This window comes from Actinomadura coerulea, from assembly GCF_014208105.1.
GTDB classification, from domain to species: domain Bacteria; phylum Actinomycetota; class Actinomycetes; order Streptosporangiales; family Streptosporangiaceae; genus Spirillospora; species Spirillospora coerulea.
This window is the reverse complement of record NZ_JACHMQ010000001.1, coordinates 1,979,301-2,035,629: the sequence shown is the minus strand read 5'-3', so window position 1 is coordinate 2,035,629 and position 56,329 is coordinate 1,979,301. Positions and strand designations below refer to the sequence as shown.

Below are 56,329 nucleotides of genomic sequence, written 5' to 3'. Positions count from 1 at the left end.
GCCCTCGTCCTGGACGGCCACCTCACCCGCCCGCACGCCCCGCCCGCCGAGCCCTGGACCCCCGCGGGCCTCGCCGGATCGGCCGTCACCCTGCTGCTGGCGGTGGCCGTGGCCGCCGCCGGCGTCCGCCGCGCCGCCCGCACCCGCCCGGCGGCCCCCGCCGCACGCGCCCCGCTCGCACGCGCCGTCGGCGCCGCCACCCGCCGCCTGCACGAACTGCACTCGGGCCACGTCGGCGACTACGCCGCCTGGCTCACCGCGGGCGTCGCCGTCCTGGCCCTGCTCACCACCCGCTTCTGACCCCCGGCCCGCCTCCGCACAGGCGGGTCAGATGCTCCAGAGCCGGCGCTTGCGGTAGCGGGGCTCCCACATCACCCGGTTCAGCTCCCGCAGCGGCCTGGGCAGCGCCGTCAGGAAACGGCTGCGCTCCACCGGCCCGATCCCGTCCACCACCCACGGGACGAACAGCGGCGTCCCCGCCTCGCAGCGGTCTCGCGCCTGGGCGGCCAGCGCCCGCCACTCCGCACCGGTCAGCACCGACTCCGCGAGCGGCAGCGCGCTCATCTCCTCGTGCAGCAGATGCCGCTCCAGCGCCTCGCGCAGCTCGCGCACCGCCGCCGGCAGGTCACCGCCCTGCCCCGCCGCGTCCATCGCCGCGTCCATCGCCGCGTCGACGCGGGCGATCAGGGGGACCAGGCGGGCGTGCTCGGCGCGTATCTCCTCCAGCACCGCCCGCTCGGCCCGGCGGCCCGCCACCGCGCGCTCCACCCGCGGCCACAGCCACCCGTCCTCCAGCTCCTGGTGCAGCCGGAGCTGCTCCTTGAGGTTCTCCCAGCCCGCGCGCACGTGCGACGCCCGGCCCTTGCCCGCCGCCGCGGCCGCCCCGAGCCGGTCCAGGTCCCGGCGGAACGCCTGGTGGGCGGCGTACAGGAGGGTGTGGCAGGTCATGTCGCGCGGCTGGACCGCGAAGGTCTCCATACTCATAGGAGGCCTTCGGCGGCCCGGATGTGACGTCCGGCGCCGCCGAGAGACCCACCTCACACGCCGCGTCCCGCCGGTCAGCCGCCGCCGGCGGCGAGCAGGTCCACGGCCGCGCGGGTGAACGCGCGGACCCGGGCCGTCTCACCGCCGACCGGTCGGTCCACGCCCTGCTGAAGAACCTCTACGACGCCGAGCTCGTGCGCGCCGGGGACGGGCCCGCCTGGGTGATGCGCCGCGTCGTCATCGACAACGTCTGGCTCACCGGCGACCCCGCCGCGATCTTCGGCTGACTCCTCAGCCGCCCGGGGGCCCGCCGCCGGCCGCCTCGGCGCCCCCTCCGGCGCGCAGGGCGGCGGCGACGCCGTCCAGGACCAGCGCCAGGCCGCCCTCGAGCGCCTCCCGCGCCGCCTGCTCCAGATAGGGGACGTCCTCGGCCCCGCCGAGGACGTCCTCCGCGTTCAGCCAGGCCACCAGCGGGAAGCGCTCGCTGAACCCCGGCGCCAGCGCCTCCAGGGCGCCGGCCCGGCCGTACCACCACTGCTCCTCCGACAGGCCCGTCGCCCGCACCGCCTGCCGCGACTCGGCGAGGGTCTGCGCCGCGCCGCGCACCACGCTCGACAGCGCCGACACCGCGCGCCGCACCTCCCGCGCCGGCAGCCCCGTGGGGGCCAGCACTTCCAGCAGCGCCTCCAGTGCCCGGTACTCGTTCGGCCCGAGCACGGGGCGCGCCTGCGACACCTGCAGCATCCACGGATGCCGCAGGTAGAACTCCCAGGAGTCCCGCGCCCACCGGATCAGCGCCGCGCGCCAGCCGTCCGCGGTGTCGTAGCCGCCGGGCAGCTCGGCCAGCGCGCGGTCGTACATCAGGTCCACCAGCTCGGCCTTGCCCGGAACGTAGGTGTACAGGGCCATCGCCGTGCGGCCGAGCCGCTCCCCGACCGCGCGCATCGACAGCGCCGCCATCCCCTCGGCGTCGGCGACGGCGATCGCGGTGTCCACGATCACCTCCACGCTCAGCCCCGGCCGCGGCCCCGGCCCCGTGCGGGGCGCCCGCGCGCCGCGCCACAGCAGGTCCATCGAGCGGCGCGGATCGCCCTGCCCGGCGAAGACGACCACCGTGCATCTCCTTATGCCATAAACTGTCGAAATCGAGGATCTCTTTACGTCCTAAGATACCAAGCCAGTGAGGAAGCCCCCATGCCGCTCCAGCCGACGACCGCGCAGCCCGAGCCGCCCGCCGGCGCGCTCCGGGCCGCCGACGCCCACGACGTGATCGAGGTCCGCGGCGCGCGGGAGAACAACCTCGCCGACGTCAGCCTCGACGTCCCCAAGCGCCGCCTGACCGTGTTCACCGGGGTGTCGGGGTCGGGCAAGTCGTCCCTGGTGTTCGGCACCATCGCGGCCGAGTCGCGGCGCCTGATCAACGAGACCTACACCGCTTTCGTGCAGGGCTTCATGCCGAGCGTCGGCCGCCCCGACGTCGACGCGCTGCGCAACCTCAGCGCCGCGATCGTGATCGACCAGGAGCGGATGGGCGCCAACTCCCGCTCCACCGTCGGGACCGCCACCGACGCCCACACCATGCTGCGCATCGTCTTCAGCCGCCTCGGCGAGCCGCACGCCGGGACCTCCTCGGCGTTCAGCTTCAACAACGCCGAGGGCATGTGCCCCGACTGCGAGGGGCTCGGCCGCGCCTCCCGCATCGACCTGGACCAGCTGGTCGATCGTGACCTCTCCCTCAACGAGGGCGCCCTCACCGTCCCGGGCTTCGCCGTCGGATCCTGGTACTGGAAGGTGATCGCCGACTCGGGGCTGTTCGACCCGGACGCCAAGCTGCGCGACTACACCCCCGCCCAGTGGGACGACCTGCTCCACAAGCCCCCCACCAAGGTCAAGAGCAGTGGCGTCAACATCACCTACGAGGGCCTGCTTCTCAGGGTCAAGCGGCTCTACCTGGACAAGGACATCGAGTCGCTGCAAGCCCACATCCGCGCGTTCGTCGAGCGCGCCGTCGCCTTCAGCGCCTGCGAGGCCTGCGGCGGCACCCGCCTCAACCCCGCCGCCCTCGCCAGCCGCATCGGCGGCCTCAACATCGCCGACTGCGCCGCCATGCAGATCAGCGACCTGGCCGCCGTCGTCCGCGAGATCACCGAGCCGTCCGTCGCGCCGGTGCTGGCCGCCCTGCAGGGCACCCTGGACTCCCTGGTCGAGATCGGCCTGGGCTACCTCAGCCTGGACCGCGAGTCCCCCACCCTGTCGGGCGGCGAGGCCCAGCGCGTCAAGATGGTCCGCCACCTCGGCTCCAGCCTCAGCGACATCACCTACGTCTTCGACGAGCCCACCGCCGGGCTGCACCCCCACGACATCGCCCGCATGAACGACCTGCTGCTGCGCCTGCGCGACAAGGGCAACACCGTCCTGGTCGTCGAGCACAAGCCCGAGACCATCGCGATCGCCGACCACGTCGTCGACATCGGCCCCGGAGCCGGCGCCGAAGGCGGGCGGATCTGCTACACCGGCGACCTCGCCGGCCTCCGCGCCTCCGGCACCCTCACCGGACGGCACCTGGACCACCGCGCCCGGCTGCGCGAGAAGGTCCGCGAGCCGTCGGGGCACCTGGCCGTCAAGGGCGCGAACCTGCACAACCTCAAGGACGTCGACGCCGAGATCCCCCTCGGCGTCCTCACCGTGGTGACCGGCGTCGCCGGATCCGGCAAGAGCTCCCTGATCCACGGCTCCCTGCCCGGCCGCGACGGCGTCGTCGTGGTCGACCAGTCCCCCATCCGCGGCTCCCGCCGCAGCAACCCCGCCACCTACAGCGGGCTGCTGGACCACATCCGCACCGCCTTCGCCAAGGCCAACGGCGTCAAACCCGCCCTGTTCAGCGCCAACTCCCAAGGCGCCTGCCCGGCCTGCAAGGGCATCGGGCTGGTCTACACCGACCTGGCGATGATGGCCGGCGTCGCCTCGGTGTGCGAGCGGTGCCAGGGCCGCCGCTACACCGACGAGGTCCTCACCTACACCCTGCGCGGCAAGGACATCAGCCAGGTCCTGGCCATGCGCGTCGCCGAGGCCCGCGAGTTCTTCACCGCCGGGCAGGCCCGCGCCGTCCTGGACCGCCTCGCCGACGTCGGCCTGGGCTACATCGGGCTGGGCCAGCCCCTCACCACCCTGTCCGGCGGGGAGCGCCAGCGCCTCAAACTCGCCATCCACATGGCCGAGAAGGCCGCCACCTACGTCCTGGACGAACCCACCACCGGCCTGCACCTGGCCGACGTCGACCAGCTCCTGGCCCTGCTGGACCGGCTCGTCGACGCCGGCAACACCGTCATCGTCATCGAGCACCACCAGGCCGTCATGGCCCACGCCGACTGGATCATCGACCTCGGTCCCGGCGCCGGCAGCGACGGCGGCCGCGTCGTGTTCACCGGCACGCCCGCCGACCTGGTCGCCGGCGCCGACACCCTCACCGCCCGCCACCTGCGCGACTACGTCCAGCAGGACTGACCCGCCCCGGCCCGCCGGACATCCCCGGCGGGCCGGGCGGCGCAGCCCGCGAACGCGGCACCGTCGACGGGGCCGTCAGCGGGGGCGTCAGCGGGGCGCGGCCCTGGCCAGCACCTCCAGGTAGTGCGGGTTGGTCATCACGCCCAGCACGTTGCCGAACGGGTCGACCACCGACGCGGTCGCGAACCCCGTCCCCTCGCCCCGCTCGGTGATCTTCTCGTGCTGCCGCGCGCCCATCGCCAGCAGCCGCTCCACCGCCGCCTCCAGGTCGTCCACGTGCCAGAACATGACCGCCCCGCCCGGACCCGCCGGCGGCCCTCCCGGACGGAACCGCGCGTCGATCAGCCCAAGCTCGTGCTCGTAGTCGCCCACCCGGAACTCGTAGTAGGCGGCGCGGCCGTCCGGACCCGCGACGCGGTAGTACGGCTGCATCCCCAGCAGCTCGGCGTACCAGTCCTTGGCCGCCTCCACGTCGTCCGCCCAGAAGCTGATGGTGGCGAATCCCCGCAGCATGTCGTGCCTCCGATCTCCCGGAACCGGACGCTCCGACCCCGATGCACCAAACGCTAGACGGGCAATAGGTCACCCAACGTCCTACTGGCGCGGCAGGATGGGCGACATGCGTGATCCGTCCGGACGGCTGCTCCAACTGCTGTCCCTCCTGCAGACGCCCCGCGAATGGTCGGGCACCGAGCTGGCCGCGCGGCTCGGCGTCACCGCCCGCACCATCCGCCGCGACATCGACCACCTGCGCGACCTCGGCTACCCCGTCCACGCCACCCACGGCACCACCGGCGGGTACCGGCTCACCGCGGGCGCCGCGATGCCGCCCCTGCTACTGGACGACGAGGAGGCCACCGCCATCGCGATCGGCCTGCGCACCGCCGCGTCCGGCGCCGTCACCGGCATCGAGGACGCCTCGCTGCGCGCCCTGGCCAAGCTCGACCAGGTGCTGCCCCACCGGCTGCGGCACCGCGTCGCCGCCCTCACCGAGGCCGCCGTGCCCCTCCCGTCCCAGGACGGAGCGCCGCCCGCCGCCGACCCCGCCGTCCTGGCCCTGCTCGCCGCCGCCTGCCTGGCCCGCGAGAAGGTCCGCTTCACCTACACCGCCGCCGACGGCCGCGGCACCCGCCGGCTGGTCCAGCCCCACCGCCTCGTCACCGCCGGCCGCCGCTGGTACCTGGTCGCCCACGACGAGGACCGCGCCGCCTGGCGCACCTTCCGCGCCGACCGCGTCACCGACCCGCACCGCACCGGCATGCGCGGCCCCGAACTCCGCCTGCCCGGCGGTGCGGACGCCGCCTCCTGGGCGATGGACACCCTCGCCGGCGGATCGGGCACCATCCGGGCGCGGCTGCTGCTGCACGCCCCCGCCGAAGAGGCCGCCGAGCACGTCACCGCCTGGCAGGGCGTCCTGGAACCCGCCGACGACCGCACCTGCCTGCTGCACACCCGGTCGGACTCGATGCGCTTCCTGGCCTACCGCGTCACCCTGCTGCCCATCGACTACACGCTGCTTGACCCGCCCGAACTCGCCGACCACCTGGCCGCCATCGCCGACCGCGCCACCCGCGCCATCCGCCCCTTCACCGCGCCCGCCGCCACCTGACCACCCCGACAGCGCGGACGCCCGCCCTGCAAGCGGCCGGGGGCCTCAGCTCCCGCCGGACGGGGAGCCGAGGGTCGTGTCGCCGAGCGACTCCAGCAGCGTGCGCAGAGCGGCGGCCAGGTGCCCCCGCTCGGCCGGCGACAGCGCCGCCAGCAGCCGCTCCTCGTTCTCGGCGTGCAGGCCGACCATCTCGTCCACGATCTCCAGGCCGCGCGGCGACAGCCGGATCCGCACCGACCTGCGGTCCCCGGTGTCGCGCACCCGCTCCACCAGCCCCTTGGCCTCCATCCGGTCGATCCGGTTGGTGATCGCCCCGGAGGTGACCATCGCCGCCCGCAGCAGCGCCCCCGCGGTCAGCTCGTAGGGGGCGCCGTGCCGGCGCAGCGTCGCCAGGACGTCGAACTCCCAGCTCTCCAGCCCCCGCGCGGCGAAGAAATCCTTCAGCTCCCGCCCGAGCAGCGCCTGCGCCCGCGAGATCCGCCCGACCACGCCCATCGCCGACACGTCCAGGTCGGGACGCTCGCGGCCCCACTGCGCCAGGATCGCGTCCACCGCGTCCGCCATGTCCCGCCCTCCCGCGACAATCTCAACGTTGAGATTATCGATTGAGAGAGTCTTTCGCGCGAAACGCGCACGGCACACTGCTCCGCAGGCATCGGCGCTGAGAAGGCGGCGACCCGCAGCAGCGGGCGCGGGACGAACCGGGGGCGGTCCACACGCACGGGCGGTGCGAGGTCGGCAGATCGATGTGGCCCGTCCATTTTCAACTTATAGCCGACCGGGGGGCTTGCGGCAAGGCCCCCGTCGTCCCCCAGAATCATCGGCCGAGGCCAGTACCTGCGTGAACGGGGACGCGCCCGGTGCCGGCGTCGACGTGCGGGCACGGCGCCGACGGCCAGGCTCGCGGCGCATCCGCGTGCGAGCCGGCACACGCGGGCCCCGCTCTGGCGGGACGGCCCAGAACCACTCTCGTGAATGGGGTTTCATGATCGACGTGATCGTGGTCGGCGGCGGGCCGACCGGCTTGATGCTGGCCGCCGAGCTTCGGCTGCACGGGGTGCGCGTGCTCGTGCTCGACAAGGAGGCGGAGCCGACCCCGTTCGTGCGCTCGCTCGGCCTCCACGTGCGCAGCATCGAGGTGATGGACCAGCGCGGCCTGCTGGAGCGTTTCCTCGCGCACGGCAAGACGTACCCGATCAGCGGCTTCTTCGCCGCCATCCGCACGCCCGCGCCCGAAGGGCTGGACACCGCGCACCCCCACGTCCTCGGCATCCCCCAGCCCGTCACCGACCGCCTGCTGGCCGAGCGCGCCGCCGAGCTCGGCGCCGAGATCCAGCGCGGACGCGAGGTCGTCGGGGTCGGCCAGGACGAGCACGGGGTGACCGCCGAACTGGCCGACGGCACGCGGCTGCGGTCGCGTTACCTCGTCGGCTGCGACGGCGGGCGCAGCATCGTCCGCAGGCTGCTCGGCATCGGCTTCCCCGGCGAACCCACCCGCGTCGACACGCTTCTGGGCGAGATGCAGGTGACCGCGCCTCCCGAAGAACTCGCCGCCGTGATGGCCGAGGTCCGCGAAACCCAGAAGCGGTTCGGTGTCGGACCGATCGGGGACGGCGTCCACCGCATCGTCGTCCCCGCCGACGGCGTGGCCGAGGACCGCTCGGCGCCGCCGACGCTCGAGGAGTTCACACGCCGGCTCCGGGCGGTCGCCGGCACCGACTTCGGCGCCCACTCACCTCGCTGGCTGTCCCGCTTCGGCGACGCCACCCGGCTGGCCGACCGCTACCGCGTCGGGCGGGTGCTGCTGGCCGGCGACGCGGCGCACATCCACCCGCCCGTCGGCGGCCAGGGCCTCAACCTCGGCATCCAGGACGCCTTCAACCTCGGCTGGAAACTGGCCGCCGAGGTCGAAGGCCGGGCGCCGGAGGGACTGCTGGACACCTACCACGCCGAACGGCACCCGGTGGCCGCCGACGTGCTGGACAACACCCGCGCGCAGATGGAGCTGATGTCCACCGAGCCGGGCGCCCAGGCCGTGCGCCGGCTGCTGTCGGAGCTGATGGACATCGACGAGGTGAACCGGCACCTGACCGAGAAGATCATCGCGATCGGGATCCGCTACGACCTCGGCGGCGGGCACCCGCTCGTCGGCCGCAGGCTCCGGGACGTCACGCTGAAGCGGGGGCGCCTCTACGAGCTGATGCACGACGGCCGCGGACTGCTGCTCGACCAGACCGGCCGCCTGTCGGTCGCCGGCTGGGCGGACCGCGTCGACCGCGTCGCCGACACCAGCGAGGAACTGGACGTGCCCGCGGTCCTGCTGCGACCCGACGGCCACGTGGCATGGGTCGGCGACGACCAGACCGACCTGCTCGGCCCCATGGCCCGATGGTTCGGCGCCCCCACCGCCTGAGCACACGACCGGCACCGACCGGCCGTTCGTCCTGCCCCCGCCCATCAGCCGGTACGCGGCGAAGAGCCCTGGGGCGCGGCGCGCCGCTGCCGCCGCCGGCGCGGCTACCCGCCCGGCGCGACCGGGTTCGAGGAAGGACCATCCCCCGACGGTAGGGACGGGACCCGCCACCGCACCTCCGGCGGCGGACTGGCCTGCGCGCTCCGTCTTCAGACGGAGAGACGGGCCGGACCACCCCGAGGTCGTAGGCGACCACCACGGTCCGCGCCCGGGACCGCACACCGTGCGCGAGCGCCCGGGCCGTCAGGCGGGCTCCTCCAGCGGCAGCTGGGCGCGGACCCGGAACCCGCCCGCCGGATCCGGCGCGGCCTCCAGCGTCCCGCCCAGCAGCGCCGCGCGCTCGCGCATCCCGGCGACGCCCTGCCCCGCGCCCGTCCAGGGCGACCGGCCGCCGCCCGTCCCGTCGTCGCGGACCTCCACGGTCAGCCGGCCGTCCCGCGCGCCGACCGTGACGACGGCGGCGGACGCGCGGGCGTGCCGCAGCGCGTTGGTGAGCGACTCCTGCACGATCCGGTACGCCGACAGGGCCACGCCCGGCGGGATGTCGGCGTCCTCCAAACCCTCCCGCACCACGCGGACGGGGAGCCCGGCGGCCTCCACCGTCCCGGCGAGCCGCTCAAGATCGGCGAGGGTCGGCTGCGGCACCGGGGCGTCGCCACCGGGGACCGCCGCGCTCTCCTCGTCCAGCAGCCGCACGGTGCGCACGAAGCGGCGGAGCTCGACCAGCGCCTCCCGCCCCGACGCCTCCAGGCTCCGCACCGCCTGCCGCGCCTTCTCGGGGCTGATGTCGAACACATCGTCCGCGGCGGCGGCCTGCACCACCATCACCGACACCGTGTGCGCCAGGACGTCGTGCAGCTCACGCGCGATCCGAGCCCGCTCCTCCAGCACCGCCCTGCGCGCCTCGGCCTGCCGCCGCGCCGCCCACGCCCGTCCGAGCGCGCCCCAGCTCCACGCCAGGACCGCCGCGACCGGCCACAGGAACGCCGCGACGCCATGGCCGCCGGCACCGGCCGCCGCGCCGAGCACGGCCGCCGCTCCCACCGCCCCCCACAGCGACGTCCGCGCCGGCCGCAGCCAGGCGAACGTGCTCAGCACCACCAGCGCGATCCCCGGCCCGGCCGCCGGAACCAGACCCTGAAGGGCCGCCCCGGAGACCACCGCGACGGCGGTGACCACGGTGGGACGCGTGCCCAGCCACCACAGCGCCGCGGCCTGGACGACGACGAGCGCCGACACCAGCGGGCGCCCGGCCTCGGCCGGAACGCCGCGGGGCGCCAGGAGCAGCACCGGTGACAGCGCCGCGAGCGCGCCCGCCACCAGCGGCGCCTTCCACCGCGCCGGCAACGACGCCTCGAACCGGTCCCGCACGCCTGCAGACGCTATCAGCGCGGCTTCCTGCCACCGGCCGTGCGGGAAACGAGCGGAGGCCGGGCGGGCCGGGTGGCCCGCCCGGCCAGATCTCCGCTACTACCCCTCGGGCATCACGGTGAAGGTGAATCCGGCGCTCGTCGGACGGCGCAGCGGAACGCCGCACTTGATCCGGCGCAGCACCTCGTTCCTGCTGAGGCCGAGCCCCCGCGCGATGAGCCGGTCCGGCCGCACCGGCACCGGATCGTCGAAGACGACCCCCACCTGGACCGGCCACCCTTCGTCGAGCCACGGCGACGGGATGTCCAGCCGCCAGGCCCCCGTCCAGTCCAGGGTGAAGCGGTTGCGCCGGGCCAGCAGCGGATCCAGCAGCCTGGACGCCACCAGCCCCGGATCGTTGACGCGGTAGCCGTGGAGCTCGGCCGGATCGAGGGACCTGACCGCCGCCCGCTCGTGGACGGGCAGCTTGCTCGTCCGGTCGCAGGAGACGCAGCGGACCAGCAGCCACACGTCCAGCAACTTGCCGTTGGCGTTGACACGGAACCTGCCCTCGCCGGTGGTGGCCGACCGCGACCCGCAGTCCACGCACCGCAGCGACAGCAGAGGCAGCCTGGTCCGGCGAACGACCCAGGGCAGCACGATATGAGGTTGTGAAGACATGAGCTCTCTAGACCTGACACGAGGCCGATTAGGCGCGGCCTCGAACGCTGAACGACCGGGCGCGCGACGGCAGCCCGGCGGAGCCGACGGCAGCGTCGGCTACAGGTGAGCGGAAGAACGTGTCAGATCTGAAGAGCAGGCGGGGTCACGCGGTTCTGTCCTTTGTCTTCACTGCGACAGGGCCGCAGGCAACCTACGGGACCCCGAAGGAAGGCTCAAGCGGTTTTCTCGGCGGTGCCGAGTCTGCGTCAGCCCCGCCCGAGGACGCAGAACTCGTTGCCCTCCGGGTCCGCGAGGACCGTCCAGGGCACGTCCCCCTGGCCGAGGTCGAGATCCGTGGCACCGAGGCCCCGCAGCCGGGCGACCTCCGCGTCCTTGTCCTCGACGGGGTCGGGCAACATGTCGATATGCACGCGGTTCCACCACGTCCTCGTGCCGGACGCGCGGATGAACTCCAGATACGGGCCGACGCCCTCGGCGGAACGCAGCACCACACGATCATCGGTCACCTCGTGCAGCGTCCAGTCCAACGCCCCGCCCCAGAACTCCAGCATGCCCCGCGGATCCGCGCAGTCGACCACCACCGCGGCGATCGGCCCGGTGTCCCGGTAGATCTCCCGAGGCTCCAGGACGCAGAACACGTTGCCCTCCGGATCGGCCATGACCGTCCACGGGACATCGCCCTGGCCCACGTCCGCGGGCGTCGCGCCGAGATCCTTCAGGCGCGCGACCAGCTCCGCCTGATGGGCAGCGGACGTGGTGGCGAGATCGAGGTGCACCCGGTTCTTCACCGTCTCCGGGTCCGGAACGGTGACGAGGTCGACACAGACGGCGGTGGGGTCCGGCCAGTCGAAGCCCTCGGGCTCGAGGTTGGTCACCCCGGGCCCCTCACTGGAGGTGCCCCAGCCGAGCACCTCCGCCCAGAACCGGCCGAGCGCCGAGTCATCCCGAGCCTTGAAGTTCACCTGAACAAGTCGCAGCGCCATGCCGCCCAACCCTATGCCCATCAGGACGAACGCCCCGACCCGCCAGCGCCCAGCGTCGACTTGCGGCGTGTTGCCCTTATGAGGCCGGCGGTGTCAAGCGGTTGTTGCAACGAGGTATTCGTTGAGTGCTTGGGCTGGGGTTTTCCAGTTCAGGGTTTGGCGGGGTCGTCCGTTGAGCTGGCGGGCGACTTCGTCGAGGTCGTGCTGGGTGTAGTTGCGGAAGTCGGTGGAGGAGCGGGGGAAGTACTGGCGCAGCAGCCCGTTGGTGTTCTCGTTGGAGCCGCGCTGCCAGGGCGCGTGCGGGTCGCAGAAGTAGACCCGGCACCCGGTGGCCAGGGTGAAGTCGGCGTGCTGGGCCATCTCCGATCCCTGGTCCCAGGTCAAGGTCGCGGCCAGCTCGGCCGGCAACCGCCGCATCAAAGTGGTCAGCACGCCGGTGACCTGCTCGGACACGCGTGAGTGCGGCAACGCGCCGAGCATCACGAACCGGGTGGTGCGCTCGACCAGGGTGATGATGGCGCTGGATCCGCGGGCCCCGATCACCAGGTCGCCCTCCCAGTGCCCCGGCACCGCCCGGTCGGCCGCCTGGGCGGGCCGGGCCGAGATGTGCAGGCCCTGGATCCAGGGCCGGCGGCTGCGCGCCGCGCTCTCGGCGCGGGCCAGACGCGAGGGCGGACGGCGGGCGGCGCGGCCGCTGCGCAGCACCGACCCCTCCCCCGGCCGCAACTGCAGCTGCCGGGCCAGCTCGGCCCGCATCCGGCCCCGGGCCTGGTAGTAGATCGCCTGATAAATCGTCTCGTGCGACACTCGCATCTCCGGCTGGTCAGGATAGGCGGCGCGCAGGTGCGCCGCGATCTGCTGCGGCGACCACCGCCGCACCAGCAGATCACGCACCACCGGCCACAACCGGCCCTGGCACCAGGCCCGGCCCTTGTTCCCGCTGTTGCCGATCAACTTGCCCGGCCGGTGCCGACGCGCCCGCTCATCGGCCTTGCGCTGCGCGGCCACATGCGAGTACGTCCACCGGTACAGCCCGCCCAGCCCGCCCGGACACGCGGTGGTCGCCCGGCCCGGATACCGCGCCCCGCCCCCACCGGCGTCCGACCGCCGATAGGAGTGGTTACGGCGCACCTCCCGCCACACAGTTGACCGGTCCCGGCCGATCGCCTCCGCGATCTGCGGAAACGACCGGCCCGCACCGAACAACACCTCGATCTGCGCGCGCTCAGCAGCTGTCAGACGTCTTCCCGGCACAACAAGATCCTTCCAGGGATCTCGTTGCAACAGACACTAGAGACCGCCGCCGCGCATAAGGGCAACACGCCGCAAGTCAACTTTCCCCGGAGGGTCGATGGCCCCAGCCCGTCGGCGAGCGCGGGCCCCTCGGTCCGTACGAGGAGGCCCGCCTCAGTGAGGATGTGGCGCTGGCGCAGCAGGGACTGGGCCGCGGTGGACACGCGCGAGTAGACGATCCGCACTGACGGCTCCTCGGGGAAGGGCTGGAGGAGCCCTTCGATCTGTAAATCCTGGCGCCAATCCGGGCCCGGAATCGCTCTGCTGGAGGGGCGGTTCTCTCCCCAATATCCGGTTTCCGGGTGGCGCGGGGCGGGTCGGCGGGGCGTCGGGAAACCTTCTGAACTCGATACCACTCACCGGCGATAGGAGTCCCGGGATCGGACTACGAAGATCAGCCGAGCGTGAACGTCCTGGTGCGGATACGGCGCCGGCTGGGAAGGTGGGCCTCATGGAAGACTTGCGGGACGCCGAGCGCCGACTTCAGACCGCGCAGCTCGCTGGAGATGTCGAGGCGCTGGACCGACTGCTGGATGATCGGCTGATCTTTACCTTCGGTGCGAACGTTCAGACCAAGGCGGACGACCTGGAGGCGCACCGCACTCGGGCGCAGGTGTTGACCAGGGTGGCTGAGGAGGAGTTGACCGTGCTCGCCGATGGGCGCACCGGGGTGACGTGGTTTCTCGGCACCGTCGAAGGGACCGTCTCCGGGACGCCGTTCGCGGCCAGGATGCGCTACACACGTACTTGGCTCCACGACGAGACGCACGGCTGGCGAATCATCGCCGTGCACGCCAGCGCGGCCGATTGACATAACCGACACGTTGCAGGGCGAACCGCACGACGGCAGACGGCATTAGGAAGCTGCTTCGAACCCCCTGCGAGGCTGATCAGCCTCGCAGGGGGTGAACATGACTGCTCCTGATGCGTGAGTCGAGGGACGCCGGGCGCCCTCCCGGATGGCTTACGTCAATCACAATCACAGTGGCCTACTTCGTCCGCTTCCTCAACGACCCCGCCCTGGCCGCAGCGGCCCGCGAAAGCCCGCCCTGGAAACACTCGTCGCCACGCTGCTCGACCAGGGCCGCGAACTCGACCAACTGCGCCCCGGCATGCTCGTCAACCCAGATCCCGTCGGCGCCCAGCGTCGACTTGCGGCGTGTTGCCCTTATGAGGCCGCGCATAAGGGCAACACGCCGCAACTCGACGAAGCCCGGTCGTCCGTGGTTGCCTCGGTCAGCACCTTTCCGCGCCGGACGATTCCCTGCGTCGCGCGGCCCCGGAGGCCGGGAGCGAGGCCGCTCGGAGGGTCGAGGCCGCCCAGCCCGTTCAGCACCCCCAGCCTGTCGGCTGCGGCATCGTTCATCTTCAGCGAAAGAACGAGAACCGTGATCGCAGCGCGGCAGGATCCTCATCGGCTTGGTCGAGGGCGGGGACGAGGACTGGTCCCGCGCAGCTGACCGGTGAGGCGGTTCGTCTGGTCGTCTCCACGGAGCTGCGACCTACCGGTTCAGTCATGTGCTGCCGGGGTCAGGGAAGCGCTCCAGAAGTCGGCGTAGCGGCCGGCGCGGTGGAGGAGCTCGTCGTGGCGTCCTTCTTCCACGATCCGGCCGCCGTCGAGAAAGGCGATGCGGTCGGCGCGTCGGACGGTCCGCATCCGGTGCGCGACCATCACGACCGTCCGATCGGCCATCAGGCGTTCGATGCCGTCGTGCACGGCCGCCTCGTTCACCGGGTCCAGGGAGGAGGTGACCTCGTCCAGGAGCACGATGGGCGCGTTCTTCAGCAGGGCCCGCGCGATCGAGACGCGCTGGCGTTCACCTCCGGACAGCAGCGCCCCGCCCTCGCCGACGTTCGCCGCCCAGCCGCCGGGCAGCCGCTCGATCACCTCGTCCAGCCGCGCGGCGCTCGCCGCCGCCCGTACCTCGGCTTCGGAAGCGTCGGGCCGGCCGAGCCGCACGTTCTCCTCGACCGTGCCGTCGAAGAGGTAGACGTCCTGGAAGACGATGGAGATCTTCGCCATCAACGCTTCGGTGCCGATGGCGCGCACGTCCACGCCGCCCACGCGCACCGCGCCCGCGTCCACGTCGTAGAACCGCGCGAGCAACTGCAGCAGGGTGCTCTTGCCCGCGCCTGAGGGGCCGACCACGGCGAGCCGGTGCCCCTCGGGCACGGACAACGACAGACCGTCCAACACCCTGCGGTCGCCGTGCCGGAAGGCGACGGACTCCAGTTCCAACCCATGGCCCACCGGCTGGATCGGTTCCGGTGCTTCCGGCAGCGGCTCGGTGCGCAGGACCGCGTCGAGTCTGGCCAGCTCGGAGCGCGCGCTGCGGACTTTGCCGCCGATGTCGGCCAGCGACAGCAGGGGGTCGGCGCAGCGGCCGGCCAGCACCAGGATCGCCAGCACCTCTGCCGCGCCGATGGCCCCGCCGAGCGCGAGGTAGGTGCCCAGCACCAGCAGCGCGGTGAACATCGCCTGCACCACGACCGTCAAGCCGATCATGCCGGGCAGCACCGACAGCACGGTCCGGCGGGACGCGCGCTGGAGCTCCCGCAGCGAGTCGTCGAGCAACGCGAAGCGCTGGACGCTCCGGCCGCCGGCGCGCAGCACCGGCTGGGCCTGGAGGTATTCGACGACCCGCCCGGCGGCCTCGGTCTCGCGTTCGTGGCGGTCGGCGTCGCCCGCGGCGATCGAACGGCCGGTCCAGATCTGGATCGCCGCCACGAGCGGCACGGCGACCAGCGCGGCCAGCCCCAGCTGCCAGTTGAAGGCGAGCATCACGACGACGATCGTCGCGGGGGTGGCGAGGGCGGAGATGTAGGGGCCCAGCAGATGCGCGATCACGCCCATCGTCTGCAACACGCCCTGGCTGGCCAGAACGGACACCTCCCCGACTCGGCCGGTGCTGTACCAGCCGAGGGGCAGCCGGGCCAGGTGGTCGCCGAGACGGTGGTACATGCCGCGCAGCAGCGCGGTTCCGGTGCGGAAGCCGAGCAGATCGCTGACATAGCGCAGCACCGCGTAGACCGCGACCGCGCCTCCGAACGCGATCAGCCAGGGCAGCGCGTCTTCGGGGTCGCTGCCGAACAGGGCCCGCAGCACGGGAACCAGCAGGGCGTAGGACAATCCCTCGACGATCGCGGTGATCGTCATCAAGGCCACGGTGCGGCGCACTGGCCGGGCGTGGTCGTGGCCCAATACGCGCAGCAGCATGCGGATCATCGGTACTCCTTGGATTGCCAGAAGGCGGCGAACTTCCCGTTCTCCGCGAGGAGGTCGGCGGGCCTGCCCTGTTCGACGATCGATCCGTCGTCCAGCATCACGACGGTGTCGGCGTCGGCGACCGTCTCCAGGCGGTGGGCGATGAGCAGGATCGTGCGATCGCCCTCCAGCGCCGCCAACGTCCGCCGTACCGCCTGCTCGGTCTGCGGGTCGGCGAAGGCGGTCGCCTCGTCCAGCACCAGGACGGGCGTGTCGGCGAGCAGGGCGCGGGCGAGCGCGATCCGCTGCGTCTCGCCACCCGACAGCCCGGCCTCCTGCCCGAGCACCGTGTCGTAGCCGTGTGGCAGTTCGAGGATCCGGTCATGGATGTTCGCCATCCGGGCCGCTTGCATCACTTCGTCGAGGTCGGCGTGCGGTACGGCCAGCGCGATGTTGTCCGCGACCGATGCGCGCAGGAGGCGCACGTCCTGGAAGACGAAGGAGACCATCCGGTAGAGGTCATGGCTGCTGAGCTCGCGCAGATCGACGCCGCCCAGGGTGACCGCACCGTGAGTCGGGTCGAAGAAGCGCGGCAGCAACTGGACCAGCGTGGACTTGCCGCTGCCCGACGGCCCGACGATCGCGGTGACCGTGCCCGGTTCGAGGACCAGGTCGATCCCGCGCAGCACCTCGCGATCGTCTTGGTAGCCGAAGCGGACGTCGCGCAGTTCCACCCGGTGGCCCTGCGGCGCGATCGGGTGCGCGGGCTCCGGCAGCGGCGCCACCTCGAGCACGTCCCGGATCCTGCCGACCGCGCGCCTGGCGGCCTGCAGGTCGTCGAAGCTGTGGGCGATGAGGGCTTCCACCGGAGCGGTCAGACCGAGCCCCAGCAGCAGGAAGGGCAGCAGGTCGGCCGGGGGTAGGCCGCCGTTCGTGATCAGGGCGGTGCCGCCGATCAGGACGACCAGCAGCACGAACGGCGGAGACAGCACCGTCTGCATTCCGGCGGCGACCACCGAGAGGCCGCGCACGAAGCGGTAGAAGACGCCGACGAACTCGTCGGTCGCCGTGCGGAACGTGCGGTGGGCCCGTCCGGTGGCGCCGAACGCCTTGACCACCGAGATGCCCTGGACGAATTCGACGACGGAACTGGCGATCTGCCCCATGGCCGCGTCGAACCGCTTCTCCTCGCGCAGCCGGGCCGGGGTCATCATCAGCGGGACGTGCGCCACCGCCAGCACCACCGGGATCAGCGTGATCAGCGTGAGCCGCCAGTCGATGGTGAACAGGTAGACCAGCGAGACCAGCGGCACCACGAACGCGGCGACGAGCTCACCGGGGGCGTGGGCGATGAACGGGTGCACGGCGCTGACGTCCTCGCCCACCACCTTGGTCAGCTCGCCGGTCCGGCGCCGGGAGAACCAGCCGATCGGCACGCGTCCCAGCCGCGCGGCCAGTCGCCGGCGAAGGGCCAGTTGCACGCGGCCGTCGAGAAGGTGCCCGATTCCGGACGACGCGGCCGTGAACAGCAGCCGGACGAACAGACCGGCCGCACCGGCGAACGCGACGAACCAGACATGATCGTGGTCGAGGGGGCCCGGCGCCAGCAGGGTGCGCCCCAGTTCGGCGACCGCCAGCAGCGGCGCCAGGCCCGCGACGGCGCCGACCACCTGCAGGACGACGACGGCGGCGAAGCTCCATCGGTAGGGGCGCAGCAGTCCCGCCACGGACTGTCCCGCCACGTCGTCGGCGCCCTGTGGGGGCGGGGGCTGCTCCCTCGTCGGCGCCAAGTCGGTCGTGGTCATCGTTCTCCTGTCTTTGAGAAGGCACCCCGTCAGCCGACAGGCCGTCCGGAGGAACGAGGAAGATCTCCGTCTGCGCGGCCTTCGCCTGCGGAGTCAGGCGGGCATACCGAGGAAGGCGGGCGACGAACTCCGGCCTCCCGTCTCGGCACCGCGTCGGGTCGGCGAGAGGGACTCTCTCCGGCCCGGTCAGCCGGACATCGCCACGCGGTAGAGGGCCGCGAGCGCGTCGTCGATGGGGTGCGGCTGCGGCCTGCCCGAAGCGTCGAGTGTGTTCCACCTCTGCAGGTTCATCGCGACCGACATCCGCCGCCCGCCGTCCCCTCTGATCATGGACAGCGCTCCAGCTCCCCAGGTCGTGCCGCCGTGCCCCCAGAAGATGCCGCCGCCGGCCGCCTCCATCGGATACAGGCCGAGGCCGTACTCGATCACCTTGCCCTCCTGGGAGACGATCGGGACGGTGCGTTGCATCCGCGCCAGCGACGACGGGTGGACGATCTCACCGGCGAGCAGCAGGCCGAAGAAGCGGTTGAGATCGGCCACGGTCGAGATCAGCGAGGCCGACGGCCCCGCGTAGGACATGTCGAAGACGCTGTAGTCGCGCGGCGGGTCGATCATGCCGAAGAACGCCTCGTAGGCCCGCGAGTGCGGTCCGTTGATCTGCGGCCCGTCCGGGAACTCGGTGTCTTGGAGACCCGCACGCTCGATGACGTTCTGGGTGATGTACTTCTCGGCCGCGACACCGGTCACCCGCTCCAGAAGTTGACCGAGGAGCAGGTAGTTGGTGTTGGAGTACAGCCCCGGAGTGCCGCCGGGGGCCCCGGCGGCGGGTGCGGTGACCCCCATCTCGATCAGCTCGGTGGAGTCGAACCGCGTGAGCCGGTGGTCGTCCAGGCTCTGCGGCCTGCACTCCGCGAGATCGGGGAACGCCCTGAGGGAGGGGTAGGCGTAGGGGAGGTACTCCCCCAGCCCGCTGGTGTGGTTGATCAGCATCCGGACTGTGATCGCGTCACCGCGTTCTCCGGGAACCAGTTCCGGCAGGTAGCGCCCGACCGGCGCGTCGAGCCCGATCTCGCCGCCGTCGACCAGGTGCAGGACTGCGGCAGCGGTGAAGGTCTTGGTGATGCTACCGACCCGGTGCCGCATGTCGGCGGTGACGGGACGGCCGGTGGAGAGGTCGGCGACCCCTGCGGCACCGCGCCAGACCTCGTCGCCGTCTCGCACCTCGGCGAACAGGCCAGGCATCCCGGCGCGGTGGACGTTCTCGATGGCGTTGCTCAGCTTTGCGGGATCCAACAGGTTCCTCACGACATGCGTCCCTTCGTCTTCCTCGGGGTGAGCTCCGCCTCTGCCTGACCGCTCGCGGCACACGGCACGTCGGCCGACCGCCTGCCCGGCGATCCGAGGGTGCTCAGCAGTCATTATGCACGCGGTGCGTGCTACGGCAAGTGCAACGGCGAGTGCATAGGTTAGGCTGGCGGCTGGCGAGAGGAGCGAGATGGCAGGTCGAAGGCGCTGGTCGACCGAGGAGATCCTGGACGCGGCGGTAGAGCTGCTGCGCACGAGCGACGCCGAGTCGTTCAGCGTGCGCAAGCTCGCCGCGGCGCTCGGCACCGACTCCTCCAGCCTCTACCGGCATTTCCGCAGCAAGACCGAACTGCTGCGCGCGGTAGCCGACCGGATCATCCTGACCGCCATGGACGGCTACCGGCCCGAAGGCGACTGGAAGCAGCGCATCACGACCCTGGCCCTGCGCGTGAGAGAGGCCTTCGGCCGGCACCCCCAGCTCGCCGCGGTCTGGGGGCGCTACGCCTCAGGCGGCACCGGTTCCCGGATGGTCATGGAGGAGATGCTGCAGGCTCTGCACTCGTCGGGACTGCCCGACGAGGAGATCCCGGCGCGCTACCACCGGATCGCGGTCCTCGTCGCCGCCTTGATCACCTCCGAGGCCGGGGTCAGGACCCTCACCCCCGAAGAGTACGAGCAGGGCATGGAGCTGTTCCGCGTCACGGTGCTCGGCGCCGACCCCGAACGCTTCCCTGCCGTGGCCCAGTTCGCCCGCGACGTCCGTCCTCTCGGGGTCGACCGCCGCGCGGCGTTCGAAGAGATCCTCGCCGTCCAACTCGCCCACATCGAGGCCGCGATCCACTCGAGCTAACCGACCGGCTCGGAAAGGGCGCGCAGGTACCGCGACAGCGCCGGCCGGTCGGCGGAGATGGCCTAGCCCTAGGCGACCAGGTGCCGGACGACGTCCATGATGTCCAGGGCGTTCCGCCGTCCTCGGCCCCACCCCGCCGACCGCTGACCGCAGGCCGGAGCGGTCATCGAAGCTCGACCGTGATGCCGGCTTCGCTGAGGACGTCGAGGAGGTCCTGCAGGGTGACAGCCGGGCCCCAGAGGCGGATGTCGTAGGACGGGCGATCATAGCCCGGGACGAGATCGCGGCGCGCCACGTCGGACCGGTGCCAGCGCAGACGGAACGGAGGGGCGGCGCCCCACCGGCCGCGCAGGCAGTCGTGGAGTGCCTGGCTGTTCCAGCCGAAGTAGCCGCCAGGGCCGTTGACGGCCTCGCCGAGGGCGCAATAGAAGCCCTCCAGGTCGGTGATGTAGCGGCCGTCGAGGTCGTAGGTGCCTCCAGCCGGCCGGTCCGGCCGGTCATGGCGATGGTGGGTCATCGCCGCACGGCACCATTCATGTCGCAGCGCCCGGTCGTAGCCGGACCACAGGTTCGATCGGGTCGGACGGCCGGTGTGCCAGAGTTTCCAGATCTCCCGGGCGCCGTGCGGGAGAGGATCGCTGACGCCGCTGTCGAGGTCGATGTCGACCAGCCCGGTGCCGAGCCGACTGGGGCGCGTCGCGGTCACGGTCGCCGACACCATGGTGGTCGTGGATACCGCGCGCCCGCTTCGATCAACGACGTGGACCATCGCCCGCAGGTAGCGCCGCCGGGCCGATTTCCTCTCCAGGAGGTCCTGCAGCGGAACCGCCGGACGGCAGCCGACGAGAGTCACCGGCTGGTCGGCCGGACGGAGGCGTTCGCGGAAGATCCCAGTGGTGCTGTGGCAGTGGCCCAGGGGGTTTCCGTCGATGTCGGACAGCAGGAACGCCTGCGCGGGCGGCGGCTGCGCGGGAGGCCAGTGGTCTTCGGGCATGATGCGCAGATGGCCGCGCAGATCCAGGTCGAGGAGCCCCGGCCCGACCTGCGATGGGCGATGGCTGAGGACGGTGACGTCACACAGCTCTTCCATACACGAGCAACCCTGGGCATAGCGCTGGCAACCGTGCGGCGGTGGCCGCTCCGCATCATGCACCGGGTCCAGAAGGATGCTCGCAAGCCACGCCTGGTCGGATCCGGTGGTGGACAGGACGTCCCGCAACGCTCCCGCCAGCTCGCAACCGATCAACGTGGAGTACTCCGGCGCCGGGGCCGGCTGGGGGGCGACGAACAAGCCGTCGATGTCGACGCACAGCGCCAGGGGCACCTCTTCGCCGTCCACGCCGTCACTGCCGTCATCGACCAGCAGCCACATCGGCGCAACGTCCTGCTCCGTCCAGCCCGGGCCCGTCACTTCGACAACGCTATCTGCCGCCCTGAGCCGCGACACCGGCCCGTCCGCTCCAGCACGGTCAGCGCGGGGCCGTGGAGGTCGACCGCCTGGCCACCCCGCCGCCGGAGATCAGCACCTTGCGTGGCCGGGTCGTCGCGCACCTCGGGCCGGTCCATGGCGGGGTTGAGCACGCTGCCGCGCTCGCCGCCGGTGCAGGTGACCACCAGGACGTCCGCGCCCTCGGCGGCATACTTCGCGAGGGTCGCGGCGCCCTTGCTCGACTCGTCATCGGGGTGGGCGTGCACGCTCATCAGGCGCAACGGCTCTCTTCGAGTAACACGCAGGTTCATGCAGACCTTTCGTTGGTGAAGTCCGCCAGGCGGCGGAGAAAAGTGGTCGTGGTCGTGAGCGGCGTGCCGGTCAGCATCGCCAGATGGAAGACGTGCGGCATGCCTTCGTAGACGTCGAGGACGGCGTGAGTACCGGCGTCCTTGGCCGCCCCGGCGAAGCGGCGTGCGTCATCGGCCAGTACCTCTCGGGAGCCTGCTACCAGCAGCAGGTCCGGCAGCCCGGCCAGGTCGCCGTGCAGGGGCGACTGCGGCGCCTGATCGGGCCGTGCTCCCGCCAGGTACTGGGCGCAGACCCGCTCCAGCACGGCACGGTTGATCAGGTCCTGCCCGTCGTTGGCCTTGAGGGAGCGGCTGGACAGGGTCAGGTCGGTCACCGGTGACACCGCGACGGCCCTAGGCAGCGGTTTCCCCTCAGCCTTGAGCTCCAGCAGGGCCGACAGCACCAGGGTGCCGCCCGCCGACTCGCCGAACAGCACGACCTCTGCCGCTCCGCGGGCGAGCAGGTCGTCGTGCGCGGCCAGCACGTCGTGCAGCGCCGCCGGGTAAGGGTGGACGGGGGCCAATCGGTAGTCGACGGCGAAGACCGGGCGGCCGGTGGCCTTGGACAGGTGGTAGCCCAGGAGCCGTTCGGCTCGTGGCTCGGTGTGCGCGAAGCCGCCGCCGTGGACGTACAGCACTACTCCCGCGTCGGTGCCGGACTGCTCGGAAGCGTTCACCCACTGGCCGGGCAGGCCGCCCGCGCCGGGGAGCGCGGGCGCCTGGTCGGAGTCGGCGGGCGGATCGGGAACGCCGGCCGTCAGCAGGTCGAATCGAGCCTTGACGGCGGCGAGCTCTTCGGCGGTGGCGCGGATGTGCACGGGTGTTCTCCTCAGCGGCCCCTCTTGCCGCGCATCGGCAGCGGCTTGCGGAGCATGGGCCGGGGGCTCGAGCGGATGTGCTTGCCGTACGGAAACGGCCTCTTCTTGGACGGCGCCGGTGGCGTGACACGCAGGTTCATGCGCGCTGCCCTCGTGGGAACACAACAGAACTTAGAGTGAGCATAAGTTTATGTCAACAAGATTTTTAGGTTTGACCCATGAACCCAGGGGCCGCATGACCGCTGGACTTCGTGAGCTGAAGAAGCAGCAGACCCGACAGGCGATCTCCGGCACTGCGACCCGGCTGTTCCTGGAACGCGGGTTCGAGAAGGTGTCCCCGATCCGGCAGCTCAGCTGCCCTGCCGCCCGCGCCATTCCGGCCCTGCCGGAGTTGGTCCGGACGGACGAGCGCCAACTCGCGAGGAACGGAAGCTTGGGGTTTCTTGGGTGATTACGGCTCTGCCGGCTCCTGGCGGCACTCCCCCTCGGCTGCCGATGTGGTGGCGCGGTCGGTCAACTCGTCGGCCAAAAGGTCCATGAGGAGACCGTCGTGCCACGTGCCGTCGATGTCGCGTTCGTACTGGCGCATGACGCCGACCGGGCGGAAGCCGACCTTCTCATAGCAGCGGATGGCGGCGCCGTTGGAGGCGGCCGGGTCGATGGTGATCCGGTGGTGGCCGCGGTCGTCGAACAGGTGCCAGGCGAGGGTGCGGATCGCGTCGGGTCCCAGGCCGCGCCCGTGCACTGACGGGTCGAGGTAGATGTCGATGCCGGCGTGCCGGTAGTCGGGGTCCTTTTCGGCATGCCACTGGATCAGGCCGACGGTCCGGCCCTCGTGTTCGATGACCAGTTTTCCGTCGTCGGGTTCGGCGAGCTCGCGGGCCACTTCGGCGGCCAGGTCGGGGCCGCCCCGCCACCACCGGCGGACCTCCGGCTTCGCGCGGATCGCCGCCAGCGCGGGCACATCGGCCATGGTCGCGGGCCGCAGGGTCACCTGCTCGCCGTGAAGGATCTTGGGCATCATCCGACGATATCCGCGGCACCGTCCGTCGGGGCGGCCTGTTCGGCTCGGACGGCGCGTTCGCGCTGCTCGGCCTCCGCGGCCCGGGCGGCGTCCCGCTCGCGTTCCAGTGCCTGCAACTCGGCGCGGTGCGCGGCCTGTGCGGCGGCCAGGTCGGTGCGGGCCTGGTCGCGTTCACCGCGTGTCCGCTCGGCGGCGTCGAGGGCGCTCTGCCGCTGCGCGTCGGCGCGCCGGACCTCCTTCTCCGCGGTGTCGCGGGCGGCTCGCACGTCCTCGGCCGCGCGGTCGCGGACCGCCTCGGTCTCCTGCTGTGCGCGCTCCAGCCGTCCGGTGAGCTCGCTGATCGCCGCTTCCTTCTCGACGAGGGTGTGGCGGGCAGCGGCCAGCTCGCGGACGGTGTCGTCCAGCCGTCCGGCCAGGGCGTCGGCCTGGACGCGGACCGAGGCCAGTTCCTGCTCCACCTCGCTGAGCCGGGCGCGGGCGGCGTCGCGTTCGGTGCGCGCCTCCTTGCCCGTCCGGATGGCCGCCTCGGTCTCCTGCTCGGCCTTGGTCCGGGCGATCCGGTGCGCGTCCGCGGCGGTTTCCGCCTGGCGGGCCAGTTCGGCGGCGTCGTCGGCGCGCTCGGTGGCCCGCTCGGCGGCGGCGCGTGCCTCGGCGGCGGCGGCCAGGGCGGTCTGCTCGCGTGCCTCGGCGGTCTGGCGGGCGGTGATGGCCTCGGTCGCGGCGGACTGGGCCTGCGCGGTCTGGGCTTCCAGTTCGGTGTTGCGCTCCAGCACGGCGGTACGCAGGTCGGCCAGGTCGGCGGCGAGCCGGTCGTCGCGGGCGGCGGCCGCGCGCAGGAGGCCGGCGTGTGAGCGGCGGTGTTCCTCCTCCTGGTCGGCCCAGGTGATGAGGGCCTGCAGTGGCTGCTCGGCGGCTGCGCCGACGGCGGACTCGCGAGCTCGCCGGGCCGCTTCCCGGCAGTCCTGGCCGTCCGGGCCTTCTCCGCTGTGGTGGTACTCGCGGCGGCGGCCGGTGGCGGCGCGCGGGGGCAGCGGCCCTCGGCAGTGCTTGCACCGGCCGTGCGGCGCGGCGGGGGCCTCCTCCCCCGGGCTCCCGGACGCAGAGGACGGAGCAGGCGCGCCTGCGGTGCCCGGGGCGGGCTGCACTTCGCGGTCGGCGCCGGGCGCCGGAGGTTCAAGATCGGCCATCTCATCATCATGACAGGGTTCGCGGGGCGATTTCCGCGAAACCGCGATTCAGTTTCATGGTTTCTCGAAACCTGAAGATGTGACTCTATCTGGTTAGGGTTAAGGGATACTTAACCCTAACAAGGCGTGCCCGAGCCGCCTATGATCACCTCGTGACCACTGAGCAGCAGGCCGCCCACGCCGTCACCTCTCCCTTCCGGTCTCCAGCGACGGGTGAGTCTGACCGCGAAGACGACAGCACTGCGACGCTGGTTCTCCCCGGCGTCGCCCCGCCCGCGCTCGGGCCGGACGCGCTCACCGGGCTTCCGGTCCCCTCAGGTGACGCTGCGGCTGCGTCGGACCGGACCCTGTCCCCCGAGGCCGCGGCGATGGTGACCGCGGGGCTGGCCGACAACACCACCCGCGCCTACGCCCGGCACTGGGCCACCTTCACACGCTGGTGCGAGCTGAACGGCAGGACTCCGCTGCCGGCCACGCGGGAGACGCTCGCCGAGTACGTCCACCACCTGACCGGCACCATCACCCAGTACGGCAAGCCCCCCGCGCCTGGCAGCATCGACGCGATGCTCAGCTGCGTGCAGTCCGCGCACAAACTCGCCGGACTCGACTGCGACCCCCGCCTGGCCCGGATGGCGCTGCGCGCCTACCGCAGGCAACGCGCCACCCACCCCGACCCGGCGCTGCGTCACCGGGTGCGGCGCGCCCCTGAGATCGACGTGGCCGCCCTCCGCGCCATGATCACCGCGATCGGGGACGCCGCGGAAGCCGGACGGATCCATCCGCTGCGCGCCGAACGCGACCAGCTCGTCCTGGTGCTCGGCTTCGCCATGATGGGCCGCCGCTCCGAAGTCGCCGCGCTCGACATCGAGGACCTGACCTTCACCCCGCGCGGCCTGGTCATCAAAGTACGCAGGTCCAAGACCGACCAGGACGCGGTGGGCAGCGAGGTCATCATCAAGCACGGCAGGCGCCCGCAAACCGACCCCGTCACGCTGCTGCGCGACTGGGTGGCGCGACTGGCCGAAGCCGAGCCGTCCATCACCAGCGGACCTCTGCTGCGGGGAATCGACAAGCACGGCCGCCTGGGCGGCACACCCGGCTACGCCGCCCCCGGCCCCAACACCGGTCGCATCGACGACGAGACCCTCAACGACATCGTGCGCGACGCCGCCATCCGCGCCGACCTCCACCACGCCGCAGCGCACACCTTCCACGGGCTGCGCGCCGGAGCCGCCACCTCCGCCGCCGAGGCCGGCGCCGCGCCCTCCACCATCCAGGAACACGGACGCTGGACGAGCCTGGCCATGGTGTTCCGATACTGGCGCCGCGGATCGGCCTGGGCCAACAACGCCCTGGACGATGTAGAGCTCTGAACCCTGCGGCTGATCCCCCACTGGCCGGGTGCCGCTGGGCGCGGTTCGTTCGGGACGACGACTCACCTCGGCGAACCTGGCAGAGCCGGCCTGGGCGTGCGCGACGATCGGCTGGCAGTTCGCGGCCGTCCTCTACCTACGGGGTTGAGGAACCTGCGGCCAGCCGTTGGCGCTGAGATGGATCTTGAAGGGTTCGCCCTGCTCAACGGGCGGGGCTCCACCTTGGGGCGTGGACCTTCTGCCGGGGAGTGAGCCTGGATTCCGTTCTCCTCCGTGGCCGGAGTTTTGGCGGCAGGTTCCTCAATCCTGGATATGGACTGGCGTTCGAGGTGATCGAGCAGTGGTGACCGGAGAGCTGGAGGATCTGTCCCATCTGCATGAGGCGGCCCGGGCGCGGCGCGGCTGCCCGCAGAACTCGCCTGCGTTACGGTCGCGCCGCACCGACGGTGAGGTGCGGACGGAGCCGCACCCGTCGCGCCGAGCTTTGGCAGAAGACGATGGGTGCCGCTCAACGAAGCGGATCATCGCCGCTCCACACCGCTGGCAACGCACTCCAAGTAGCCGATGAGCGGATGCGCAACCGCATGGGGGCAGGAGCCGCAGCGGGCGGCTTCGTCCGTCTAGCCTAGGTCTCCTGCGGCCCTGGCTTGGTGGCGCGGTGGTAGCGGCCGGCGAGTGCACGCACGAGTTCGACGAGTTCCGCGGGTTTGGTCACGGTGAAGTCGGCGCCGAGCAGGCCGAGGTGAACGGCGAGCGCCTCGATGCTGTCCGCGCCGGTGTCCAGGAGACAGCGGGTGTCGTCGACCGACGTGATGGTACCGATGGCGGGGTTGATCCGCTCGGCGAGCTGTTCGGCCGGTGCGTGTACGACGACCTGGGCCCGGTACCGCCAGCCGGCCGATGACACGCCTCGGCGTACCTGGTCGACGGCGTCCTCGGGGAGATCGCGGGGGGTGAATCTGGGACCTGTTGGGGTGCGTGGGTGGAGCCGGTCCACCCGGAACGTCCGCCAGTCGCTCCGCTCGACATCGAACCCGACGAGGTACCACCGGCGTCCCCAGTTGACCAGCCGGTACGGTTCGACCTCGCGCCGGCTCTCGGAGCCGTCGTGGCTTCGGTAGCCGAATCGCAGGCGCTCGTGGTCCCGGCAGGCGGCCGCGAGGGCGCTCAGCGTGTCGGCGTCTACCCGCGGGCCCAGGTCGTCCCGCGGCACTGCTACGGCGTACTGCTTGAGGGCGTCGACGCGACGCCGGAGGCGGGCTGGCAGCACCTGCTCCAGCTTGACCAGTGCGCGCAGCGAGGTTTCCTCGACCCCAGTGATGGTGCCCCCGGCGGCGGTGCGGAGCCCGATCGCCACCGCGACCGCCTCCTCGTCGTCGAGCAGCAGGGGCGGCAGTGCGGCGCCGGCGCCGAGTCGGTAGCCACCTACCGCGCCTCGGGTGCCGTGCACCGGGTAGCCGAGGTTTCGCAGGCGTTCCACGTCGTTGCGGACGGTGCGGGTGCTGACCGCCAGCCGCTCGGCCAGTTCGGCGCCGGTCCACTCGCGGGGCGTCTGGAGTAGCGAGAGCAGGCGCAGCAGCCGCGCCGAGGTTTCCAACATTCTTCCGAGCCTCCGGATTATTAGGAACGAACCTTGCCTAAATGGATCCTACGCTGATGACCATGCCCCCGATCTGCTCGCCGGCGACATCCGGCAGTTCTTCGGCAAGGTGCGCTGATCCGCCGCCGGTTGTCGGCGGACCCCTCAGACCCCCATGTATTCACACGAAAGGAAATCCCATGTATCTCGTCATCGGTGCCACGGCTCACTTCGGACGTCAGGCGGTAGAGGAGTTGGTCGCCGCGGGTGCCCCGGTGCGGGCGCTGACCCGTACTCCGGAGCGGGCCGGGCTCCCGCAGGAAGTCGACGTCGTCCGGGCCGATCTGACCAAGCCCGAGACGCTGCCGGCGGCGTTGGCCGGCGTCGAGGCCGCCTTCCTGGTTGTGCAGTACGGGATGGATGTCGCTCCGCTGCTGGCGGCTGCGGGCCGGGCCGGGGTGCGTCGGCTGGTGTTCCTGTCCTCGGGGGCGGTCGTCCCGGGCGCCGAGCGGCAGCCTGATGTGATCGCCCAGTACCACCGCGACGTCGAGCGGGCCGTCGAGGCGTCCGGAATCGAGTGGACGTTCCTGCGGCTGCTGTTCCCCGCCATCAACTCGTTGACGTTCGCGATGCAGCTCCAGGGCGGTGACGTCATTCGCGCGCCTTACACCGAAGCGGCCTTCAGTGCCGTGCACGAGCGGGACGTCGCCGAGGTGGCCGCGCGGATCCTGATCGGCGGCGGGCACGCGGGGCGGGCCTACGACTTGACCGGCCCCAAGTCGCTGACCCAGACACAGCAGGTCCGCATCCTCGGGGAGACGCTGGGGCGCCCGCTCACCGTCGAGGACCTCGACCCGGAGCCCGTCCTGGAGCAGATGAGCCAGTTCATGGACCCCGAGTTCCTGGCCGCGCTGTTCGCTCTCATGGCGCAGGCGGTCGGCAAGCCCGCGCCGGTCAACGACGTCATCGAGCAGATCACCGGGCAACCCGCGCGGACCTACGCCCGGTGGGCCGCGGATCACCGGGCCGACTTCGGCGGCTGAGCAACGAGGCGGGGGCGACATCCGCCGCCCCCGCCATGTGGACGGAAAGGGAGGCACGGTGGCACAGGTGCTGGGGCGACGGGAGTTGGGGAGAGCCCTGCTGGCCCGTCAGCGGCTGCTGGAACGGGCCGACGCGACCGCCGAGGAGGCGGTCACCCGGCTGGTCGGCATGCAGGCGCAGGCGCCGTACGCGCCCTACTTCGGGCTCTGGAGCAGATTGCGGAAGTTCGGCACCGCCGACCTGGCGGACGCGCTGACCGAGCGCCGCCTGGTGCGGGTCGCGCTGATGCGCAGCACCGTCCACCTGGTCACCACAGCGGACTACCGCTCGTTGCGGCCATGGGCGCAGCCCGCGCTCGACCGTGAGCTGGACACCGCATTCAAAACGCCCCTCACCGGTCTGGACCGTGTGGCCGTGGCGGAGTCCGGCCGGGCGCTGCTCGACGCACGGCACCTCACCCCCAAGGAGCTCAGGGCGGCGCTGCACGAGCGGTGGCCCGATCACGAGCCCCGCGCGCTCGCCACCGTAGTGCGCAACCTGGTGCCGCTGGTCCAGGTACCGCCACGCGCCGTCTGGGGCGTCGGCGGCACCACCCGGTACGCGACGGCGGCCGGCTGGACCGGAGCCGAGCCCGCCCCCGCCGCCGACTTCGAACACATAGTGCTGCGCTACCTCGCCGCGTTCGGCCCGGCCTCGGTCACCGACGTGCAGACATGGGCCGGCCGAACCCGGCTGCGTCCCGTCCTGGAGAGACTGAGGCCGCAACTGGCGGTCTTCCGCGACGAGCACGGGGTGGAGCTGTTCGACCTGCCGAATGCGCCACGCCCCGGCGCCGACGCCCGCGCGCCGGTTCGCTTCTTGCCCGAATACGACAACCTGCTGGCCTCCCACACCGACCGCACCCGCGTGATCTCGGAGGAGGCCCGCAAACGAGTCATGACAGGCAACGGGATGCGCGCCACCTTCCTGGTGGACGGGCAGGTGACGGGCGTCTGGAAACTCCACCTGGGCAAAGCATCAGCGACTCTGGAGATCGACCCGTTCCGGCCGCTGACCGCCACCGAGCGCGCCGAGGTCGAGACCGAAGGCACCCGGCTGCTGGAGTTCGCCGCGCCCGGCGCCAGCCACGACCTCCGCAGGGGCACGGCCACGCTCGTCGACCGCGACGACGCGGTGACCGGAGAGGAAAGCGATCGGCAGTGAGCAGGCCCTGCTCATGCGTGCCATCCACAGACGCCCGCCCATGCCGCTGCCCGCGCCCTTCGGAAGGTGACCAAATCCGCCCACCGGCAAGAATTCGTGCAGAGGACCTCGATCATCCGTGCAGTCCACTTCGGAAATCGACACCTCCGATGGTGTCCGTTAGGGGATCCTCTACCGGAACACCGGCCGACCCAGACGGAGCCCCAGGTCGGGGTGTTCCGTAAGGGTGTTCCGCGAACTGTCCCGGTGACGGGGGGCTATCCGGAACACTTGAGCGTGTGAACGCCGCGAACGCCGCAGCTTCCGGCACGGCCCCGGTGCCGTCGGGGTCGGGTACGCCCGCTGCTCCACCGACGAGCAGGACGTCGTCGTCCAGACCGAGCAGCTGCTCGCGCTCGGTGTCCCGGCCGATCGGATCTACATCGACCGGGGCTTCTCCGGGACCACCCGCCGCAACCGCGGCGGCCTGGACCAGGCCCTGGCGGCGGTGTGGCCGGCCAGCGTGTTCACCGTGACCAAGTTCGACCGGTTCGCCCGCAACATGGCCGAGGCCAACCAGATCCTCACCGACCTATCCGACCGGGGCGTGCTGTTCGGGCTGGGCGGATCGGTCTACGACTGGAACGACCCGTTCGGCCGGCTGTTCCTGCAGACCCTGGCGATGGTCGCCGAGTTCGAGGCGAACCCGGGGCATCTGCGCACCCGCGAGGGCATGGCGCTGGCCCGCAGGAACGGCAAGCTCAAAGGCAAGCAGCCCAAACTGCCCGAGCCCGCACGGCGCTCCATCCGCCGCCGCTACGCCGAAGGCGAGGTATCCCTCGCCGACCTGGCCACCGAGTACAGCGTCGGCCGCACCACCATCCACCGCATCATTCACGGCCCGCCGACCGAGCCACGCTGACGATCAACCAGCTACGACGCTGGCCGTGATCCCTTTCTGGCGTATTCCGGCCGTCCCCCTTCAGGGGGAGCGGGGATCGCGGCCGGGCTCAGGCCCTGTTCCGTTCCGTCGGGTCGCCGGCGGTCAGTTCCTCGACCAGGAGCGTCAGCAGGCCGGGCAGGTGCTCGTCGATGTCGGCCCGAGGCAGCGAGACGGCGCTGCCGTTGCCGTGGTCGCGTTGGACGATCAGTCCGGCCTCGCGCAGCACGCGGAAGTGATGTGTCCGCGTGGCCTTCTTCACCGGCAGGGTGAAAGAGCCGCAGGCGCGTTCACCGCCGCCGGGGTCGGCCGCGAGCTCGGCCACGACCCGCCGTCGCGAGTCGTCGGCCAGCGCGGCGAACACCTTCCCGAGATCCATGCCACTCCCCCTAGGTACGGTTTGCATCGTACCTTGCCGTCCCGCTAACGTCCAAGGTATGGAAATCGTCATACCTCAGACCGGCGGCCCCGTCGGCATCTACGGCTTCGCCCGGCCCAAGCCCGAACGGGCCGAGGAACTGGAACGGCTGCTGCTGTCGTTCGTCGAACCCACCCGGGACGAGCCGGGTTCCCTGCAGTACCAGGTCCACCGCGACGCGGCCGACCCGAGCACGCTGGTGTTCTACGAGCTGTGGCGATCGGCCGACGACCTGCGGGCCCACCTCGCACGCCCCGAACTCGCCGACTTCCAGCAGCGCCGCCTGGAGTACCTGCGCGAAGACCTGGAAATCCACTGGCTGACCCCGCTCAGCGCCACCGCCTGAGAAAGCTCCTGAGCGGGTGCCACGGCTTCGCCAGACCCGATGCTCACCTGGTCGGCGACCCCGCATGTCGATGGTGGGTCCGCCGCTCACGAGTGGCGGACCCGCTTCGCTCGATCACGGCACCAACCGGCAGCTGTCCGGAATCACCGCCGACACCCATCGGCGCGGAAAGTGATCCTTGCTGGCGCGGAATTCGAGAGTGACGGGACCTTGTCCTACTACTGGTCACGGCGTTTCGTCACTACCCCACATTCACAGGAGCCCGGCTAAGACGGAGGAGCGTTCGCGTCCGGGATCCATCGCACCCGGATCTACTGAGCGGCGTCCAGGGCAGCCCGTCCTACCACCTGGCCAGACTCGTCCTCGGTGGTGTCGAGCGCGACGTAGATCGCGGCTTCGACGGTCTCCCACTCCTCCTGGAGTCGCCGCCGGGTGATCCCGTCGTATCGCTCCAGCTCCCGGTAGATCCGGCGGGGCTGGCGCAGCAGGTCCTCGTAGGTCGCTGGTGATGAGTCCGGAGTCTCCTCCATGGCTCCCACGTTGCCACCCGCTGTTCCGCCGTGAGGGTCAGATCTCCTCGTCATCCTCGGCGGTGTCAGGGTCGCGCAGGTCGCGGACGGCGTCGGGGGCGAGGTCGGGCAGGGCGAAGTTGTAGGCGCCGTGGACCCCGAGGTGCCGGTTGACGAACGGTGACAGGTGGGTCATGTCCTCGTCGCGTACCGGGTAGCCCTGGGCTTTGAGCTGGCGGACGGCGGCGTCCAAGTACACCGTGGTCCACAGCACGACGCAGTTGAGGACCAAGCCCAGGACGCCGAGCTGGTTTTCAAGGCCTCGCTCGTAGCGGTGGTAGAGCTCGCCCTTTCCTGCCGTGGCAGATCTTGCGGGCGAGGGCGTGGCGGCCTTCTTGGAGGTTGCGGATGTGCTTGATGTCGCGGCGGTAGGTCTCGTCCACGTCGACGAACTGCAGGATGTGCAACGACTTGAAGATGCGGCCGTAGGCGGCGAAGGCCTCGCCGAGCGCGGTGGGATGCCCGTCGCGCTGGAGCATGGTCACCACGTCGTAGGCGCGGACGGTGCCGGTGTAGATGGAGGCGACCACCCGCAGCATGTCCTCCCAGTTCCGACGTACCCGACGCAGGTTGATCTTCCCCCGGGCGAAGGTGTTCAGCGGCCCGTAGTCGGCACCGGGATTGATCCGCCAGCCCTTCTGGTCGGGCAGGTCAGCCAGCGCGGGCCGGTAGGAGATGCCCAGCAATTCCAGCAAGCCGAAGGTGACGTCGCCATAAGATCCGGTGTCGGTGTCGGTGTCGGTGACCACGGCCTCGGGCAGGTCCCCGCCGTCCAGGCCGCGGCGCCTGGACGGCGTTCGCCGCTCACGGAGACCCGGGCTGGCCCGTGTACGACGCCGGGACCGCCTCGCGCAGCTCTTCGACGCGCCTTCGACGATCACCGCCTACCCCGAGGAGGCCTCGCGGCTGCTGTGGCGGGACCACGCCTTCCGAGCGCTCCGGCTGCTCGCACGTCAGCGGGCTTGACCTTGACATTGACGTCAACGGATACCGTCCGACACAGAGATCAGGGACCTCGCCCTGGCCGAAGTGGAACACGGGACGACGTGAAATTCGCGATCAGCTACAGCACGCCCTTCTTCGGCGTGGACCCCGACAGGATCACCGCCTACGCCCGGCACGCCGAGGAGTGCGGCTTCGAGGCGCTCTATGTGCCCGAGCACATCGCCCTCTACCCCGGCGCGCAGGTCGGCGCGATGGCCATGCCCCCGTCGCTGCCCTTCGGCGACCCGCTGGACTGCCTGAACTTCGTGGCCGCCGCCACCGAGCGGATCCTCCTCGGAACGGGCGTCCTGCTGCTGCCGTATCACCACCCGGTGACGCTGACCAAGCGACTGGCGACCATCGACCAGCTGTCGAAGGGGCGGATGCGGCTGCTGACCGTGGGGCTCGGCACGCTGCCCGGCGAAGCCCAAGCGGTCGGGGTCGACTTCCGCACCCGAGGCCGCCGCGCCGACGAGGCCATCCAGGTGCTGCGGCTCCTGTGGGCCGGTGACGACCGGGGTGTCAGCTTCGACGGAGAGTTCTTCTCGTTCGAGAACCTGTGCAGCTTCCCCAAGCCCTTCGGCGGCACCAGCCTGCCGATCCATGTCGGCGGTTCGAGCCCGGCGGCCGCCCGCCGCGCCGGACGCCACGGGGACGGCTACTTCCCCGGCGGCTCGCTGACTCCGGACGAACGAGCCGCCCAGCTGGAACTGGCCCGCTCGGCCGCGAGTGAAGCAGGCCGCGATCCGGCGGCGCTGGAGTACACCCGCTGGGGTTCGATGGACATGTCCGAGGAACGGGTCGAGGGGTTCGCCCGGCAAGGCGTGACCCGCATCGTCGTCAGCGCCACCGCGCCCGACCTGGAGCAGCAGCGCGAGCAGATGTCCGCCTTCGCCCGCCGCTTCGGCATCTCCACCTGAGTCACGCTGGGGTTGCCGGGCCCCTGACGGCCTGCCGGATGCGCTGGGTGAGGCGTGCGGCGTCCGGGTGGGAGAGCACGATCTCGTCGAAGCGGTCTCCGGTGACACCGCGGTTCAGCGTCAGGTGCAGAGCGGGACGGCGCCGCACTGACACCAGCTGGCGCGGGCCCCGCAGCACCCCCCAGACTCCGATCTTGGTGTAGCCCGAGACGAGCAGCCCGCGGTGGCCTCCGCGTGCGACGCGCAAGGGCGCGTCGACGCAGGCGGCCCGGTCGATCGCGGCGAGGGGGACGCTCACCTCCGCCCGCCTTGTCCAGATCCGCTCCCACGTGCTGAACGCGATGGCGACACGGTCTCCGGTCATCGCGACTTCCGCCATGTCAGTTCCTCTCCCTAGGGGATGGCATGTCTTCCTTCTCCGCGGCCGGCGGCTCCACGGGCATGAGCACGGTCGCCAGCAGTCGCGGTGTCCGCCCTTCCCGCGGTCCGTTGCCCAGCAGCGGCTGGACGAGCTCGGCGAAACGCTGGGCGAAGCCGGCGAACTCCTCGTCGTCGAGGTGCAGCATCAGCTGCTGGTAGCCGACGCCGTCGGCGGCCAGGTCGATCCGCTCGCGCGCCAGGTAGCGGGAGAACTCGGCGAGCAGGCTGGAGACGAAGGCGGTGAAGTAACGCCCATGGTCCTCGGCCGTCGCCGTGGCAAGCGCCTCACCGCTCAGCATCGCCCCGCCGGGCGGCAGCGCGTAGACGCGTTCGGTCGCCCCGCCGACCTTGCGTTCTTCCACCACCTCGAGCAGGCGTCCTTTGGCGAGCGCGGCGAGGTGCCGGTAAAGCGTCGCCTGCGGCACGTCCGGCAGCAGACGGGCGATCTCACGCGGGCTGCGGCGCCCACCGCCGACCGCCCGCAGAACCCGGATCCGCACCGGATGCAGAGCCAGCTCCGCCCAGTCCTCCTTGGAATCTCTCACGGACTCGACGTTATCATTACCGATAATGAGAATGTTCGCGTCGGAAGTTGATCCCGAAGACGTCGGCGGGTCGCGGACGGGGTTGAGCTCGGTCAGGCGGGTGGGGTCACCGGGCCGGCGAGGCCGTGGAGGAGCAGGTCGGTCAGGGTGTCGATGATCTCGTCGTCGGTGACGTCCGGGGCGTTGTCGCCGGCGGCGAGGACGGAGTAGCCGAACATCGAGAGCATCGCGCCGATGGCGGCGGCCACCAGCGCGGGATCTCCGGGGAGCGGGTGGCCCCGGTCGCGGAGCCATTCGAGGTGGTCGCGGAAGGTTCCGGTCTCGGTGGTCAGGGCCGTCCAGGCGCGTCCGGACGCGGGGCCGTCGGCCATGATCGACTGGAGCCGGGCGGCGATCACCGGGAGGTGCTCCCGGTAGGCGCGCCAGGCGACCGCCAGGTGCCACCGCAGCTGGTCCCGGTCGGACAGGTCGTGGTCGCGGGGGTGGTCCGAGGCCGCGACCTCCGCGTCCGCCTGCTCCTCGAGGTCGGCCATGAGGGCCTGGAGGAGCTCCTCCTTGCCGGCGAAGTGGTCGTAGAACGAGCCGGTGGCGCGGCCGGCCGCGGCCGTGATGTCCGTGATCTTGGTGTTCAGGTAGCCGCGCTCCATGAACACCCGACGCGCGGCGTCCTTGAGGGCCGCCCGGGTCTCGGCCGCCTTCGCCTTCCGCACGCCGCTCACGAGACTCCTCCCGGTTCGCCGTTGACAGCAGACGCAGTATCCCAGAATACTGAGCCGCGATTCGCCGAATATATATTCGGTGAACCTGAATTCAGGAGGGGTCGTGCGAGTCATCGTGATCGGTGGCGGGGTCGCCGGAGCGGCCGGCGCCGTCGCGCTGCGGCGCATCGGGGCAGAGGTGACGGTGTACGAGGCGTACGCCGACCCGGCGGGTGAGGTCGGCTCGTTCCTGAGCCTGGCGGTCAACGGGCTGCGCGGCCTGGACGCGCTCGGCTGCCTGGAGACCGTCCGGCGGGCGGGGTTCGCCGTGCCCCGCCAGCGGCTGTTGTCCGAAACCGGGAAGCAGCTGGGCGACACACCGCGCGGACGGCTGCCCGGCGACTCCCTGATGAGCGTCACGCTGATGCGCGGCCGGCTGGTGGAGGCGCTGCGGGCGGAGGCCGTCCGGGCCGGGGCCAGGATCGTGACCGGGGAGCGCCTGGTGGGCGCGGCCACCGAGGGCACGGCGGTCCGGGCGGAGTTCGACAGCGGCCTCACCGCCGAGGCGGACCTGCTGGTGGGAGCGGACGGGATCTGGTCGGCGACCCGGCGGATCCTCGATCCCGAGGCCCCGGAGCCCCGGTACGCCGGGCTCTTCTCGGCGTCCGGCGTCGCACGCGGCGTCGATGTGGAGCCCGGTGTGTTCACCATGGTCTTCGGCCGCAACGGAGCGTTCATCTACCTCGCCGCGCCGGACGGCGCGGTCTGGTGGGCCGCGCAGGTCGCCTCCCCCCGGCAGCCCGACCCGGCCTCGGTCGACCTTGACCTGCTCGAACGGCTCTACCGGCGCGAACACATGCCCGCCGCCGTGCTGGCGGCGACGACGGAACGGCACCGGCCGACCCTGATGCACGTGCTGCCCGAGGTTCCGGTCTGGCGCGCCGACCGGACCGTGCTCGTCGGGGACGCCGCCCACCCGGTCGGCGCCGGGCAGGGGGCGTCCATGGCGATCGAGGACGCCATCGTCCTGGCCCGGACACTCCAGGAGGCCGACGTGCCCGCCGCCTTGGCCCAATACGAGCGGAGACGGCGGGCACGTGTCGCCCAGATGGTGAGATCAGCCAGCGCCAACCGGGACGCCAAGACAGCGGGATTCCTCACCCGCAAGGCCCGCAACCTCGTCATGCCCGCGGCGATGAGGCTCTTCTACGAACGCGGCGTCTCCTGGTTGTACTCGCACGACGTGGCCGAAGGCTGGCGGCCCACCGGCCACGACGTCCCGTCCCGGACGTGAACGCGCGGCACTGCCGCTCCCGCCTCAGACATCGTCGGCGGCAGGGGCGCCGAACCAGTCGGACAAGGCTCGGCGCAGTGCGGGCACGGCGGTGTCGGCGGGTTCGCCGACAGTCGCGGCCCAGGCGATGTGGGCGTCCGGGCGGATCAGCAGGGCGTCGGCCGGAGGCTCATCGATCTTGGCGGTGCGGACGTCGACACGGTGGCCCCGGGCCGCCTCGCGCAGGTCCGGCCGGTCGGCGAGGTCGAGCAGGACGGGCCGCGCGGAGCGCATGAGTTCGGCGACGCTGGTGACGCCCTGGTCGGTGTGCAGGGTGAGGTCGGGCGCGAAGGCGCCGGCCATCGGGTGGTGGGCGGCGCCGGGCATCGGGTAGCGGATGTCGGCGCCGGAGAGCAGCCTTCCCATGCGGCGCAGCGGCTGCTCGTCGGCGAGCAGTTCCTGGAAGACCTCCCGGAGCGCTTCGGCGGCGGGATCGTGCCCGCGCCGCAGCGCCACCTGGGCGCGGGTGTGCAGAAGAGTGCGGGCACCCGCGAGGTGGCGTTCGCCGTGGTAGGTGTCCAGCAGGCCGGACGGCGCCCAGCCGTGGACGGCGGCGGCGAGTTTCCAGGCCAGGTTGACCGCGTCCAGCATGCCGGCGTTGATCGCCACGCCGGTGGCGGGGAACAGGTGGGCCGCGTCTCCCGCCAGCATGATCCGGCCGTGGCGGTAGTGCTCGGCCTGCCGCGCCTTGAAGGTGAACCGCGACAGCCGGTGCGCCTCCCCCACGGGCAGGTCCGCGCCGAGCACGCGGCGGATGCTGCCCTGTAGTTCGGCCACGGTCATCGGCGCGTCGTCGTCGTACTCGGTGGCCTCGTCCTCGCTGGTGTAGAGGGAGACGACCCTGGAGTCCGCGGACGAGCCGAGTCCGAACATGCCGCGGTCGGTCTGGGTGAACCCCGCACGGATCACGCCGAACCCGGGGACGTCGAGGTCGCCGCCGTCCAGCACCGTCACCGTGTCGGGCAGGGTGACCTGGGCCAGCCGGTTCACCTCCGGATAGCTCGTGCCGGGGAAGCCGATCCCGGCCCGGTCGCGGACGCGGCTGCGCCCACCGTCGCACCCCACCAGGTAGCGGGCGCTCACCTGGTAGGGCCCGTCCGGGCCGTGCACCTCGGCGGTCACCGCGGCGTCGTCCTGGCTCACCCCGGTCACCTGGTGACCGCGCCGGATCTCGGTGTCGAGCTCGGCGGCGCGCTCGTCGAGCTGCCGCTCCAGCAGATGCTGCGGCAGCGGCAGGGCGTGCATCGGGGGATCCGGCAGGCGGGTGAAGTCCACATGCACCCCGCCGAACGGGAACCGGGGAGCCGGAATGGGATCGGTGCAAGCCGCTGTGAAGCTCTCCAGCAGTCCCCGGTAGCGCAGCAGTTCCAGGATCTGCCCCCCCAGTCCCCCGGCCTTCGGGGTGTCGCGACGGTGCGGCTGGCGTTCCAGGACCAGCGGCCGCACACCGGCCAGGCGCAGCTCGCAGGCCAGCATCAGGCCGGTCGGACCGGCACCCACAATGATCACATCGGCGTCCATGCACTCTCCCTCGATTGAACGGCATGTGCCGTGCCGACGGCACGATGACGGGGCGGATTGAGGCCGCGGCCCATGCCCGGACCGCGACGGGCCTCCGGGGCGGCCCCCGGGAGGCGTTAAGGGACAGAAGGCGTTACGTCTGGGAGATCGCGGCCTGCCGTTCGATGCCCGCGGCGCCCCCGCCGTGTGAGCGGCGGAAGGTGCGGCGGTAGGTGTCGGGCGGGACGCCGACCGTGCGGTTGAAGTGGCGGCGCAGCGTCGTGCCGGTGCCCATGCCGGTGGCCGCCGCGATCGCCTCGACGCTGTCGTCGGTGGTCTCCAGCAGTTCCTGGGCGCGGCGGATCCGCTGGGTCAGCAGCCACTGCAGCGGGGTGCTGCCGGTCACCGACCGGAACTGGCGGCCGAGGTTGCGCGAGCTCATGGCGGCCCGGCGGGCCAGGTCCTCCACGGTCAGCGGGTGGTCCAGCCGCTCGATCGCCCACGGGAACAGCTCGGCGAGCGGGTGGTTCTCCTGGGCGGGCACCGGGGACGGGACGAACTGGGCCTGGCCGCCGGCCCGGTGCGGCGGCACGACCAGGCGGCGCGCGACCGCGTTCGCGACCACCGAGCCGCGGTCGAGACGGACCAGATGCAGGCACAGGTCCATCGCGGCGGCCTTGCCGGCCGAGGTGAGCACGCTGCCGTTGTCCACGTAGAGGACGTCCGGATCGACCTCCACCCGGGGATAGCGCGCGGCAAGCACGTCGGTGTGCGCCCAGTGCGTCGTCGCGCGTCGGCCGTCCAGCAGCCCCGCGGCGGCCAGCACGAACGCGCCCGTGCAGAGGGAGGCCACGCGCGCACCCGCCCGGTGGGCCGCGCGCACCGCGTCGACGAGGTCGCCGGGCGGTTCCACGTCCACGTCGGCCCAGCCCGGGACGATCACGGTGTCGGCGCTCGCCAGCCGGTCGAGCCCGTGGTCGGGCTCCAGCCGGAAGCCGCCGGCCCGTACGGTGTCCGGTCCGCAGCCGAGGAGCCGGTACCAGGGCCCGGCCACGTCGGCCGGCGCGCTGCCGAACACCTCGTAGGCCACCGACAGCTCGAAGTGCAGCATCCCGTCGGTGACGGCGACCGCGACCGTCTTCATGTCCGGAATTGTACGAGGCATGGCGTTCCAGACGCTCGTGCGGGACGGCCGCCGCCGCCATGATCGATCCATCGGCGGAACCGAGGACAACGGGAGAGACGATGGGATCGGGTCAGATGGTCGCGGTGTTCGGCGCCTACGGGCACACCGGGCGGTTCGTGGTGGCGGAGTTGCTGGACCGCGGGTTCGTGCCGGTGGCGTCCGGCCGCGACGCCGGGAAGCTGCGAGCACTGGCGGAGTCCTTTCCGGGGCTGGACGTCCGGCCCGCGTCGGCCGACGATCCGGCGTCGCTGGACCGCGCGCTGGCCGGCGCCGCCGCGGTGGTCAACGGCGCGGGACCCTTCGCCGCGACCGCCGCCCCGGTGATCGAGGCGGCGCTGCGCGCCGGCATCCCCTACGTGGACGTGGCGGCCGAGATCGAGGCCAACGCCGACACGCTCGCGCACTTCGCCGAGCGCGCCCGCGACGCGGGGGTCGCGGTCGTCCCCGCGATGGCCTTCTTCGGCGGCCTCGGCGACCTGCTGGCCACCGCCGCGATGGGCGACTGGACCGCCGCCGACGAGGTGCACGTCGCCTACGGGCTGAGCAGCTGGCGCCCCACCACGGGGACGCGCGCCTCGGGCGCGGTCTCCCACGAGCGGCGCGACGGGAGGCGGGTCCGCTTCACCGGCGGGCAACTGGAGTACCACCAGGACGCGCTCCCCTCGTTGAAGTGGACGTTCCCCGAGCCGATGGGCGTCCGACCCGTGATCGGGGAGTTCAGCATGGCCGACGTCGTCACGATCCCCAGCCACCTGGCGGTCCCCGAGGTGCGCTCGTACATGACCGTCGAGGCGGTCGAGGACCTGTCGGCCCCCGACACGCCGGCGCCGGCCGCGGCCGACGAGCGGGGGCGCTCCGACCAGACGTTCCTGGTCGACGTCGTGGTGCGCTCCGGCGGCGAGGAACGGCGCGCCACGGCGAGCGGCCGCGACATCTACGCCGTCAGCGCGCCGCTGGCGGTGGAGGCGGCCGACCGCATCCTCAACGGCCGGACCAGGGCGACCGGTGTCGCCTCCGCCGGGGCGGCCTTCGACGCCGTCGACTTCCTGGGTGCGCTGTCCGCCCACCTGTCGTTCGACCTGCACCGGTGACCGCCCTCGGGGACCGCGACCCCCGGCCCGGGCGCCCGCCCCGCGTCGCGGGAGGCGGTCGCCCCGGCCGGGCCGCCCCTCAGATCTCGTCGACGTTCATCGCGCCCTCGTTCGGACGGCGGGAGAGGTCGATGCCGAGCTCCTCCGCGGCGCGGAAGACGTCCTCGTCGGTGTCGCGCATCTCGATGGACATGCCGTCGCTGGAGAGCACCTCGACGTTGAGGCACAGCGACTGCATCTCCTTGATGAGCACCTTGAAGGACTCGGGAATGCCGGGCTCGGGGATGTTCTCGCCCTTGACGATGGCCTCGTAGACCTTCACGCGGCCGAGGACGTCGTCGGACTTGATGGTCAGCAGCTCCTGGAGGGCGTAGGCGGCGCCGTAGGCCTCCAGTGCCCAGACCTCCATCTCACCGAAGCGCTGGCCGCCGAACTGGGCCTTACCGCCGAGCGGCTGCTGGGTGATCATGGAGTACGGGCCGGTCGAGCGCGCGTGGATCTTGTCGTCGACCAGGTGGTGGAGCTTGAGGATGTAGATGTAGCCGACCGAGATGGGGTCTCTGTAGGGCTCGCCGGTGCGGCCGTCGAACAACCGCGCCTTGCCGGTCGGCATCACCATGCGGTCGCCGTCGCGGTTGACCAGCGTGGTCCCCAGCAGGCCGATGATCTCCTGCTCGTCGGCGCCGTCGAAGACGGGGGTGGCGACGTTGGTGCGCGGCTCGACGCGGTCCAGGCCCTTGTCCCTCAGCCGCCCGGCCCACTCCTCCTCCACCCCGCTGATGTCCCATCCCCGGGAGGCGATCCAGCCGAGGTGGGTCTCCAGGACCTGTCCGACGTTCATGCGGCCGGGCACGCCCAGGGGGTTCAGGACGATGTCGACGGGGGTGCCGTCCTCCAGGAACGGCATGTCCTCCACCGGCAGGACCTTGGAGATGACGCCCTTGTTGCCGTGCCGGCCGGCGAGCTTGTCCCCGTCGGTGATCTTGCGCTTCTGCGCCACGTACACCCGGACCAGCTCGTTCACGCCGGGCGGGAGCTCGTCGCCGTCGTCGCGGGAGAACACCCGCACGCCGATGACCTTGCCCTGCTCGCCGTGCGGCACCTTCAGCGAGGTGTCGCGCACCTCGCGCGCCTTCTCACCGAAGATCGCCCGCAGCAGCCGCTCCTCGGGCGTCAGCTCGGTCTCCCCCTTCGGGGTGACCTTCCCGACCAGGATGTCGCCGGGGACGACATCGGCACCGATCCGGATGATGCCCCGCTCGTCCAGGTCGGCCAGGACCTCCTCGGACACGTTGGGGATGTCGCGCGTGATCTCCTCGGGGCCCAGCTTGGTGTCACGGGCGTCGACCTCGTGCTCCTCGATGTGGATCGAGGACAGGACGTCGTCCTGCACCAGCCGCTGCGACAGGATGATCGCGTCTTCGTAGTTGTGGCCCTCCCACGGCATGAACGCCACCAGCAGGTTCTTGCCCAGCGCCATCTCACCGTCATCGGTGCACGGCCCATCGGCGATCACCTGACCGACCTCGACGCGCTGACCCTCGTCCACGATCGGCTTCTGGTTGAAGCACGTGCCCTGGTTGGACCGCTTGAACTTCGACACCCGGTACGTCGTCCGCGTGCCGTCGTCGTTCATCACCGTCACGTAGTCGGCCGAGACCTCCTCGACCGAACCCGCCTTCTCCGCCGTGATCACATCACCGGCGTCGGTCGCGGCACGGTACTCCATGCCCGTCCCCACCAGCGGCGCCTCACTGCGCAGCAGCGGCACCGACTGGCGCTGCATGTTCGAGCCCATCAGCGCCCGGTTGGCGTCGTCGTGCTCCAGGAACGGGATCATCGCCGTCGCCACGGACACCATCTGGCGCGGTGAGACGTCCATGTAGTCGACCTCGTCGGGCCGGATCGCCTCGATCTCACCGCCCTTGCGGCGGACGAGAACCCGCTGCTCGGCGAAGGTGCCGTCGGGCCCGATCGGCGTGTTGGCCTGCGCGATGACGTAGCGGTCCTCGACGTCGGCGGTCAGGTAGTCGATCTCGTCGGTGACGCGGCCTTCGACGACCTTGCGGTAGGGCGTCTCGATGAAGCCGAACGGGTTGACGCGCGCGTAGGACGACAGGGACCCCATCAGGCCGATGTTGGGGCCTTCGGGCGTCTCGATCGGGCACATCCGCCCGTAGTGCGACGGGTGGACGTCACGGACCTCCATGCTCGCCCGCTCACGCGACAGACCACCGGGGCCGAGCGCGTTCAGGCGGCGCTTGTGGGTCAGGCCGGCCAGGGGGTTGGTCTGGTCCATGAACTGCGACAACTGGCTGGTGCCGAAGAACTCCTTGATGGAGGCCACCACCGGCCGGATGTTGATCAACGTCTGCGGCGTGATCGCCTCGACGTCCTGCGTCGTCATCCGCTCACGAACCACCCGCTCCATGCGGGCCAGCCCCAGACGCACCTGGTTCTGGATCAGCTCCCCCACCGTGCGCAGCCGCCGGTTGCCGAAGTGGTCGATGTCATCGACCTCGATCGGCACCGCCACACTGCCCAGGGTCGCCTCCTCCTCACCCGCGTGCAGCCGCACCAGATACTCGATCGTGGCCACGACATCGTCCTCGGTCAGCGTCCCCTGGTTCATGTCCAGGTCCAGACCGAGCTTCTTGTTGATCTTGTAACGGCCGACCTTCGCCACGTCGTACCGCTTGGGATTGAAGTACAGGTTCTCCAGCAGCGTCTGCGCCGACTCCCGCGTCGGCGGCTCACCCGGACGCAGCTTGCGGTAGATGTCCAGCAGCGCGTCATCCTGCCCGGAAGTGTGATCCTTCTCCAGCGTCACATTGATCGACTCATACGAGCCGAACCGCTCCCGGATCCGCGCCTCATCCCACCCCAGCGCCTTCAGCAGCACCGTCACCGGCTGCTTGCGCTTGCGGTCGATGCGCACACCCACGTTGTCGCGCTTATCGATCTCGAACTCAAGCCAGGCACCCCGACTCGGGATCACCCGGCACCCGTAGATGTCCTTGTCCGACGCCTTGTCCAGCGCCCGGTCGAAGTACACTCCCGGCGAACGCGTCAGCTGGGACGTGACCACCCGCTCGGTGCCGTTGGCGATGAACGTCCCCTTCGGGCTCATGAGCGGGAAGTCGCCCATGAACACCGTCTGGCTCTTGATCTCACCGGTGGTGTTGTTGATGAACTCCGCCGTGACGAACATCGGGGCGGAGTACGTCATGTCCTTGTCCTTGCACTCCTCCACGGAGTACTTCGGAGGCTCGAACCGGTGATCCCGGAACGACAGGGACATGGTCCCGGAGAAGTCCTCGATCGGACTGATCTCTTCGAAGATCTCCTCCAGCCCCGACTGCGCCGGGACGTCCCGGCGCCCGGCCCGGCGAGCCTCCTCGACCCGCGCCTTCCAGCGCTCGTTTCCGACCAGCCAGTCGAAGGAGTTGGTCTGCAGGGCGAGCAGGTCGGGAACCTCGAGGGGCTCGTGGAGGCGGGAGAAAGAGACGCGGCGGGGACCGGCGGGTACGGCGGAAGCGGTGCGCGAGGCTGCCAACAGGTGGGTCCTTCCGAGGGCTCGCGGCGGAATGGCGACGCGCACGCCGGACGACATCACGGCCGATACGGAGGGAGGGGACGTCGAGGCGAGCGCGGAAGGGCAGCATAGAGCAGAATGCAGACAACTGTCCACACATACTTAAATTGTCAACCTCGATCCCGGAACCAGGATGACACGCGCGCTTCGCTCCCGTCAACCCGGGCGGCCCAAAGCCCCGGAAGGCATCTGTCCGATGCCTGGATTCCCCGTCCTCATCCCAGGGAGGAGACGAGGGCGAGGAGCACCGCCGCCAAGGCGGCGACGCCGAACCGGGCCACCGACCGGCGGTCGGGGCGGGGGCCCTCCGCGAGGGCGGCCAGTCCGAGGGGCACGAACACGAAGCACAGGCCCGCCGCACCGGCGATCGACAACGGCGTCGTCCCCTTCAGCACCCCCAGCGGCAGGAGCGCCATGAGTGCCAGCCCGAGCGAGCGCACCGGGCCGAGCACGCCGGAGCGCCAGGCCCCGATCGCCAGCACGGGCCAGCCGAGCATGATCGCGAACGAGGTGTACTGGAAGATGTGGAACGCCTGGTACGAGTCGGCCACGGCCGCGGTGGTCGACGGCCGCCCCTGAGCGTCAACGAGCCCGAAGGCCAGGTGGTCCACGCCGGCATGGAACGTGCGGGCGAACAGCCCCACCAGGATCAGGCCGCCGCCGATCGCCGCCGGCGCCGGCCGGACGGCGCCGATGCGCAGGGCCAGGGCGCTGACGGCCGGCCACAGGGCCACGGTCCCGGCCGCGAAGCAGCCGTAGGACGCCGTCATCAGCATCGGGTGCCGGTCATAGGCGGCCAGCTGGTCGGGGAAGAAGAAGTGGAATCTCGCTCTGAGGAGCACCCCGGACAGCAGCAGGACGGGCCCGAGGAGCATCGAGGTTCCGGCGAGCCACCGCCCCGGGAACGCGAAGACGACGTGTGCCGGAGGCTGGGTCGAAGACATGCCCACAGGCTGCCCTCACCGCATATCTCAGAGGATCGACCTATAGCCGACATTCCGGGTTCAGACCTCTGCGGACACCGCTCGAGGAATTGGCGGCGCCTTCATCCCCAGGGATGATCCATTCTGGTCGGATGCGGCGAGTGACCTGCGCCGATAACGTGCGCTCCGTGGACGAAGCCGACTTCGAGGCCCGCCAGGCGCATCTGCTGCGCAGGGGCCGCATGCTCGCCCTCGACATCCCCCTGGCCGTGGCGCTGGTCGCCGTGGACGTGGTGGTCGCCGGGAACATGCTCAAGGACCGGCCGGACTTCACCCCCGTCTTCCCGGCGTCCTGCCTGATGGCGATCGCACTGGGCTCGGTCGTGGCCGTCCGGCGGCTGTGGCCGGGGCGTGCGTTGGCGACGGCGGTGGCCCTGTCGTCGGTCGCGGCCGTGGCCGGCGTGCTATGGGATCCGTTCGCGGCGACCGCGCTCGTGCTCGGCACCGTCGCGGCCATCGCGCCGCCGCGACGGTCGGCCCGCGCGCTGGGCGGGTGCGTCGCCGCGGCGACCGCGGCCGCGGCGGTCGCCCAGACCGTCCACCCCCGGTACGGCCTGGGGGCGGCCGCCGGCTGGACGGCGGCCGCCTCGCTGCTGCCCGCCGGCGGCTGGCTGGCCGGATACCTGCTGCGGCGCCGCAGGTGGCACGCCGCGTGCGTGCGGGAGCAGCGGGCGCGCCAGATCCTGGCCGACGAGCGGCTGCGGATCGCCCGGGAACTGCACGACGTGGTCACGCACGGCATGGGCCTGATCGCCGTCAAGGCGGGGGTCGCCAACCACATCGCCGAGGCGCGTCCCGAGGAGGCCGTCCAGGCACTGCGGGTGATCGAGACGACCAGCCGCGAGGCCCTGGCCGAGATGCGGCGCCTGCTCCAGATGCTGCGCCGCGACGGCGTGCCGGGCACCGATCTCAGCCGGGCGGGCATCGACGGCCTGGCGGATCTGGTGGAGCGCGTCCGGGCCGCCGGGGTGGAGGTCGAACTGGCGGTGTCCGGTGAACACGAGCTTCCCGAAGCGCTGCGGCTCACCGTCTACCGGATCGTGCAGGAGGCCCTCACCAACGTGGCCAAGCACGCGGCTCCCACCCATTGCCGGGTCACGGTAGACGTCTCGTCCCATCAGGTGGGGATCCAGGTGGTGGACGACGGGACGGCCCGCACGGCTCCCGAACCGGGCCCCGGCGGGCACGGACTGGTCGGAATGCGGGAACGCACCGCGATGTACGGCGGCGCGTTCAGCGCCCGGCCCCGTCCCGAGGGCGGCTTCGAGGTCACGGCCACACTCCCGTACTCCCGGGGAGCCGGCCGGTGACCGAACCGATCCGCGTCCTGGTCGCCGATGACCAGGCCCTTCTGCGCGGCAGCTTCCGCGCCCTCATCGAGACCACCTCCGACCTCACCGCGGTCGGCGAGGCCGCCACCGGCGCCGAGGCCGTCGAACTGGCGCGCGCCCTGCGGCCCGACGTCGTCCTGATGGACGTGCGCATGCCCCGCCTGGACGGCATCGAGGCCACCCGCCGGATCCACCAGGCCACCGACACCGCGGACGTCCGAGTGCTCATGCTGACCATGTTCGACGTGGACGCCCACGTCTTCGCGGCCCTGCGCGCCGGCGCCGCCGGCTTCCTGCTCAAGGACACCCCGCCGGCCGACCTGCTCGACGCCATCCGCGTCGTGGCCGCCGGCGAGGCACTTCTGGCGCCCACGGTGACCCGCCGCCTCATCGCCGAGTTCGCCCGCCAGCCCCGAACCGCGAACCCGCTCCCGCGCGTCCTCGACGGCGTCACCGACCGGGAGCGCCAGGTCCTCACCCTTGTCGCCCGCGGCCTGTCCAACACCGAGATCGCCGACCACCTGCACCTGAGCCTGGCCACCGTGAAGACCTACATAGGCCGCCTGCTCACCAAGCTCCTCGCGCGTGACCGGGCCCAGCTGGTGATCATCGCCTACGAATCCGGCCTGGTCGGTCCTGCCGCTCAGTGAAGGCGTCCCCTCCGTCCGGCCCTCCTTGTGCGGGACCTTCAGGCGGCGATCGACGACTCGCCGAGGCGACGGACGGGCCGAACGGCCGAGGCCGGGGAACCTCCGGACATGCGCTCTTCCCTTCGCCGTGACTCGTTCATGTCCGGCAGCGTGGCCGCACGGGCGCGGCCGGCTCATCGGGCGCGGGGCGAGAGCGGGTCCGCCCGCGGTACGGGCGGGCACCGACTTTGGTCGGTGTCGGCGCGCGGCCCCTGCGGCTAGCCTCGGCCCGTGAGCGAGACGTTCCAGCAGGCGGGGCACGACCCGCGGCGCCTGCTCCGGCACGCGGCCTTGGTCTCCGCGGCGGCGGGCGCCCTGGGCGCGCTGACGCTGTGGGGCCGTTTCAGCGCGGACGTGACCGGCGCCGTCCTGGCCCTCGACATCACGGTAGCCCTGGCGAGCTGGCTGCTGTCACCGCTGCTGCTCTGGCGGCCGGTGGGCGTCGCCACGGCGCTGACCGTGCTGGCGGCGCTGTCCCCCACCGCCACCCCGGCGGCCAGCATGGGCGTGTTGCAGGTCGCGCAGCGGCGCCCGTTCCGGGTGGCGACGCTGGTCGGCGCGGCGGGAGTCGCGGCGCACCTCGTGCAGGGGCTGTGGCAGCCGAACCGGGGCATCTCCTTCGGCTGGTGGCTGCTGCTCATCGCCTTCGGTTACGGCGCGATGGTCGGCTGGGGCGCGCTGGCGCGGGCGCGCCGGGAGCTGCTGATGTCGCTGACCGAGCGGGCTCGGCGCGCCGAGGCCGAGCAGGGCCGGCGGGTCGCCGAGGCCCGCATGGCCGAGCGGACCCGGATCGCCCGGGAGATGCACGACGTGCTCGCCCATCGGCTGTCGCTGCTGGCGACCTACGCGGGCGCGCTGGAGTACCGGCCGGACGCCCCGCCGGAGAAGCTGTCGCACGCCGCCGGGGTGATCCGTACCGGGGTGCACCAGGCGCTCGACGAGCTGCGCGAGGTGATCCTGCTGCTGCGCGCCGAGGACGCCGACGAGGATGACCGGCCCCAGCCCGTCCTGGAGGACGTGCCCCGGCTGGTGGAGGAGTCCCGCGACGCGGGCGGGCAGGTGGAGCTGCGCGACGCGACGGTCGGCGCGTCCGCGCTTCCGGCGGCGGCCGGGCGCACCGCGTACCGGGTCGTGCAGGAGGGCCTGACCAACGCCCGCAAGCACGCCGCGGGGCGTCCCGTCCGGGTGGTGCTGGAGGGGCGGCCGGGAGGCCGGCTCGTGGTCGACATCCGCAACCCGCTGCCCGAGGACGGCGCGGGGCCGCTGGCGCCCGGCAGCGGGACGGGGCTGGTGGGGCTGACCGAGCGGGTGCGGCTGGCGGGCGGGCGGCTGGACCACCAGGCCGCCGAGGGCGAGTTCCGGCTGCGCGCCTGGCTACCATGGCCCGCGTGAGCCACCCCCTGCGCGTCCTGATCGTCGACGACGACGCCCTCGTCCGTGCCGGGCTGTCGATGATGCTGGACGGGACGGGCGGCATCACCGTGGCGGGCGAGGCCGCCGACGGCGACGAGGTGCCCGCGGCCGTCGACGCGCACGCCCCCGACGTCGTGCTGATGGACCTGCGGATGCCGCGCGTGGACGGGATCACCGCGACCCGCAGGCTGCGGGCCCGGGTGAACCCGCCGGAGGTCATCGTGCTGACGACCTTCGACTCCGACGAGAACATCCTGCACGCGCTGCGCGCGGGCGCCAGCGGGTTCCTGCTGAAGGACACCCCGCCGGACCAGATCGTCCACGCCGTGCGGCAGGTCGCCGCCGGCGACCCGATCCTGTCGCCGCGCATCACCCGCCGCCTCATGGACCGCGCGGCGGTGGAGGCCGGCGCCTACCAGCGCGCACGCGCGGCGCTCGCCCGGCTGAGCCCTCGCGAGAACGAGGTGGTCCTAGCGATCGCCCGCGGGGGGTCCAACGCCGACATCGCCGCCGAGCTGTTCATGAGCGTGCCCACGGTCAAGGCGCACGTCTCCAGCGTCCTGACCAAGCTCGACCTGGACAACCGCACCCAGATCGCTCTGCTGGCCCACGACGCCGGCCTCGCCTGACCCTTTCTCGTCCCGCCGTCCTCTTGCGCGCCGCCGCGCCCGCGTGCCAATCTTGGAACGACCATTCCAAGTTAGGGGGTGCGGGGCCGTGCCCGACGTCAAGCACTTCGATCCCGACGCCGTCCTGGACCGGGCGGTGCGGCTGTTCTGGCGGCGCGGCGCCGCCGCGACGGGCATCGCCGAGGTGGTGGCCGAGACCGGGATCAACCGGTCCAGCCTGTACGCGACGTTCGGCGGCAAGCGGGACCTGTACGTGGCGGCGCTGCGCCGCTACGTCGACCGGCAGTCGCGTCCGGTGTTCGACCGGCTCGCCGCCGACGGGCGGGGCCTGCCGGGCATCGCCGCGTTCTTCGACGGGCTCGTCGCCGCGCGGTGCTCCGGCGAGTACGCCCGCTGGGGCTGCATGGTGTCCAACGCCCACGCCGCGCAGGACGGCGACGACGCCGGTGAGCGGGAGGTGCTCGACGCCCACCACGAGGCGCTGTGCACCGCGATGCGCACCGCCCTCGCCGCCGCCCGCGAGCACGGGCAGCTGCGCGGCGACGTGGACGTGCGCTCCGCCGCGCAGATGCTGGCGCTGCTGGCCTACGGGGTGAACATGCGCTCTCGCGCCGGCGCGGGCCCCGGCGAACTGGCGGACTCGGTGGACGCCGCCCTGCGCTCCCTCTCTCCACTCCCCTGACGACCCGTTAAGGAGACGACGATGGCCGAGTTCACCGTCTACGACGAGACCGACGCCCCCGGCGAGGCCCGCCCGCAACTGGAGGCCGCCAAGAAGCGGATGGGGTTCGTCACCACGCTCAACGGCGTGATGGCCGAGTCGCCGGAGCTGCTCGCCGGCTACAACGCCCTGTCGGAGCAGTTCAACAAGTCGTCGCTGCCAAAGCACGCCAAGCACGCCGTTCTGATCACCGCGAGCGTGCTGAACGGCTGCGAGTACTGCGTGGCCGCCCACTCCACGGTGGCCCTGCGGGCCGGCGTCCCCGCCGGGATCGTGGAGGCGCTGCGCGCGGGACGGGCCCTGGACGACCCCGCGCTGGAGGCCGTCCGCCGCCTCACCGGCGCCATGGTCACGCGGCGCGGCTGGGTGGACGACGCGGACGTCGAGGCGTTCCTGGCCGCCGGCCACACCCGCCGCCACGTCCTCGACGTCGTCCTCGGCGTCGGCATGAAGACCCTGTCCAACTACACCAACCACATCGCCCACACGCCGCTCGACCCGGCGTGGAAGGAGCAGGAGTGGACGGCCCCCTCCTGACACCGCCCCCCACACCGCCCCCTCACACCGCTGCTGACCGGGCCCCGGCTCCCTCGGACGCCGTCTCCGCGGCCGGCGCGGGCTCCGCGGCCGCGCCGCGGCGGGCCGACGCCGCCACGAGGACGGCGAGCACGACGAAGATCGCGGCGGCGATGGCGCCGGTGAGGTGCAGGCCCGCGGTGAACGCGGCGCGGGCGCCGTCCAGCAGCTCCTCGGCCCGCGCGGGCGGCAGGTGGCCGCTGTCGGCGACGGCGCCGGCCAGGGTGCGGCCCGCGGCACCGCCGACGTGGTCCATCCGGGCCTGGTAGACGGCGGCGCCGATCACGCCGATGACCGCGAGGCCCAGCGATCCGCCGAGGTAGTTGCCGGTCTCCGACATCGACGCCGCCGAGCCCGCGCGCTCGGGCGGGACGGACCCGACCACCAGGCCGGTCCCCAGCGCGAACAGCGGGCCGGTGCCGAGGGCCAGGACGGTGATACCGGCGATGACGGGCACGAGCCCGTCCGACACCGTCAGCGGGAGGCAGCCCGCCGCCGAGACCGCCAGGCCGGAGGCGATCGCGGTGGCCGGGCGGATCCGCTTGGCCAGCGCGGGCGCCGCCATCGTCCCGGCCGCGACGCCCAGCCCCATCGGCGCGAACAGCACGGCCGAGGCCAGCGGCGAGTGCCCCAGAACGTCCTGCAGGTACTGGGTCACCATCAGGCCCGTCCCCGCCATGGCGACGCCCGCGAGCACCAGCGAGACGAGGACGGCGCTGAGGGGGCGGCGGCGCAGCAGCCGCAGGTCCAGCAGCGGGTGTTCGAGCATGAGCTGGCGCCGGACGAACAGGGCGCCGACCACCGCTCCCCCGGCGAGCGCGGCGGCCGGTCCGGCGCCGCCGCGTCCGTCGGCGAGCGTCAGCTGCTTCATCCCGTACACGATCGGCAGCACGGCGGCCAGGGAGAGCCCGACGCTGAGCGCGTCGATCCGCCGTCCGGCCGACCGGTCACGGAACTCCGGCAGCAGGAACGGCCCCGCCGCCAGCAGCAGCGCCATGACCGGGACGGCGACCAGGAACACCGATCCCCACCAGAAGCGCTGGAGCAGCAGCCCGGCCAGCACCGGGCCGAAGGCCCCGCCCGCGAACTGGCAGGTGGCCCAGATCGCGATGGCCTTCCCGCGCTCGCGCTCGTCGCGGAAGATGTTGGTGATCAGCGCCAGCGTCGAGGGCATCAGCGTCGCCCCGGCCACCCCCAGCAGCGCCCGGGCGGCGATCAGCGTGCCCGGGCCCGGGGCGTAGGCGGCGAGGGCCGACAGGACGGCGAACGCCGCGGCACCGGTGAACAGCAGGCGGCGGCGTCCGACGCGGTCGCCCAGGGTCCCCATCGTGATGACGAATCCGGCGACCATGAACCCGTAGGCGTCGCTGATCCACAGCTGTTCGGTGCCGCTCGCCCCGAGGTCGGCGCTCAGCTGCGGCAGCGCCAGCAGCAGCGCGGTCATGTCCATGGCCATCAGCAGCGACGGCAGCGCCAGGACGGCCAGCGCGAGCCACCCGCGCGTCCCGGCGCGGGCGGCCGCGGGCCCCTGCCCGTTGTGCTCCATATCGGTCTTCCTCTTCGGGTGAGATCGCGTGTCACCGGGTGATCGGAGCGGACGCGCGGTTCTCGACATCGATCCGCGGAAAAACTGGGAAGGGGCTGTCGAAGGCGGCCGGGCGGCCCCGGCGTCTCCCGTGCGAGGCGCCACCCGGGGCGCCGGACCGGAGGGGGGACCACCGTGAAGTACATGCTCATGCTGTACGCGTCGCAGCGCGACTATGACGAGATGGCGGGCAAGGCGCCCGAGGGCGAGGCCGTCTGGTCCGCCGAGGAGCTGGCCGAGATGCACGCGTTCATGGAGAAGTTCAACCAGGACCTGGTCGAGTCCGGGGAGTTCGTGGACGCCCAGGGCCTGGCCGCGCCCGTCCACACCCGCCGCTTCCACATGAGGGACGGGGCGCCCGCCGTGACCGACGACCCCTACCCCGAGAGCGCCGAGGTTCTCGCCGGATACACCGTCATCGAGTGCGACGGCTTCGACCGCGCCTCCCAGATCGCCGCCCGGCTCGCGCGGTGCCCCGGCCCGGAGGCGGTACGGGAACGGGCGTACACGGACCTGCGGCCGATCGTCGGCGGGCGCGCCGACCTGGAGCCGTGACCGCGCCGCCAGCCGGACGTCCTGCTAGCCGCGCAGGCGGGTGACCGCCTGCGGGGTCAGGTGCCGCGCGAGTTCTTCGAGGAGGCCGACGATCGCGGCGATCCGCCGCGGGTCGCCGGTGTCCAGGGCCGCCGCGAGGGCGGCGTCGACGGTGCTCGCCCTGACCTCCTCGACCCTGGCGGAGGGCTCGGACGCGGGGCGGATGCGGACCCGCCGGCGGTCGTCCGGATCGGGTTCGGTCACGACGGCGCCGGTGTCGCGGAGCCGGGCGACGGCAGCCGACACCGCGCTCTGCGGAAGGCCGGTACGGGTGGCGATCTCCCCGACGGCGCTGCCGGGGTGGGCGCGCACGTCGCTCACGACGATCAGGACCGTCCGGACGCTGGTGGAGTGCCGGCCGATGCCCTCGGTGGGCAGGGCCTCCTCCCCGATCTTCATCAGGGTCCGTCCCAGCAGGAAAAGCTCGACTCCGTCCATGTCCCCAAGTTACATCATACTTGATACATCAGACTTGATGTATCAATCCTGATGCTTTACGGTCGATCTCGGACGGGCACAACGCCTCCCGACCGAGAGGACCTGCGATGGACACCGCCACGACCCCGACGACCGCGGGCATGCTCCGGACGGACGGCGCCGACCTCTACTACGAAGTGCGCGGCACCGGCCCGATGCTGCTGATCTCCCAGAGCGGCGAGGGGGACGCCGGGCGCAGCACGGACCTGGTCGACCGGCTCGTCGCCGACTACACCGTGGTGACCTACGACCGCCGCGGCCTGTCCCGCAGCGTGCCGGACGACCCCGCCGGAGGAGTGAGCGTCGCCGCCCACGCCGACGACGTCCATCGCCTGCTGGCCGAACTGTCGGACGAACCGGTGCTCATGCTGGGGTGCAGCCTGGGCGCCTCCATCGGGCTCCACCTGGCCGTCGACCACCCCGGCCAGGTCAGCGTGCTCGTCGCCCACGAGCCCGTCACCCCGCGGCTGCTGCCCGCCGACGAGCGCCTTCGCCACGAGCGGGAACTCGCCCACATCCAGCGCGTCTACCGGCGGGACGGGCTCGCCGCCACGTTCGCGACGATCGCCGACGTGCTGGGCATAGACCCAGCCAGCCCCGACGTCGAGCCCGGCCTCACCCGCCACCCCATGACGCCCCAGCGGGCACGGAACTTCGACTTCTTCATCACGCACGACTTCACCGCGGTCATCGGCGACACCCTCGACGTCGCCGCGCTCACCGGGACGCCGACACGGATCGTTCCGGCCTTCGGGCGCACCACCCCGCGCACGGTCTTCGACAGCAAGTGCGCCTTCGCGCTGGCCGACCTGCTCGGCGCCGAGCCCCTGGAGTTCCCGGGCGGCCACAACGGCAACACCACCCACCCCCGCGCCTACGCCGCCGCTCTGCGCACCGCCCTCGGCGCCCCCTGAGCCCCCGAGCCCGGCCCCCGGCTCAGGTAGGCGGCGGGCACGAGGCCGGCGCGGCCGTGAGCGCGCCGGCGCGGGCGGCGGCGCCGGCGGACGCGGCGGCCCGGTCGGCGGCCTGCTCGTCGATCGGCTCCCCCGTGATGAACAGCCGGTAGTACAGGGGGGCGACGGCGAGCCGGACGACCTCGACCGCGTCCGTGCCCGCGGGGACCTCTCCGCGCTCGACGGCACGCCGGACGATGACGGCGGACTGCTCGTGCCGCCGGGCGAAGAAGGCGTGCAGGGAGCGGGCGGCGTCGTCGCTCTGTGCTGCGGCCAGCACGAAGGCGCGGGAGATCGGGCCCTCGACGGGGTCGGCGAAGCCGGCCGTGACGAGGCGGGCGAGGGCGCGCAGGTCGCCGGCGAGGGTGCCGGTGTCGGGGATCGGCCACGGTTCGGCGGCCGCGATGCCGAGGGCGTCGGCGATGAGGCCGTCGGCGTTCTTCCAGCGCCGGTAGACGGTGGTCTTGTGCACCCGGGAGCGGGCCGCCACCGCTTCGACGGTGAGCCCCTGGTACCCGTGCTCGCACAGCACGGCGAGGGTCGCCTCCCGGACTGCGTCGCGCACCCGCGCGGTACGGCCGCCGGGGCGGACGGTACCCGGCCCGACGGCGGTCAACGCGCGGTCCGCGGATCCCGGCTGGTGTCCATGCCAGGATCGTAACGCAACTCGGGTTGCGTTAACTTCGTCCTCGGACGGAAACAGCAGTGGAGGGACGAGGGGGGACGACATCCATGTCAGAGGGTTCGCACGTCACCATCAAGGAGTTCAGGGTCTCCGGCCCGGACGCGGGACCGTACAGCGTCGCCGCCGGTGCGGACGGGGCGCTGTGGTGCACGCTCGTCCACGAGGGCCGGATCGCGCGGATGGCGCCGGACGGGGGCCTCACCGTGCACGGGCCCGTCCCCGCCGGACCGATGATCATCACGGCGGGTCCGGACGGCGCGCTGTGGTTCACCGCGTTCCACGGCGACGCGATCGGCAGGATCACCCCCGCGGGTGAGATCACGCCGTTCGCCCTGCCCTCCGGGTGGGGCCCGTGCGGGATCGCGGCCGGCCCGGACGGCGCGCTGTGGTTCACCCGCATGCACGCCGGCGGCGTCGGCAGGATCACCGTGGACGGCCAGGTCAGCGCCTTTCCGGTGCCGGGAGAGGGCACGATGCCCTCGATGATCGCCGCGGGTCCGGACGAGGCCCTGTGGTTCACCCTCAACCAGGGCAACGCCATCGGGCGGATCGCGCCGGACGGGGAGGTCGCGGTCCACCCGCTGCCCACCGAGGGCTCCGCGCCGGTCGGCATCGCCGCCGGTCCGGACGGCGCGCTGTGGTTCACCGGAATCGGCGCCGGGCACATCGGGCGGATCACCAGCGACGGGAAGGTGACCGAGTTCCCGCTGCCCGACCGGGGCGCCCGGCCGCACGCCATCGTCGCCGGACCCGGCGGGGACCTGTGGTTCACCGAGTGGGCCACCGCCCACGTCGGCCGCATCAGCCCCGACGGCCGCATCGACGAGCACCCGCTGCCGACGCCCGGATGCGAGCCGCACGGCCTCGCGGTCGGCCCGGACGGCGCCCTGTGGGTGGCGCTGGAGATCGGCACGCTCGCCCGCGTCGCCGTCGCCTGACCCGCGCCCGCCCCCGCGGAACGGACGCTTCGAGCCGCACGGATGATCCCGGGCGGGCTGCTGCGGGCCCCGGCGTTCCTCGGCGCCGGCGGTATCGCGCTCATCATGAACCTGATCACCAACCGGGGCGCTGTTCGTGGCGACGCTGCGGCTCCAGCAGGCTGGCACCGCTCCGCGCT

53 protein-coding genes and 2 pseudogenes (1 of these 55 running past the window's edge) are annotated in these 56,329 nt (G+C 72.1%); 24 read left to right on the top strand and 31 right to left on the bottom strand.

The window, feature by feature from the left end:
• Positions 1-300 carry the 3' portion of a complex I subunit 5 family protein gene (locus tag BKA00_RS09385; protein ID WP_221493080.1) on the top strand. The gene continues 1,524 nt to the left of window position 1, outside the view, so only the last 300 of its 1,824 coding nucleotides appear in the window; its start codon lies beyond the left edge, outside the window; the stop codon is at positions 298-300.
• A gap of 27 nt (positions 301-327) precedes the next feature.
• Here BKA00_RS09385 and BKA00_RS09380 read toward each other — a convergent pair whose 3' ends face one another.
• Positions 328-978: a hemerythrin domain-containing protein gene (locus BKA00_RS09380; RefSeq protein WP_221493079.1), complete on the bottom strand. Its 651-nt coding sequence runs from the start codon at positions 976-978 to the stop codon at positions 328-330.
• 29 nt (positions 979-1,007) lie between these two features.
• Here BKA00_RS09380 and BKA00_RS09375 point away from each other — a divergent pair, with 29 nt between their 5' ends.
• Complete coding sequence (locus BKA00_RS09375) at positions 1,008-1,271, top strand: hypothetical protein (RefSeq protein ID WP_185024550.1); 264 nt, start codon at positions 1,008-1,010, stop codon at positions 1,269-1,271.
• A 4-nt stretch (positions 1,272-1,275) separates the two neighbouring features.
• On the opposite strand, the gene BKA00_RS09370 is transcribed toward BKA00_RS09375, so the two are convergent.
• Positions 1,276-2,097: a TetR/AcrR family transcriptional regulator gene (locus BKA00_RS09370; protein ID WP_185024549.1), complete on the bottom strand. Its 822-nt coding sequence runs from the start codon at positions 2,095-2,097 to the stop codon at positions 1,276-1,278.
• Positions 2,098-2,178: 81 nt separating this feature from the next.
• On the opposite strand from BKA00_RS09370, the gene BKA00_RS09365 reads away from it, so the two are divergent.
• On the top strand, positions 2,179-4,488 hold the full coding sequence (locus BKA00_RS09365) for an ATP-binding cassette domain-containing protein (protein WP_185024548.1): 2,310 nt from the start codon (positions 2,179-2,181) through the stop codon (positions 4,486-4,488).
• An 87-nt stretch (positions 4,489-4,575) separates the two neighbouring features.
• Here the strand turns inward: BKA00_RS09365 and BKA00_RS09360 are convergent, their stop codons facing one another.
• Positions 4,576-5,001 carry a VOC family protein gene (locus BKA00_RS09360; protein WP_185024547.1) on the bottom strand — a complete coding sequence of 142 codons (426 nt, stop codon included), beginning with the start codon at positions 4,999-5,001 and terminating at the stop codon, positions 4,576-4,578.
• Positions 5,002-5,107: 106 nt separating this feature from the next.
• On the opposite strand from BKA00_RS09360, the gene BKA00_RS09355 reads away from it, so the two are divergent.
• Positions 5,108-6,097: a helix-turn-helix transcriptional regulator gene (locus BKA00_RS09355; RefSeq protein WP_185024546.1), complete on the top strand. Its 990-nt coding sequence runs from the start codon at positions 5,108-5,110 to the stop codon at positions 6,095-6,097.
• A gap of 45 nt (positions 6,098-6,142) precedes the next feature.
• On the opposite strand, the gene BKA00_RS09350 is transcribed toward BKA00_RS09355, so the two are convergent.
• Complete coding sequence (locus BKA00_RS09350; RefSeq protein ID WP_185024545.1) at positions 6,143-6,661, bottom strand: MarR family winged helix-turn-helix transcriptional regulator; 519 nt, start codon at positions 6,659-6,661, stop codon at positions 6,143-6,145.
• A 421-nt stretch (positions 6,662-7,082) separates the two neighbouring features.
• Here BKA00_RS09350 and rox point away from each other — a divergent pair, with 421 nt between their 5' ends.
• A complete protein-coding gene (gene rox, locus BKA00_RS09345; protein ID WP_185024544.1) occupies positions 7,083-8,510 on the top strand; it encodes a rifampin monooxygenase in 1,428 nt (475 codons plus the stop codon).
• Between the two features lie 303 nt (positions 8,511-8,813).
• On the opposite strand, the gene BKA00_RS39765 is transcribed toward rox, so the two are convergent.
• The 4 genes from BKA00_RS39765 to BKA00_RS09325 form a co-directional block, all read right to left on the bottom strand.
• Positions 8,814-9,941, bottom strand: coding sequence for a sensor histidine kinase (locus BKA00_RS39765; RefSeq protein WP_185024543.1), 1,128 nt, complete (start codon positions 9,939-9,941; stop codon positions 8,814-8,816).
• 99 nt (positions 9,942-10,040) lie between these two features.
• On the bottom strand, positions 10,041-10,580 hold the full coding sequence (locus tag BKA00_RS09335) for a DUF1062 domain-containing protein (RefSeq protein WP_230298830.1): 540 nt from the start codon (positions 10,578-10,580) through the stop codon (positions 10,041-10,043).
• Between the two features lie 269 nt (positions 10,581-10,849).
• Entirely contained in the window at positions 10,850-11,587 is a 738-nt protein-coding gene (locus BKA00_RS09330; protein ID WP_185024541.1) for a VOC family protein, read from the bottom strand.
• A 93-nt stretch (positions 11,588-11,680) separates the two neighbouring features.
• Positions 11,681-12,841, bottom strand: coding sequence for an IS30 family transposase (locus BKA00_RS09325; RefSeq protein ID WP_221493078.1), 1,161 nt, complete (start codon positions 12,839-12,841; stop codon positions 11,681-11,683).
• A 490-nt stretch (positions 12,842-13,331) separates the two neighbouring features.
• On the opposite strand from BKA00_RS09325, the gene BKA00_RS09320 reads away from it, so the two are divergent.
• The gene (locus BKA00_RS09320; RefSeq protein ID WP_185024540.1) at positions 13,332-13,691 is read left to right on the top strand and encodes a nuclear transport factor 2 family protein; all 360 of its coding nucleotides are present in this window, start codon (positions 13,332-13,334) and stop codon (positions 13,689-13,691) included.
• 699 nt (positions 13,692-14,390) lie between these two features.
• On the opposite strand, the gene BKA00_RS09315 is transcribed toward BKA00_RS09320, so the two are convergent.
• From BKA00_RS09315 to BKA00_RS09305, 3 genes are all read right to left on the bottom strand, one after another.
• Positions 14,391-16,106 carry an ABC transporter ATP-binding protein gene (locus BKA00_RS09315; RefSeq protein ID WP_185024539.1) on the bottom strand — a complete coding sequence of 572 codons (1,716 nt, stop codon included), beginning with the start codon at positions 16,104-16,106 and terminating at the stop codon, positions 14,391-14,393.
• Positions 16,103-17,890: an ABC transporter ATP-binding protein gene (locus BKA00_RS09310; protein WP_185024538.1), complete on the bottom strand. Its 1,788-nt coding sequence runs from the start codon at positions 17,888-17,890 to the stop codon at positions 16,103-16,105. The genes BKA00_RS09315 and BKA00_RS09310 overlap by 4 nt, the downstream gene beginning before the upstream one ends.
• A 186-nt stretch (positions 17,891-18,076) precedes the next feature.
• Positions 18,077-19,183: a serine hydrolase domain-containing protein gene (locus BKA00_RS09305; RefSeq protein ID WP_244993781.1), complete on the bottom strand. Its 1,107-nt coding sequence runs from the start codon at positions 19,181-19,183 to the stop codon at positions 18,077-18,079.
• 202 nt (positions 19,184-19,385) lie between these two features.
• On the opposite strand from BKA00_RS09305, the gene BKA00_RS09300 reads away from it, so the two are divergent.
• Positions 19,386-20,045, top strand: a complete 660-nt coding sequence (locus tag BKA00_RS09300) for a TetR/AcrR family transcriptional regulator (protein WP_185024536.1) — start codon at positions 19,386-19,388, stop codon at positions 20,043-20,045.
• 163 nt (positions 20,046-20,208) lie between these two features.
• Here BKA00_RS09300 and BKA00_RS09295 read toward each other — a convergent pair whose 3' ends face one another.
• From BKA00_RS09295 to BKA00_RS09275, 5 genes and pseudogenes are all read right to left on the bottom strand, one after another.
• Positions 20,209-21,417, bottom strand: a complete 1,209-nt coding sequence (locus tag BKA00_RS09295; RefSeq protein WP_185024535.1) for a barstar family protein — start codon at positions 21,415-21,417, stop codon at positions 20,209-20,211.
• A gap of 161 nt (positions 21,418-21,578) precedes the next feature.
• Positions 21,579-21,785: pseudogene (locus BKA00_RS09290) on the bottom strand (PIG-L family deacetylase); the annotation flags it as partial.
• A complete protein-coding gene (locus tag BKA00_RS09285; protein ID WP_230299324.1) occupies positions 21,782-22,642 on the bottom strand; it encodes an alpha/beta hydrolase in 861 nt (286 codons plus the stop codon). The gene BKA00_RS09285 and the pseudogene BKA00_RS09290, both read right to left, overlap by 4 nt.
• Positions 22,643-23,093: 451 nt before the next feature.
• Entirely contained in the window at positions 23,094-23,663 is a 570-nt protein-coding gene (locus BKA00_RS09280; RefSeq protein ID WP_185024534.1) for a GNAT family N-acetyltransferase, read from the bottom strand.
• Positions 23,663-24,853 carry a coiled-coil domain-containing protein gene (locus tag BKA00_RS09275; protein WP_185024533.1) on the bottom strand — a complete coding sequence of 397 codons (1,191 nt, stop codon included), beginning with the start codon at positions 24,851-24,853 and terminating at the stop codon, positions 23,663-23,665. Before BKA00_RS09275 ends, BKA00_RS09280 begins: the two co-directional genes overlap by 1 nt.
• 152 nt (positions 24,854-25,005) lie before the next feature.
• Between BKA00_RS09275 and BKA00_RS40345 the strand changes: the two genes are divergently transcribed.
• Positions 25,006-26,226 (top strand): tyrosine-type recombinase/integrase, encoded by a 1,221-nt coding sequence (locus BKA00_RS40345; RefSeq protein ID WP_185024532.1) that lies wholly within the window; start codon positions 25,006-25,008, stop codon positions 26,224-26,226.
• 625 nt (positions 26,227-26,851) lie between these two features.
• Here the strand turns inward: BKA00_RS40345 and BKA00_RS09265 are convergent.
• Positions 26,852-27,826, bottom strand: coding sequence for a helix-turn-helix transcriptional regulator (locus BKA00_RS09265; protein WP_185024531.1), 975 nt, complete (start codon positions 27,824-27,826; stop codon positions 26,852-26,854).
• A gap of 179 nt (positions 27,827-28,005) precedes the next feature.
• Between BKA00_RS09265 and BKA00_RS09260 the strand changes: the two genes are divergently transcribed.
• From BKA00_RS09260 to BKA00_RS09250, 3 genes and pseudogenes are all read left to right on the top strand, one after another.
• Positions 28,006-28,848 carry an NAD(P)H-binding protein gene (locus tag BKA00_RS09260; protein ID WP_185024530.1) on the top strand — a complete coding sequence of 281 codons (843 nt, stop codon included), beginning with the start codon at positions 28,006-28,008 and terminating at the stop codon, positions 28,846-28,848.
• A 58-nt stretch (positions 28,849-28,906) separates the two neighbouring features.
• Positions 28,907-30,052, top strand: coding sequence for a winged helix DNA-binding domain-containing protein (locus BKA00_RS09255; RefSeq protein ID WP_230299323.1), 1,146 nt, complete (start codon positions 28,907-28,909; stop codon positions 30,050-30,052).
• A 340-nt stretch (positions 30,053-30,392) separates the two neighbouring features.
• A pseudogene (locus tag BKA00_RS09250) lies at positions 30,393-30,953 on the top strand (recombinase family protein); the annotation flags it as partial.
• Positions 30,954-31,041: 88 nt separating this feature from the next.
• Here the strand turns inward: BKA00_RS09250 and BKA00_RS09245 are convergent.
• A complete protein-coding gene (locus BKA00_RS09245) occupies positions 31,042-31,350 on the bottom strand; it encodes an ArsR/SmtB family transcription factor (protein ID WP_185024528.1) in 309 nt (102 codons plus the stop codon).
• A 58-nt stretch (positions 31,351-31,408) separates the two neighbouring features.
• Between BKA00_RS09245 and BKA00_RS09240 the strand changes: the two genes are divergently transcribed.
• Positions 31,409-31,735, top strand: coding sequence for a putative quinol monooxygenase (locus tag BKA00_RS09240; RefSeq protein WP_185024527.1), 327 nt, complete (start codon positions 31,409-31,411; stop codon positions 31,733-31,735).
• Between the two features lie 311 nt (positions 31,736-32,046).
• Here the strand turns inward: BKA00_RS09240 and BKA00_RS09235 are convergent, their stop codons facing one another.
• From BKA00_RS09235 to BKA00_RS39755, 3 genes are read right to left on the bottom strand one after another with little or no spacing between them, the layout of a single operon-like run.
• A complete protein-coding gene (locus BKA00_RS09235; RefSeq protein WP_185024526.1) occupies positions 32,047-32,265 on the bottom strand; it encodes a hypothetical protein in 219 nt (72 codons plus the stop codon).
• A gap of 37 nt (positions 32,266-32,302) precedes the next feature.
• Complete coding sequence (locus BKA00_RS39760) at positions 32,303-32,542, bottom strand: Tn3 family transposase (protein WP_420829713.1); 240 nt, start codon at positions 32,540-32,542, stop codon at positions 32,303-32,305.
• A gap of 16 nt (positions 32,543-32,558) precedes the next feature.
• Positions 32,559-33,053: a Tn3 family transposase gene (locus tag BKA00_RS39755; RefSeq protein WP_185024525.1), complete on the bottom strand. Its 495-nt coding sequence runs from the start codon at positions 33,051-33,053 to the stop codon at positions 32,559-32,561.
• Positions 33,054-33,350: 297 nt separating this feature from the next.
• Between BKA00_RS39755 and BKA00_RS09220 the strand changes: the two genes are divergently transcribed.
• Entirely contained in the window at positions 33,351-34,208 is an 858-nt protein-coding gene (locus tag BKA00_RS09220; protein WP_185024524.1) for an LLM class F420-dependent oxidoreductase, read from the top strand.
• 1 nt (position 34,209) lies between these two features.
• Here BKA00_RS09220 and BKA00_RS09215 read toward each other — a convergent pair whose 3' ends face one another.
• The 3 genes from BKA00_RS09215 to BKA00_RS09205 all read right to left on the bottom strand — a co-directional run bounded on the left by BKA00_RS09215 (position 34,210) and on the right by BKA00_RS09205 (position 35,892).
• On the bottom strand, positions 34,210-34,587 hold the full coding sequence (locus tag BKA00_RS09215) for a hypothetical protein (RefSeq protein WP_185024523.1): 378 nt from the start codon (positions 34,585-34,587) through the stop codon (positions 34,210-34,212).
• A gap of 1 nt (position 34,588) precedes the next feature.
• Positions 34,589-35,173 (bottom strand): helix-turn-helix domain-containing protein, encoded by a 585-nt coding sequence (locus BKA00_RS09210; protein WP_185024522.1) that lies wholly within the window; start codon positions 35,171-35,173, stop codon positions 34,589-34,591.
• A 92-nt stretch (positions 35,174-35,265) separates the two neighbouring features.
• Complete coding sequence (locus tag BKA00_RS09205) at positions 35,266-35,892, bottom strand: TetR/AcrR family transcriptional regulator (RefSeq protein WP_230299322.1); 627 nt, start codon at positions 35,890-35,892, stop codon at positions 35,266-35,268.
• A 103-nt stretch (positions 35,893-35,995) separates the two neighbouring features.
• Between BKA00_RS09205 and BKA00_RS09200 the strand changes: the two genes are divergently transcribed.
• Positions 35,996-37,165, top strand: coding sequence for an FAD-dependent oxidoreductase (locus BKA00_RS09200; protein ID WP_185024520.1), 1,170 nt, complete (start codon positions 35,996-35,998; stop codon positions 37,163-37,165).
• 24 nt (positions 37,166-37,189) lie between these two features.
• Here the strand turns inward: BKA00_RS09200 and BKA00_RS09195 are convergent, their stop codons facing one another.
• Together BKA00_RS09195 and BKA00_RS09190 are read right to left on the bottom strand one after the other, a co-directional pair.
• Positions 37,190-38,725 (bottom strand): FAD-dependent monooxygenase, encoded by a 1,536-nt coding sequence (locus tag BKA00_RS09195; RefSeq protein WP_185024519.1) that lies wholly within the window; start codon positions 38,723-38,725, stop codon positions 37,190-37,192.
• Between the two features lie 133 nt (positions 38,726-38,858).
• The gene (locus BKA00_RS09190) at positions 38,859-39,848 is read right to left on the bottom strand and encodes a helix-turn-helix domain-containing protein (RefSeq protein WP_185024518.1); all 990 of its coding nucleotides are present in this window, start codon (positions 39,846-39,848) and stop codon (positions 38,859-38,861) included.
• A gap of 101 nt (positions 39,849-39,949) precedes the next feature.
• Between BKA00_RS09190 and BKA00_RS09185 the strand changes: the two genes are divergently transcribed.
• On the top strand, positions 39,950-40,981 hold the full coding sequence (locus tag BKA00_RS09185) for a saccharopine dehydrogenase NADP-binding domain-containing protein (RefSeq protein WP_185024517.1): 1,032 nt from the start codon (positions 39,950-39,952) through the stop codon (positions 40,979-40,981).
• Positions 40,982-41,060: 79 nt separating this feature from the next.
• Here the strand turns inward: BKA00_RS09185 and rpoB are convergent, their stop codons facing one another.
• Together rpoB and BKA00_RS09175 are read right to left on the bottom strand one after the other, a co-directional pair.
• Positions 41,061-44,537 (bottom strand): DNA-directed RNA polymerase subunit beta, encoded by a 3,477-nt coding sequence (gene rpoB / locus BKA00_RS09180; protein ID WP_185024516.1) that lies wholly within the window; start codon positions 44,535-44,537, stop codon positions 41,061-41,063.
• A gap of 254 nt (positions 44,538-44,791) precedes the next feature.
• Positions 44,792-45,520 carry a hypothetical protein gene (locus tag BKA00_RS09175; RefSeq protein WP_185024515.1) on the bottom strand — a complete coding sequence of 243 codons (729 nt, stop codon included), beginning with the start codon at positions 45,518-45,520 and terminating at the stop codon, positions 44,792-44,794.
• 167 nt (positions 45,521-45,687) lie between these two features.
• Between BKA00_RS09175 and BKA00_RS39750 the strand changes: the two genes are divergently transcribed.
• The 6 genes from BKA00_RS39750 to BKA00_RS09145 all read left to right on the top strand — a co-directional run bounded on the left by BKA00_RS39750 (position 45,688) and on the right by BKA00_RS09145 (position 50,879).
• Positions 45,688-46,869 carry a histidine kinase gene (locus BKA00_RS39750; protein ID WP_185024514.1) on the top strand — a complete coding sequence of 394 codons (1,182 nt, stop codon included), beginning with the start codon at positions 45,688-45,690 and terminating at the stop codon, positions 46,867-46,869.
• The gene (locus BKA00_RS09165) at positions 46,866-47,540 is read left to right on the top strand and encodes a response regulator (protein ID WP_185024513.1); all 675 of its coding nucleotides are present in this window, start codon (positions 46,866-46,868) and stop codon (positions 47,538-47,540) included. Before BKA00_RS39750 ends, BKA00_RS09165 begins: the two co-directional genes overlap by 4 nt.
• Before the next feature lie 270 nt (positions 47,541-47,810).
• Entirely contained in the window at positions 47,811-48,971 is a 1,161-nt protein-coding gene (locus BKA00_RS09160; RefSeq protein ID WP_185024512.1) for a sensor histidine kinase, read from the top strand.
• Positions 48,968-49,621 carry a response regulator transcription factor gene (locus tag BKA00_RS09155; RefSeq protein ID WP_420829670.1) on the top strand — a complete coding sequence of 218 codons (654 nt, stop codon included), beginning with the start codon at positions 48,968-48,970 and terminating at the stop codon, positions 49,619-49,621. The genes BKA00_RS09160 and BKA00_RS09155 overlap by 4 nt, the downstream gene beginning before the upstream one ends.
• An 88-nt stretch (positions 49,622-49,709) precedes the next feature.
• A complete protein-coding gene (locus BKA00_RS09150) occupies positions 49,710-50,303 on the top strand; it encodes a TetR/AcrR family transcriptional regulator (RefSeq protein WP_185024510.1) in 594 nt (197 codons plus the stop codon).
• Positions 50,304-50,324: 21 nt separating this feature from the next.
• Complete coding sequence (locus BKA00_RS09145) at positions 50,325-50,879, top strand: carboxymuconolactone decarboxylase family protein (protein WP_185024509.1); 555 nt, start codon at positions 50,325-50,327, stop codon at positions 50,877-50,879.
• A 22-nt stretch (positions 50,880-50,901) separates the two neighbouring features.
• On the opposite strand, the gene BKA00_RS09140 is transcribed toward BKA00_RS09145, so the two are convergent.
• Positions 50,902-52,464, bottom strand: coding sequence for an MFS transporter (locus tag BKA00_RS09140; protein ID WP_185024508.1), 1,563 nt, complete (start codon positions 52,462-52,464; stop codon positions 50,902-50,904).
• 183 nt (positions 52,465-52,647) lie between these two features.
• Here BKA00_RS09140 and BKA00_RS09135 point away from each other — a divergent pair, with 183 nt between their 5' ends.
• On the top strand, positions 52,648-53,058 hold the full coding sequence (locus BKA00_RS09135; protein WP_221493727.1) for a YciI family protein: 411 nt from the start codon (positions 52,648-52,650) through the stop codon (positions 53,056-53,058).
• Between the two features lie 24 nt (positions 53,059-53,082).
• Here the strand turns inward: BKA00_RS09135 and BKA00_RS09130 are convergent, their stop codons facing one another.
• Entirely contained in the window at positions 53,083-53,535 is a 453-nt protein-coding gene (locus tag BKA00_RS09130; protein WP_185024506.1) for a MarR family winged helix-turn-helix transcriptional regulator, read from the bottom strand.
• Positions 53,536-53,642: 107 nt separating this feature from the next.
• On the opposite strand from BKA00_RS09130, the gene BKA00_RS09125 reads away from it, so the two are divergent.
• On the top strand, positions 53,643-54,488 hold the full coding sequence (locus BKA00_RS09125; RefSeq protein WP_185024505.1) for an alpha/beta fold hydrolase: 846 nt from the start codon (positions 53,643-53,645) through the stop codon (positions 54,486-54,488).
• Between the two features lie 22 nt (positions 54,489-54,510).
• Here the strand turns inward: BKA00_RS09125 and BKA00_RS09120 are convergent, their stop codons facing one another.
• Complete coding sequence (locus tag BKA00_RS09120; protein ID WP_338072108.1) at positions 54,511-55,092, bottom strand: TetR/AcrR family transcriptional regulator; 582 nt, start codon at positions 55,090-55,092, stop codon at positions 54,511-54,513.
• 167 nt (positions 55,093-55,259) lie between these two features.
• Between BKA00_RS09120 and BKA00_RS09115 the strand changes: the two genes are divergently transcribed.
• Positions 55,260-56,150 (top strand): Vgb family protein, encoded by an 891-nt coding sequence (locus BKA00_RS09115; RefSeq protein WP_185024503.1) that lies wholly within the window; start codon positions 55,260-55,262, stop codon positions 56,148-56,150.
• Positions 56,151-56,329: the final 179 nt, after the last annotated feature.

What these genes read in the sequence shown, in the direction of transcription:
- BKA00_RS09215 (WP_185024523.1), bottom strand. Translation starts at nt 34,587, where the DNA reads ATGGCGGAAGTCGCGATGACCGGAGACCGTGTCGCCATCGCGTTCAGC.
- BKA00_RS09125 (WP_185024505.1), top strand. Translation starts at nt 53,643, where the DNA reads ATGGACACCGCCACGACCCCGACGACCGCGGGCATGCTCCGGACGGAC.
- BKA00_RS09245 (WP_185024528.1), bottom strand. Translation starts at nt 31,350, where the DNA reads ATGGATCTCGGGAAGGTGTTCGCCGCGCTGGCCGACGACTCGCGACGG.
- BKA00_RS09300 (WP_185024536.1), top strand. Translation starts at nt 19,386, where the DNA reads ATGGCAGGTCGAAGGCGCTGGTCGACCGAGGAGATCCTGGACGCGGCG.
- BKA00_RS09145 (WP_185024509.1), top strand. Translation starts at nt 50,325, where the DNA reads ATGGCCGAGTTCACCGTCTACGACGAGACCGACGCCCCCGGCGAGGCC.
- BKA00_RS09190 (WP_185024518.1), bottom strand. Translation starts at nt 39,848, where the DNA reads ATGAAGACGGTCGCGGTCGCCGTCACCGACGGGATGCTGCACTTCGAG.
- BKA00_RS09140 (WP_185024508.1), bottom strand. Translation starts at nt 52,464, where the DNA reads ATGGAGCACAACGGGCAGGGGCCCGCGGCCGCCCGCGCCGGGACGCGC.
- BKA00_RS09280 (WP_185024534.1), bottom strand. Translation starts at nt 23,663, where the DNA reads ATGCCCAAGATCCTTCACGGCGAGCAGGTGACCCTGCGGCCCGCGACC.
- BKA00_RS09185 (WP_185024517.1), top strand. Translation starts at nt 39,950, where the DNA reads ATGGGATCGGGTCAGATGGTCGCGGTGTTCGGCGCCTACGGGCACACC.
- BKA00_RS09295 (WP_185024535.1), bottom strand. Translation starts at nt 21,417, where the DNA reads ATGTGGCTGCTGGTCGATGACGGCAGTGACGGCGTGGACGGCGAAGAG.
- BKA00_RS09380 (WP_221493079.1), bottom strand. Translation starts at nt 978, where the DNA reads ATGGAGACCTTCGCGGTCCAGCCGCGCGACATGACCTGCCACACCCTC.
- BKA00_RS09315 (WP_185024539.1), bottom strand. Translation starts at nt 16,106, where the DNA reads ATGATCCGCATGCTGCTGCGCGTATTGGGCCACGACCACGCCCGGCCA.
- BKA00_RS09365 (WP_185024548.1), top strand. Translation starts at nt 2,179, where the DNA reads ATGCCGCTCCAGCCGACGACCGCGCAGCCCGAGCCGCCCGCCGGCGCG.
- BKA00_RS09320 (WP_185024540.1), top strand. Translation starts at nt 13,332, where the DNA reads ATGGAAGACTTGCGGGACGCCGAGCGCCGACTTCAGACCGCGCAGCTC.
- BKA00_RS09195 (WP_185024519.1), bottom strand. Translation starts at nt 38,725, where the DNA reads ATGGACGCCGATGTGATCATTGTGGGTGCCGGTCCGACCGGCCTGATG.
- BKA00_RS09240 (WP_185024527.1), top strand. Translation starts at nt 31,409, where the DNA reads ATGGAAATCGTCATACCTCAGACCGGCGGCCCCGTCGGCATCTACGGC.
- BKA00_RS09135 (WP_221493727.1), top strand. Translation starts at nt 52,648, where the DNA reads ATGCTCATGCTGTACGCGTCGCAGCGCGACTATGACGAGATGGCGGGC.
- BKA00_RS09265 (WP_185024531.1), bottom strand. Translation starts at nt 27,826, where the DNA reads ATGTTGGAAACCTCGGCGCGGCTGCTGCGCCTGCTCTCGCTACTCCAG.
- BKA00_RS09360 (WP_185024547.1), bottom strand. Translation starts at nt 5,001, where the DNA reads ATGCTGCGGGGATTCGCCACCATCAGCTTCTGGGCGGACGACGTGGAG.
- rox (WP_185024544.1), top strand. Translation starts at nt 7,083, where the DNA reads ATGATCGACGTGATCGTGGTCGGCGGCGGGCCGACCGGCTTGATGCTG.
- BKA00_RS09175 (WP_185024515.1), bottom strand. Translation starts at nt 45,520, where the DNA reads ATGTCTTCGACCCAGCCTCCGGCACACGTCGTCTTCGCGTTCCCGGGG.
- BKA00_RS09350 (WP_185024545.1), bottom strand. Translation starts at nt 6,661, where the DNA reads ATGGCGGACGCGGTGGACGCGATCCTGGCGCAGTGGGGCCGCGAGCGT.
- BKA00_RS09310 (WP_185024538.1), bottom strand. Translation starts at nt 17,890, where the DNA reads ATGACCACGACCGACTTGGCGCCGACGAGGGAGCAGCCCCCGCCCCCA.
- BKA00_RS09260 (WP_185024530.1), top strand. Translation starts at nt 28,006, where the DNA reads ATGTATCTCGTCATCGGTGCCACGGCTCACTTCGGACGTCAGGCGGTA.
- BKA00_RS09355 (WP_185024546.1), top strand. Translation starts at nt 5,108, where the DNA reads ATGCGTGATCCGTCCGGACGGCTGCTCCAACTGCTGTCCCTCCTGCAG.
- BKA00_RS09275 (WP_185024533.1), bottom strand. Translation starts at nt 24,853, where the DNA reads ATGGCCGATCTTGAACCTCCGGCGCCCGGCGCCGACCGCGAAGTGCAG.
- BKA00_RS09130 (WP_185024506.1), bottom strand. Translation starts at nt 53,535, where the DNA reads ATGGACGGAGTCGAGCTTTTCCTGCTGGGACGGACCCTGATGAAGATC.
- BKA00_RS09115 (WP_185024503.1), top strand. Translation starts at nt 55,260, where the DNA reads ATGTCAGAGGGTTCGCACGTCACCATCAAGGAGTTCAGGGTCTCCGGC.
- BKA00_RS09330 (WP_185024541.1), bottom strand. Translation starts at nt 11,587, where the DNA reads ATGGCGCTGCGACTTGTTCAGGTGAACTTCAAGGCTCGGGATGACTCG.
- BKA00_RS09235 (WP_185024526.1), bottom strand. Translation starts at nt 32,265, where the DNA reads ATGGAGGAGACTCCGGACTCATCACCAGCGACCTACGAGGACCTGCTG.